Genomic DNA, 56389 nt, shown 5'->3' with positions numbered 1-56389 from the left:
CATGTCTGTTCGTATCCTTACGCTCGTCGGCAGCCTGCGTGCCGGTTCGCACAACCGCCAGCTCGCCGAGGCTGCCGTCAAGCTGGCCCCGGCGGGTGCCGAGGTCGAGCTGTTCGAGGGTCTGGGCGACCTCCCGTTTTACAACGAGGACATCGACGTCGAGGGCAGCGTCCCGGCCGCCGTCGCCGAGATCCGTGCGGCCGCGCAGCGTGCCGACGCGTTCCTCTTCTTCACCCCTGAGTACAACGGCACGATCCCGGCCGTCCTCAAGAACGCCATCGACTGGCTGTCCCGCCCGCACGGGGCCGGCGCCTTCGGCGGCAAGCCCGTCGTCGTGGCCGGCACCGCCTACGGCCGGTTCGGCGGCGTGTGGGCGCAGGACGAGGTCCGCAAGTCGGTGGGCATCGCGGGCGGCAAGGTGCTCGAGGACGTCAAGCTCTCCATCCCCGGCTCCCTGACCCGCTTCGCCGAGACGCACCCGTCCGACGACGCCGAGGTCGCCGCGCAGCTCACCGAGATCCTCTCCCGGCTGCACGGCCACGCGGACGACACCGTGGCCGCCTGATCCCCGGCGGACGACGCGAAGCGGCCCGGGCCTGACGGCTCGGGCCGCTTCGCGTGCCGTGGCGCGGATTCGAGGACAGGCTCAGGATTCGCGCAGCCTAGGGAGCAGCTGGTCGCCGACGCGGCTGGTCTCCTCCCGGTACGGGGTGTCGGACAGTATGAAGTGCGTGACGCCGAGCTTGCGGTAGTTCCGCAGCGCCACAGCGACGTCGTCGGGCGAACCGACCAGCCAGGTCGTCGCCGCTCCCCCGCCGCCGAACGTGCCAGGTGTGGTGTACAGGCAGGAGTCGAGCACCTCGCCGCGCTCCACGAGATCGAGCAGCCGCCGCTGCCCGACCGCCGCCCCGCGGTTGCCGGTCCAGGTCGACCCGCCGTCCTCGGCCGCCATCGTGGCGACCTTCTCCTCCGCCGCGCGCCACGCCTCCTCCGTGGTGTCACGCACCACCGTCGTGATCCGCAGCCCGAACTCGAGCGGCTTGTGGCGACGCTCCACCTGAGCGCTCAACTCCTTGAGCCGGTCCACGCGTTCGGCTACTCCGTCGAGCGGCTCACCCCAGAACAGCTGCACATCCGCCTCGGCCGCCGACACGCGCTCCGCCGCCGGGGACGCGCCGCCGAAGTAGAGCGTCGGGTGGGCCCGCTCCTCGGTGGTGAAGGGGCGCGGCGACACCGTCGAGTCGGTGACCTGGAAGTGCTCGCCGTGGAACGTGACCCGTTCCTCGGTCCACAGGCGCCGCACCAGATGCAGGAACTCCTGGGTACGGGCGTAGCGCTGGGCGGGATCGACGGTGGTATCGCCGTACGCGGCCGGGTTGTCCAGGCCGCTGACGATGTTGACCAGGACGCGGCCGCGGCTGAGCTGGTCGAGGGTGGCGGCCGCCGCGGCGAAGTTCGCGGGCTTCCAGTACCCGGGGCGAATCGCGATCAAGGGCTTGAACGTCGTGGTGCGCGCGGCCAGCGCCGTGGCGACGGTGAACGTGTCGGGGCGGCCCCAGCCGGTGCCGAGCAGGGCGCCGCCCCAGCCGTGCGCCTCCGCCGTGCGGGCGAGCTCGGTCGAGTACTCGATGGATCCCCAACCGGTGGTCGTGTCGTCGCCGCGGTGGCCCGGCTCGACGGTGTTGGGGATGTACCAGAGGAATTCCGCGCTCATCAGGCTTCCGATCGCTGTTCGATCCGTACCGGCGCGGCAGGGAGCCGACCGATGGAGGTGGCGGTGGCGGTGGTGCAGGCAGATCGCGGCGGCGATGCCCGGTGCGGTGCGGTCAGGCCGCGTCGTCCTCCGCGGCGGTCTCCACGCCGAGGCGTGTGAGCAGGCGGTCGCGCAGGACCGCGTACTCCGGGCTGCCGTGGTGGCGCGGCGCGGGGAGGTCCACGGGGATGTCGACCCCGATCCGACCCTCTTCGAGTACGGCCACCCGGTCGGCCAGGGCGATGGCCTCGTCGACGTCGTGGGTGACCAGCAGCACGGCGGGCCGGTGCCGCTCGCAGAGCTGCCGCAGCAGGGTGTGCATCCGGATCCGGGTGAGGGCGTCGAGTGCCCCGAACGGCTCGTCGGCGAGCAGGAGTTGGGGTTCGCGGACGAGGGAGCGGGCGAGCGAGACACGCTGCTGCTCACCGCCGGACAGCTCGACGGGCCAGGCCCGTTCGCGGCCTTCGAGGCCGACCTCGGCGAGGGCGGTGCGGCCACGGTGCACGGCGTCCGGTCCGCTCAGGCCCAGGACGACATTGTCGAGGAGACGCTTCCACGGGAGCAGCCGCGCGTCCTGGAAGACCACCGACACGTCGTCGGGGGCGGCCAGTTCACCGCTGCCGGTCACGTCGTGGTCGAGGCGGGCGAGCGCCCGCAGCAGGGTGCTCTTGCCGGAGCCGCTGCGGCCGAGCAGTGCCACGAACTCGCCCGGAGCGATGCTCAGTTCGAGCCCGTCGAGGACCCTGCGACCGCCGAGGGTGCGCACCAGATTCTCGATGCGGACCGTGGTGCGGTCCGCCTGATGGTGTTCCTTGCGGTGCTCCGTCGTGGTCAGCCCGCGAGTGTCCGTCGCCATGACAGCGTCCTCCTCTCCACGAGCCGTACGAGGGCGTCGGAGACGAGCCCGAGGAGTCCGTACACGACGAGGCCGACGATGATGACGTCCGTCTGTCCGTACGTCCGCGCGAGTTCCATCATGTAGCCGATGCCGCTGGTGGCGTTGACCTGCTCGACGACGACCAGCGCCAGCCAGGCGGCGGTCACGCCGAAGCGCAGCCCCAGCAGGAATCCGGGCAGCGCGCCCGGCAGGACGACATGGCGGACGAACTGGAGCCTGCCCAGGCGTACCGTCTCGGCGAGTTCGGCATAGCGGTTGTCGATGGTCCGCAGCCCGTTGTGGGTGTGGAGGTAGATCGGGACGAAGACACCGAGCGCGATCGTGATGACCTTCATCGTCTCGCCGATGCCGAACCAGAGGACGAGGAGCGGGATCAGCGCGAGCGAGGGGATCGCCCGCTTGATCTGTACCGGCCCGTCGACGAGCCCTTCACCCAGGCGGCTCAGGCCGGAGACGAGGGCGAGCAGCAGTCCCGCGACGGTGCCGAACACCAAGCCGAGCAGGGCGCGTTGGGCGGACGTCGCGAAGTTGGACTGCAGTCTGCCGTCGGCGATGAGGTCGCGCGCGGTGCCGGCGATGGTCCAGGGGGCGGGCAGGCTGCGCGCGTCGATGAGTCCGGCGCCGGACCCGGCCGCCCACACCGCGAGCAGCAGCAGCGGGCCGATCGCCCAGCCGTACGGGACGGGGCGCCCCGGCCCCAGTTTCCTGCGCTTTCGTGCGGGCGGGCGGGGGCGGCCGGCCTGGTCCGCCGGCGCCGCGGTCGCCGCCCGTTGTTCGAGGGCCGTGGTGCTCATGGCGTTCTCCTTTCACCGGCCGTGGCATCGGCGGCGACGCGCTCGTACCGGCGGTCGAAGAGGATTCCCGCGTCGAATTTCTTGTGCTTCTGCTCTTTCGCCAGCAGGTCGACGGTTTGCTGCTGTCGCTTGATGGCGTCGGTCCAGTCGGCCGGAAAGTCCGGCCGTCCGGATCTTTTGACGAGGTATTCGCCGTCCTCACGGCTCAGCCCTTGATCCTTGACGTAATACCCGTCGATCCATTGCTTCGGGTGTGCGTCGATCCAGATCTGTGCGCGCGCCCAGAACGTGATGAGTTCGCGGACCGCGGCGGATTTCTGTGCGTCGCCGACGGAATCGGTGAGCGCCCACAAATGCCCCGGATCGTCCCGGAGTCCGTGCTTGATGGTGTGGCCGCCGTCCCTGCCGTACTTCGTCAGATAGCGCTTGATATTGACGTCGGCGATGGGCGCGGCATCTACCTGACCATTTCCCAGGGCCGTGGGATAGACGTCGCCGGTACTGGCGAGTTCGACGAGGTGGACGTCCTGCTGGGTGAGACGGGCCTTCTTCAGGATCCTCAGTACGAGCGCTCCCTGCGCCTGTCCCGGGCTGTAGGCGATCTTCTTGCCGCGCAGGTCGGCGAGCGTCTTGATGTGCGCGCCGGGGGCGATGCCCAGCTCGTAGATCGGGTCCGCGATCGGATCCTTGCGGAACTTCACCGCCACGAGCTTGGTGTCGAGGCCGGTCCAGTGGGCGTTGATCGACGGGATCTCCGCGGCCGAGCAGAGGTCGAGCGCGTGCGCACGAAATGCCTCGGAGCATTGCGGACCGCCGCTGATATTCGCCCACTTGACCTTGAAGGGCACCTTGTCGATCTGCCCGGACAGCTCAAGGGCGACCTTGAGATCGGGTGCTCCCACGGTGAGGGAGGTGTCGGGCGACACCTTGGCCGGAATCTTCTTCGCCGCGACATTCGCGCCGACCGCCGTGGACGCCGTATTGCTCACGCACGAGGTCAGCAGCAAGGACGCGGCGGCAGTGGCGAGTGCGCCGACGCGCAGGGACAGGGGCAGAGCGGTACGTGAAATCATGCGTGCCTTCACGGGACGAGGGGCGCGCCTCTGCGCAGGCCGAAACGACCGGAGGGGCGCGTAAAGGGAAACGGGGCGGTCGGGTGCGGCGCGGCGCGGAGCCTATGGCTCGACGCGGAATCGGGGCAGGAAAGGAGTCAGCTACACACCGCGGTGGCGACGCGCATCAGATCGATGGCCCGTCGTTTCCGGAATCGCCGGCAGATCCACATGCCGTCGAAGTTATCCACGCGCCAATTCCCGGTCAAGGCAATGCGGTTGACTGGCATCCGGCCGCAACGAACCCTTCATGGACCCGCCATACGCGCGGGTCGGGCGCTGACGACAACCTGTTGGTGCAGCGCGATCCGGCCCGCCGCCGTCACCCGGCGTCGGGGTGGTCGAGGCCGAGGTGGTGACGGAGGGTGGGGCCCTCGTACTCGGTGCGGAAGACACCCCGTTCCTGGAGGAGCGGGACGACCTGGTCGGCGAAGGCGTCGAGGCCGCCGGGGGTGATGTGCGGGACGAGGATGAAGCCGTCGGCGGCGTCGGCCTGGACGAGTTCGTTGATGGCGTGGGCGACGGCGGCCGGGGAGCCGACGAAGTTCTGCCGGTTTCCGGTGTGGATGACCAGATCACGGATGGACCATTTGTTGGCGGCGGCGAGTGCGCGCCACTCGCGGGCGGTGGCCAGCGGGTCGCGGTACATGCGGACCTGGGCCCGCCCCTCGGCGATGTGCCGCTCGCTGACATCCGGGTCGATGTCGGGGAGGGGCCCTTCGGGATCGTACGAGGTCAGGTCGCGGTTCCAGACGAACTCGAGGTGCTTGATCGCGGTGGCTCCGCTGACCTGGCGGCGTCGCACGTCGCAGGCGAGCTCCTCGGCCTCGGCGTCGGTGTCACCCAGTACGAAGGTCGCGGCGGGCAGGATCTTGAGCTGATCGGGGCGGCGCCCGTACGCGGCGAGTCGGCTCTTGACGTCCGTGAAGAAGGCCTGGCCCTCCTTGAGCGTGGCGTACCTGCTGAAGATCGCGTCGGCGCTCGACGCGGCGAACTCGCGCCCCTCCTCGGAGTCCCCGGCCTGGAAGATCACCGGGCGGCCCTGGGGCGAACGCGGGACATTGAACTGGCCGTGGATGTCGAAGTGATGGCCGGTGTGGACGAAGGAGCCCGCCTTCGCGTCGTTCAGGAAGATGCCGGCGGCCTGGTCGGCGAGGATCTCGTCGCCGCGCCAGGAGTCGAAGAGTTCACCGGTCGTGGCCAGGAACTCCTTCGCCCGCGAATAGCGCTCGTCCTGGGGGAGGAATCCGCCGCGGCGGAAGTTCTCACCGGTGAAGGCGTCCCAGGAGGTGACGACGTTCCAGGCGGCGCGTCCGTCGGAGAGGTGGTCGAGGCTGGCGAACTGGCGGGCCACTTCGTAGGGCTCGTTGAACGTGGAGTTGATGGTGCCGGTCAGTCCGAGGTGCTCGGTGACGGCGGCGAGCGCGGCCAGGACGGTGAAGGTGTCGGGGCGGCCGACCACGTCCAAGTCGTATATCTCACCGCCCTGTTCACGCAGCCGCAGCCCCTCGGCGAGGAAGAGGAAGTCGAACTTGGCGCGTTCGGCGGTCCGCGCGAAATGCGCGAACGAGCTGAACTCGATGTGGCTGCCGGCCTTCGGATCGCTCCACACGGTGGTGTTGTTGACGCCGGGGAAGTGCGCGGCCAGATGGATCTGCTTCAGTGGCTTGCTCATGTCGTACGTTCTCCGTCCGGCTCAGGCGGTCGCGGTCGCGGCGTAGCGGTTGGCGGGGCGGGCGAGCCCGAGCAGACCCCGCAGGGTGTCGGCCTCGTAGGCGCGGCGGAAGGCGCCCCGGCGCTGGAGTTCGGGGACGAGGCCGCGGGTGATCGCCAGCAGGTCGTGGCCGACCACGGCGGGCCGCAGCCGGAATCCTGTCAGCCCTGCCGACTGCAACTCCTGTAGCAGGTCGGCGAGTTGGGCCGGTGAGCCCGCGAAGACGCGCGCGTCGCTGGTGTAGGGGGTTCCAGCGACGGTGTCGAGCCGCTCTCGGCGCGCGTGCGCGGCGGAGGGGTCGTCGTCGAGGAGGACGACAAGGTCGCCGAAGACGTGCAGCGGCTGCTCCGCGCGGCCCGCGGCCTCCTGCCCGGCACGGATCTCGGCGACGATCGCACGGCCCTCCTCGACATCGCCCGGGGTGACGTAACCGATGTCGCCCTGCCGGGCCACCAGCCGGTACGGGACGCTCTGGTGGGCGAGGGCGCTGACGACGGGCTGGCCCTGGGGCGGCCGGGGAGTGATCGAGGGGCCCTTCACGCTGAAGTGACGGCCGTGGAAGTCGATGTAGTGCAGCTTGTCGCGGTCGACGAAGCGGCCGGTGGCCTCGTCCCGGATCTCGGCGCCGTCCTCCCAGCTGTCCCAGAGGCGGCGGACCACCTCCACGTAATCGGCGGCCTCGTCGAAGAGGTCGGCCGCCAACTCCCCCGCGTCCTCGGCCTTCTGGGCGTCGAGGAGCGGGATCGCGCGGCGGCCGAAGTGGGCGGCCTCGTCCGGGCGGGCGGAGACCTGGACCCGCAGCCCCGCCCGTCCGCCGCTCACATAGTCGAGGGTGGCGATGGCCTTGGAGATGTGGAACGGCTCCGTGTGCGTGACCACCGTGGTCGGCACCAGGCCGATGTGGCGGCTGAGCGGCGCGATGCGCGCGGCGAGCAGGACGGCGTCGAGACGGCCGCGGACCTGGTCGCTGCGGCCGTCGGGTGCGAAGCGCTGGGAGGACTGCAGGCCGAGCCCGTCCTCGAAGGTGACGAAGTCGAGCAGCCCGCGCTCGGCCTCGGCGACCAGGTCCGCCCAGTAGGCGGCGGTGAACAGGTCGCGGGGCCTGGCCACCGGCTCGCGCCAGGAGGCCGGGTGCCAGCCGGTGCCGTCGAGGGCGACGGCGAGGTGCAGCGGAGGGATCGATGCTGAGGACACAGCTGTGCCTTCCTGAAGGGTCCGTACGAGACCGACGGCCCGGCGGGTGACGAGCGCGGGGCGCGGCGGCGGGGAGCGTCGTGGGACGGGGCCGCTGTCGGCGGCCGGTGGGCTGCTCTCAGGGCCGACAGAGCGCGGCGGCAACGCGCTGCAGATCGATGTACGGCCGGGAGTGGAGCAGGACACGGCGGCGCGGGGTCATCGCGTGCGGGCGGGACTCGTGTCGCATGCCCCACCTCCGTCCGCCCCGGGGGGCCGGTGCCGCCCGGCGCATCTCGTCATCGTTCACAACGGCCGCGTCCCGCCGGCTGTTCCTGGCGTCGAACCGGGGGTGCGCCACGGAACGGGGAGAACTCACCCGTCCATGTCTAGCAGGCAGATGAACGACGGATCATTGCGGACGTATGAAATCTGGCCCTGGCCAGGCACATACGAAGGGCGCCCCCGTGGATCGGGGGCGCCCAGCGTCGGTTCGGGGTGCTATGCCAGGGGTGTGGCCCGGATCGCGGAGATGTCGAACTGCAGCCGGACCTTCTCGCTCACCATGGTGCCGCCGGCCTCCAGGCGCTGGTTGTAGACCAGGCCCCAGTCGGTACGGTCGATGGTGGTGGTGCCGTCGAAGCCGGCCCGCTCGAAGCCGAACGGGTCCAGGACCGAGCCGAGGTAGTCGAGTTGCAGCTCGACGGGCCGGGTGACGCCGCGGATGGTGAGGTCGCCCGCCATGCGGAAGGTCTCGCCGCCCTCGTGGACCGTGGAGGTGCTGCGGAACACCATCTCCGGGTGGCGCTGCGCGTCGAAGAAGTCCTTGCCGACGAGGTGCGCGTCCCGCTGTTCGACGCCCGTGTCGACGCTGGCGACCTTGATGACGAGTTCGGCCCGCGACTCGGCGGGCCGGGCGCCGTCGAAGTACAGCGTGCTCTCGTAGTCGGCGAAGGCACCGCGCACCGTCGTGACCATCGCGTGCCGCACGGAGAACCCGATGCGGCTGTGCGGGCGGTCGACGGTCCACTGCCCGGTCAGTGCGCGCAGCGCCGGGTCCAGCGCGACACCTGCGGCCGCGGACGCCGGGAACGGCGTACTGGGGCCGACGGCCGGCGTCGGTTCGAGGGTCGCGGTCGGGCGACGACTGAAGATACCCATGATGTCGACGTCTCCTTCGAGTCTGATCACTCCGTGCTATCACGCGGGCAGTTGGCACCCCGGAGCGAGATGGGCTGCCTCGTCCGGGTTCCATGTAGCGGCCTGCAAAGATGCACAGGATCAGCACGATCGTGATGCACGGTCGGGTACCCAGACGTCACGCACGGTCATACGGGAGGGATCGGACGTCACGTCCCGGTCCGCTACGCGTCGCCGCCCATCTCGAAGTGCCTGCCCGCCGCGACCACTGCCTCGACGGATTTCAACGCGCCGAGGTCGGCCAGCGGATCCCCGTCGACCACGAGCAGGTCGGCGCTGAAGCCGGGAGTGATTTGTCCTGTCTCGTCGCCAACTCCCAGGGCGCGTGCGGCTTCTGTGGTGGCCATCGCGAGGACGCGTTCCCTGGACAGGCCCAGGTGCTCGTAGAACGTGAGGCTGGACGGCAGTCCGTCGAAGCCCGTGCGCTGCACCCCGGCATCGGTGCCCGCGATGATCCGTGCCCCCGCGTCGGCCATCTGTCGTACGGCGCCGAACATGGCCTCGGCGCGCTCGGCGCCGAAGATCTGCGGCAGCATCCGCCAGTGCGGGCTGACCGTCGGGCAGACGTGGATGCCCTGCTCGACGATCCGGGCGAGCACGTCCGCACGGACGTCGGTCCCGGTGGGCGTCATCCAGGTACAGTGCTCGATCGTGTCGACACCCACCTCGACCGCGGCGGCGATGCCCTCGGTGCCGTGCGCGTGCGCGGCGACCGGCAGTCCGGCGCGGTGCGCCTCGTCGACGAGCGCCGCCAACTCGTCCTGCGTGAATTGCGATTCCCAGCTGTCGGCGCCGCCCTTCGTGAGGCCGCCGCCGGTCGCCATGACCTTGATGACCTTGGCGCCGGCCTTGATGTTGCGCCGTACGATGCGGCGCACCTCGTCGGGGCCCGTGGCCTCGCCGCCGAGGAACCAGCAGTGGCCGCCGGGCGGCGTGACGGGCGTCCCCGCCGAGATGATCCGCGGGCCCGGGACCTCTCCCGCGGTGACGGACGCGGCGAGGCGCAGGGCGAGGCCGCCCCGGTCTCCGAGGTCGCGGGCGGTGGTGACGCCGGCGCTCAGCAGGTGGCGGGCCCTGGACGTCATGGCGGTGAACAGCGCCTCGTCGTCCTGTTGTTGCAGCGTGACGACGGGGTCGGTGCCGCCGTCGAAACAGAGGTGGACGTGGGCGTCGATCAGTCCGGGCAGCAGGGTTCCGGCGGGGAAGGCCAGCCGGGGCTCGTCGGGCCGGGTGAGGCGCTGCACTTCCTCACGCGGGCCGACGCAGGCGATGGTGCCCTCACGGACGAGTACCGCCCCATCGGGAAGAGGGTGTCGGTCGGCTCCGGCCAGGACGTGAGCGGCGGTGAGGAGCATGGAGGGCTCTCTTTCGCTGGTACGGAAGGGAAACGTACCGTCCGATCGTTCCGGCCCGAGCGCTCCCGCGCCATCACCCACCGGGTGATCAACTCGGCCCTCCACAGGCCCAGTTCGAAGGGGAGGACCTGCTGCGGGCCCGGGCGGCGAAAGGGGTGAACTCCATGTGTCCGTACGCAGGTGGACTCGCGGAGTCCGTCAACCAGGCGCGGCGCGTTCCACCGGTCCGGGTGACATGTGCATCCATGGCGGAACATGGCATATCGAGACTCGTTCCTCTTGATGTGAGTACGTCGGCGCCCCTGCGTCGTGGCGACGGGACTGCTGCAATTCCGGCGCACTCGCATCGCCCCGGCGCGTTCCTCGAACCAACGCGCCGGGGCGTGTCACGTCAAGCGGCCTTCGTGGTGAAGTAGTGCCCCTTGTCGAGGTCGTCGAGGAGCCCGGGCTGCGTCGGCTGCCAGCCCAACAGCTCGCGGGTGTACGCGCCGGAGGCGGGGCTGTCCAGGCCGAGGAACGCGGCCAGCCAGGTGAAGTGACCGGGCGCGTCCTCGGCCGGGATCGAGGTGACCGGCAGCTCCAGGTGGCGCCCGATCACCTCGGCGACGGAGCGGATCGGCACGCCCTCGTCCGCGACCGCGTGCAGGGTGGAACCCGCGGGCGCGCTCTCCAGCGCCAGACGGAAGAGGTGCGCCGCGTCCGAACGGTGCACGGCGGGCCAGCGGTTGGCGCCGTCCCCGATATAGGCGGAGACACCCTTGTCGCGGGCGACGGAGACCACGGTGGAGAGAAATCCGTGGTCCCCGTCGCCGTGCACGGTCGGCGGGAGTCGGACGACGGACGAGCGGACGCCGCGGTCGGCGAGGGCGGCCACCGCGTGCGCGTTGGCCATGCGCTTGGCAGGGCCGCTCGGGTGGTCGCCGAGCGGAGCTCCGGCCTGACCGTCCCGTTCCGTGGCGACCCGCCCCGGCACCAGCCCGAGCACCCCGGACGCGATGAGGAACGGGCGGTCGGACCCGGCCAGCGCCTCGCCGAACGCGTCGATGGCCCGCCGGTCCGCGTCCGCGGCGGCCTCGAAGCCGCCGCTGAACGCGATGTCGTGCTGGAAGGCCAGGTGAATCACGCCGTCGGACGCGGCGGCCGCGTCGCGCAGGGTGTCGAGATCGTCGAGCGTGCCGCGGACCACCTCGGCTCCGGCCTCGGCGAGCGCCCCGGCCGAGGCGTCCGATCGTGCGAGCCCGACCACCTGGTGACCTGCGCCGATGAGCTCCGGAACGACGGCTGAACCGATCCAGCCGGACGCGCCGGTGACGAAAACACGCATGTGAAGACCCTTCGCATACCTAGCGATGTCAGTGACTGCCATCGACGGTAACACTGATGTCAGTCACCGTCATCACATAGAATCGGGCCATGAGCCGATGGGAACCGAACGCGCGCGGCCGCCTGGAGCAGGCGGCCCTCGACCTCTACAGCGAGCGCGGGTTCGAGCAGACCACCGCCGCACAGATCGCCGAACGCGCCGGTCTCACCGAGCGGACGTTCTTCCGGCACTACGCGGACAAGCGCGAGGTGCTCTTCGCGGGCGCGCCCCTCCTGGAGAAGCTCTTCGTCGACACCCTCGCCGAGACCGGGGAGAAGACCGCGCCGATCGACGCGATCGCCTCGACCCTGAACGCCGTCGCCGCCGTCTTCCTGGACCGCTACGAGCACGCCCGGCAGCGCCAGGCCGTCATCGTGGCCAGCTCGGAGCTGCGCGAACGCGAGTTGATCAAGCTCGCGTCGCTGTCCGCGGCGCTCGCCACCACACTGCGCGGGCGCGGCGTCGACGAGCCTGCCGCGAGCCTCGCCGCGGAGGCGGGCGTCGCCGTGTTCAAGGTCGGGTTCGCGCGCTGGATCAACGGTGACGGAGAGCGGCCGCTCGCGGAGTTCCTGAGGGAAGCGCTGAGCGAGCTCAAAACGGTGGCCACGGGCAGCTGACCGCCCGCACAAGAGAGGGCGCTCCCTGTACGTGCAGGGAGCGCCCTCTCTTGTGCGCGCGGTCAGATCGTGGTGGGCGGCCCTCGCTCACCGGTCCGGGCTCACCACCTCGACGTCGACCTAGATCTTCACCTGCACCTTGGCCTGAAGGACCTCGTCGATGCTCTCCTCGCGCCAGCGGCGCAGCAGTTCGTGGAAGGCGACGGCGCCGTGCGGGTACGCGGTGGGACCGTTCGGGCGGCCGCGGCCCTCGCGGTTGTAGTAGCCGGGGGTGCACTCGGCGTGGAACCACGCGTGGTCGGGGGCGTCCCGCGCACAGACCCCGATCCAGGCGTCCTCGGCCTCGGAGGTCGGCTCCAGGACGGCGCCCTTCTCCTCCGCGGCGACGACCAGGGCGGCGGCGTGCACGGCCTGCTCGTCCAGGATGTGCGAGAAGTTCACGCTGCTGGCGTTCTGCAGCGAGCCCAGCTGGATCAGGTTGGGGAACCCGTTGCTGGTGAAACCGTGCAGGGTGCGCGGGCCCCGCTCCGCCCGTGCGTGCAGGAGCTGCACGCCGTCGCGGCCGGCCACGGGCAGCTTCCCCGAGGTGACACCAGAGACGCCGACCGAGAACCCGGTGGCGAACACCAGGCAGTCGACCTCGTACTCCACCCCGCCCACGACGACGCCGCGCTCGGTCATGCGCTCGATGCCGTGGGTCTCGGCGGTGTCCACGAGGACCACGTTGTCCCGGTTGAACGCCGGCAGGTACTTGTCGGAGAACGTGGGGCGCTTGCACGCGTAGCGGTACCAGGGCTGGAGGGCCGCGGCGGTGGCCGGGTCGGCGACCTCGGCGGCCACCCGCTCGCGGATCTGGTTCATGGTGGCGTGGTCGGCGGCCTCGTACGCGGCCTCGAAGTCCGGCTCGCCGTCGCGGCGGAAGCTGGGCAGCAGCTTCTCCAGAAGCGCGGCGGACTCCGTCCAACGGTCGGTGACCAGGTCCTCCTCCGCACCCTCCCCGGAGACGATCCGCAGGAAGTTCTCGCGGCGCCCGGCCGCCCAGCCCGGCCGCTCCGCGTCGACCTCCTGCGGCGTCATGCGCCGCTGGCCGCGCACGTCCACGGCGGAGGGGGTGCGCTGGAAGACATAGAGGCGTTCGGCGTCCTCGGCCAGCATCGGGATGACCTGCACGCCGGTGGCGCCGGTACCGACGACACCGACCCGCTTGCCCGCGAGGCCCGTCAGGCCGCCCTCGGGGCTGCCGCCGGTGTACCCGTAATCCCAGCGTGAGGTGTGGAAGGTGTGGCCCTTGTAGTCCTCGATCCCGGGGATGCCGGGCAGCTTGGGTTCCGAGAGCGTGCCGGTGGCGGTGATCACGTAGGTGGCGCGGAACGTGTCGCCTCGGTCGGTGGTGACCACCCACTGATGCGCGCTCTCGTCCCACGTGAGGGAGGTGACCGCGGTGGAGAACAGAGCGTCCTCGTACAGGCCCGACTGCTCGGCGATGCGCACCGCGTGCTGCCGGATCTCCTCGCCCGGGGCGTACTTCCACTCGGGCACGTACCCGGTCTCGTCGAGCATCGGCAGGTAGATGTGCGACTCGATGTCGCAGTGGATGCCCGGGTACCGGTTCCAGTACCAGGTGCCGCCGAAGTCGCCGCCCTTCTCGACCACGCGCACCTTCGCCACGCCCTGCCGGCGCAGGCGGGCGCCCGCCAGGATCCCGCCGAAGCCGCCGCCGACTATCGCGACGTCCACCACGTCGTGCAGCGGCTCGCGCTCCACCGCCTCGCCGACGTACGGGTCCTCGGCGAAGTAGCCGAACTCCGCGGTGGTGGCCCGGTACTGGCCCGGGCCCTCAGGGCGCACCCGGCGTTCCCGCTCGAAGCGGTAGCGCTCGCGCAGCGCCGCCGTCTCCTGCGGGGTGGGCGGGGAGTCGCAGTGCGGCAGGGTCATCGGCCGGGTTCCTCTCGTGGGGGAAGAGCGTCGGGCGCCGCACGGGGGTGGGGCGGCGCCCGCTCTGGGCGTCCCGCACGGCCCCCGGTACCGTAACCCAACAACCGGACACCATTGTCCGGTAGCGGTGAGGTCACGCCACGCGCCCGCACCGCGCCACGAGTCGACTCGACACGAAAGGCCCCCGATGTCGGACGTCACCCCCACCTCCCCGCTGCGCGACTGGCTGGCTGATCCCGCCGCCGGACAGATCCTGCGCGGCATGCTGGCCTCCCAGGGCCAGAGCGAAGAGGCCCTCTCCCCCGCTCTCGGCCTGCCGTTGGAGCAGCTCGTGAAGATGTCCGGCGGGAAGTTCCCGCCCGAGCTCGTGGACGTCCTGGTCACCGCCGCCGCGACCGGCCTGATTCCGGAGGGGCTGCCCACCGCTCCCCCGGCCTCCACCGCCGATACGGCAGCGCAGCCCGACCCCGGCGTCGAGATCGGCGCTCCCGAGCCGTGGGCCGAGCAGGTCACGCCCGGCCGCTTCGACGGCCAGACCGTTGTCGTCACCGGCGCCGCCTCCGGCATCGGCAAGGCCGTCGCCTCCCGCGTCGTGCGCGAGGGCGGCCGGGTGATCGCCGTCGACGTCTCCGAAGCCGTCGCGGCCCTCGCCGCCGAGCTGGGCGAAGCGGTCGTCCCCGTCACCGCGGACATCACCGCGCCCGCGTCCGCCGACGCCGTCCTCTCCGCCGCGGGCGGCCGCGTGGACGCCCTGGCGAACGTCGCGGGCGTGATGGACGACGACGCCGCCGTCCACGAGGTCGACGACACGATGTGGGACCGCGTCATGCGCGTCAACGTCGACGGCCCCATGCGTCTGATGCGCGCCGTGGTGCCCGGCATGCTCGCCGCGGGCGGTGGCCGGATCGTCAACATCGTCTCCGAGGCCGCCCTGCGCGGTTCGGCGGCCGGCGCCGCCTACACGGCGTCCAAGCACGCCCTGGTGGGCCTGACGAAGTCGTCGGCCTACCAGTACGCGGGCACGGGTGTACGGGTCAACGCCGTCGCCCCGGGCGCGGTGGCCACCGGCATATCGGTCCCCGCGCCCGCCCCGTACGGCTCGGCCCGCACCGCGAAGATGCGGGTCGCGATCCCCAGCCTGGCCATGGCCGAGGAACTGGCCGCCTCCATCACGTTCCTGCTCAGCAAGGACGCGGTGAACATCAACGGCGCGATCCTGCCGTCCGACGGCGGCTGGTCGGCCGCCTGAGAGCCGGCCGCCCGGGACCGCGCCCGGACCCGGGGCCACCACACTTCTCCCGCACACCACGCCGTCCGGCCCCGTCGGACGGCGGGAAGGAGCACCCCTCCGCATGACCACGTACCGCGCGCCCCGCACCCTGGCGGGCCTGGCCGCCGCCGGCCTCCTGGCACTGACCGGTTGCGGCACCGAGTCCACCGACGCCGCCGCCAGGAACCCCGCACCGTCCGGTGAGGGCAGAAGCATCCGGGCCACCAAGGTCGCGCACGTCACCGACGTGCACGAGGCCACGGGGATGACCCTTCTGGAGGGCCCGGTCCTGGACGGGGACGGCAACCTGCACGTCGTGGACGTCACCGCGCCCGCCGGTGAACCCAAGGTCATCTCCGTCGACGTGACCACCGGCAAGCACCGGGGTGTCTACACCGACAAGACCGGCGCGTACACCTCCGCGCAGGTCAGCCCGTACGACGGCCGCGAGTACCTGACGGACTTCGCCACCGGATCCGTCGTCAGCATCGCGCCGGACGGCTCGGATCCGCGCACCTTCTTCTCCGGCAAGGTCGACGGCTCCGCGATGACCCCCGACGACATCGCCTTCGACGACGACGGCAATCTGTACGTGAGCGACGCGCACGGCACCGAGCCGGACGAGACGGACGGCCGCATCGTGCGCATCGACCGCGACGGGAAGAAGACCACGGTCCTGGCCGACGGGCTCGCCCAGCCCAACGGAGTCATGTTCGACCCCGGGCTGCGCGGCCTGTGGATCAGCGAGCTCGCCAAGGACACCATCTCCTACTTGCTGCTCGACGCCGACAAGACGAAGGTGACATCGCGGCACGAGGCCATCCACGTCGACGGCGGCCTGGCCCAGACCGACTCCATCGCCGTGGACGCCGACGGCAACCTCTACCAGGCGCTGCACGGCCGGCCCGCCATGGCCGTCTTCAGCAAGTACGGCGCGCGCCTGGCCACCGTCGAGGTACCCGCCAAGGACGCCGAGGGCCTGCAGTCGGCCACCAACGTCGCGATAGCGCCGGGCCGGACGGCGGCGTACATGACCGTCAGCGGCTCCGACGGCGGATACGTCTACAAGTTCGCCGCCCTGGCCGAGGGCATCCGCCAGTCCAACGGCGGCTGACCCTCACTCCTCGACCGCTGCCCCCACGGGCCGCACCGGCCCCACCTCGACGCCGAGCAACCGCCAGGCCTTCAGGGCGATGCGCTCCCGCTCGGCCAGGGTGGGTCCTGCGACGGCCCCGGAGACCATCGCGACCGCGAGCATGAGGTCGTCGGCGGAGAGGCTGTGGCCGGCGGGAAGACAGCGGGCCAGAACGGTGTGGACGCGTCCGGCCAGCGCACGGGCTTCCTGGCCGTCGCCGCGTACACGCAGCAGGTCGACGAAGGCCGTCGACCGCGTCAGGTGCCAAGTGACCACGCCCAGCACGCTCTTGAGGCTCGCACCGGGTTCGGCGCCGGCCTGCTCGATGTGCTGGACGTTCTCGTCCAGGACGGCGGACGCCAGCGCGACCCGGTCGGCGAAGTGCCGGTAGAGACTGCCCTGCCCCACGCCCGCACGGCGCGCGACGGCGGACAGCGGGGCGTTCAGACCCTGCTCGGCGAAGACCTCGCGAGCGGCGGTGATGAGGGCGGCCCGGTTGCGGGCCGCGACCCGTCGCCCCTGGTTGGCCGGCCGGCTGCCCCGTACGGCGTCCGGGTCCTGGGCGGCCGGCTGCGGTTCCTGAGGCTCGGCGGGGGTCGTCACCTGGGCAGCGTAGTACGGGCCCACCGCGCACCGGCCCTCCAGTGCGCCGCCCGCCGTACGCGTACCAGCACAGGTGGCGCACACCGCGGGGCTGTCCCCCGTGCAGGCCCCGGCCGCGGCCGAGCCGGCCGGGAAGTCCGGCAGCCAGATGCGCGCCATGATCGAGGGCTCGGGCACCGATCTGCTGGTCGACGGCGGTGTGGTGGCGGCGACCCGCTCGGCAGGGCAGGCACAGCGGTAGGAGGTGGCTGCTCACGTCACGCTGGGTCCGCCGAGGTACTTCCCGTGGCTGTCGTACGGCCACGCGTTGGCGCGGCAGCCGCGCAATCCGTCGATCTGCTGCATCATCGCCGGAGCGGGGAGGCCGGGGCCCGGGCAGGTCTCGTGACCGTGGCCGATGCGGTGCCCGACCTCATGGTTGATGATCAGGGCCCGGTACTCGTGCAGAGGCCCGGAGAACTGCGGGGAGCCGGTGTTCCACCGCTTGAGGTTCACGATGACCTGGTCGCCGACATCGCAGTTGACCTCACCGCGGGTGTGCAGCCCGGCCGCACCGCAGATCCGGTCCACGGTGTCCGGCGTCGCGATCTTCACCTCGAAGTCGTACGAGCCGGAGGAGACCAGCCGGAATCCGTCCCGGCCATTGGCGGTCCAGCCGCGCCGGTCACCGAGGATGCCGTGGATCTCCGCGGCGGCGCTGTTCGCCGAGACGCCCGTGCCGGCCTCCACCTCCACCTTGTAGCGCCGGACGGTGCCCGTACCGACCGCCTTGCCGGAGGCTGTGGCGGTGGTGAACGATCCCGATCCCGGCCCGCTCCGCGAGGTGGACGTATCGGAGGGGGACTTATCGGAAGGGGACTTATCGGAAGGGGACGGAGCCACGTCGTCCGGTTTCTGCGACGCCGCTGCGACGTCCGGTCGCTGCGGGACACCGGCTTCGCGGGTATCCCGGGGCCGGTCGCCTCCGGTGGCCGACCGGGCGGCGCCGTCGTTGCCGTACAGCACCAGCGCGGTCAGCGCAGCCACGAGCGCGAGCGCGGTCACCCAGAGCAGGCGCACCCGGCGGGCGGGCGAGCGGCGGGCACGGTGCGAGGTGGCATCGCCCGCCGTTTCGAACGGGCCGGTTCTCGCGGGGCGTTGGGCGGAGGGCATCTTGGCATGGCGCATGGCCCCAGGCTGCGAAGCCCATGTGATGGGACGAGGCGCACATGGTCACAGACGCGTAACGAGACACGCGGCGAACGGCCAGTAAGACCATTGCGTAACGGCTGCCGCCCCCGGCCCCCGCTCGCCCAGGCACGGAAGATCGTGGACGCATACTGAGGGCATGTCCCGCGTACTGCTCATCGAGGATGACGACTCTGTCCGCAGGGCCGTCGAGTTGGGGCTCAGGCGCCAGGGCCACGAGGTCCGCACGGCGGTCACCGGCGAGGAAGGGCTGCTGCGGCTGGCCTCGTTCCGGCCCGATGTACTCGTCCTCGACCTGATGCTGCCGGGGATGGCGGGCCTTGATGTCTGCCGCCGGGTGCGGGAGAGCGAACAGTTGCCGATCATCATCGTGACCGCCAAGGGCGATGACGTGGACGTGGTGGTGGGCCTCGAGGCGGGCGCGGACGACTACGTCGTCAAGCCGGTACGGGCCCGGGTCCTCGACGCCCGCATCCGCGCGGTGCTGCGCCGCGCCGACGCCCCGGTGCCGGCGGGGGACGGGCCGCGCGTCGAGGCGCACGGTCCGCTGGCCATCGACCGGGCCGGCCTCTCCGTGACCCGGCACGGCGTTCCCGTCCTCCTCGCTCCCTCCGAGCTGCGCCTGCTGCTGACCCTTTCCGCCTCGCCCGGCCAGGTGTTCAGCCGGCAGCAACTGCTCGAAGCCGTCTGGGAGCACAGCTACCACGGTGACATTCGACTCGTCGACGCCTGCGTCAAACGGCTCCGCTCCAAGCTGGGCGAATCCCGCGCGGAGCCCCAGTGCATCGAGACGGTACGCGGCTTCGGCTACCGCTTCCGGCCGGCGTGAAGGGCGACGTGAAGGGCGACGCGAGGGGTGACACAACGGCTGACGCAACGGGTAACGCAACAGGTGACACAACAGGCAACGTAAACGTCGGCGTCACAGAGAACCGGGGCCCACGGAAACCGCTGGCCGCCGCCCGGCGTTCCCTCAGCGGCCTCCGGGTCCGGCTGCTCCTCTCCTTCGTCCTGGTCGCCGCCGTCAGCGCGCTGGGCACCGGCGCGCTGACCTTCCGGGAAGCGCGCACCGGTGTGCTGCAGCAGAGCCAGGACACCGTGGTCAACCAGTTCCGGCAGAGCGTCGACACCCTGATCCCCACGGTGCCCGCCACTCCGACCCAGGACGATCTCGACGATCTCGTGACGCGGCTCGCGCAAGACCACCGGGCCGAGGGGTGGCGGGTGCGGGCCACGTACGGCCGGATGACGGCGGCCTCGGCCCCGTCGTCCGGTTCCGACGAACTGACGCCGTCACTACGGAAGTCGGTCACGTCCCGCGCCGTCGCCGTGTTCCAGCGCGTACGGGCGGACGGCCGGTCCGTGCTTGTCGTCGGCCTCCCGGTCACCTACCCCGAGGACAGCTACACCTCCCGCACCCTGTCCGGCCTGTCGCTCTACCTCGCGGTGCCGCAGCGGAGCGAACAGGCCTACGTCAACGCGCTGGTCACCGCGGTCGAACGCGCCACACTGCCCGCACTGGTCCTCGCCGTCCTGCTGGCACTGCTGCTGGCCCGGGGAGTACTGCGTCCGGTACGGGCGCTGCGCGGGGCGACCCGCCGCATGGCCACCGGGCAGCTCGACACCCGGCTCGCCGTCCAGGGCTCCGACGAACTCGCCGACCTCTCCCGGGCGTTCAACGAGACCGCCGCCGCGCTGGAGGAATCCGTCGCGGAACTGCGCCGGATGGAGGACCGGGCCCGTCGCTTCGCCGCCGATGTCTCGCACGAACTGCGGACCCCGCTGGCCGCGATGACCGCCGTCACCGACGTCCTCGCCGACGAGGCGCCTCTCCTCGAAGGCGACACGGGTGACGCGGTACGCCTCATCACCGAGGAGACGGTGCGGCTGACCCGGCTGGTGGACGATCTGATGGAGATCTCCCGCTTCGACGCGGGAGCGGCCGAACTCCACGCGGACGAGATCGACATCGCCGAGTCCCTGCGGCAGACCCTCGCGGCGCGCGGCTGGCTCGCGGACGTGGAGGCGGACCTGGCGGACGGCGTACGTGCCCGGGTCGATCCCCGCCGTCTCGACGTGGTGGTGGCCAACCTGATCGGCAACGCGCTGCGCCACGGCCGCCCCCCGGTGACGCTGACCCTGTACCTCACGAACGGCGGGGACGGAGGGGGCAGCGGGGACAACAGGGAGGGCGAGCCGTACGGGCCCGGCCGGTGGGTGGTGATCGAGGTGGCCGACCGTGGCCCCGGCATCGCCGAGACGGCGCTGCCCCACGTCTTCGACCGGTTCTACAAGGCGAGTTCGGCGCGGGCCCGCAGCGAGAGCAGCGGTCTGGGGCTGGCCATCACAGCGGAGAACGTTCATCTGCACGGTGGCCGGGTGCACGCCGCCAACCGGTCGGGCGGCGGCGCGGTCCTCACCGTCGCCCTGCCCGCGCCACCCCGTGAGACGCAAGAGACGGACGCCGGGCAACATGGCGAAGGGAGCCCGGAATGAGAGGGCGAGTACGCCGGACCGCGCCGGTCCTGGGCCTTGCGGTCCTCGCCATCGGCCTGGCGGGATGCGGGGTCCCACCGTCGGAAGTGGTCGAGGTGGGCGAGCCGGCGACCGGGTTGCACCCCGCGACGGAGGTCTACTTCCTGATCAGGGACACCGGGGTCTCCCGTTCGGCGGAGCCCGGTTCGGCCCCGGCGCCTGCCACTGACCCCGGCGGGGTCGGCGGAACGGCCGACGGCGACCCGAGCACCGCGGAGCGAGCGACGCCGAGTGCCACGGCCGGGGCCGGTGCTCTGCACGCGGTGCCCCGTCCGGCGGCATCCGGCACCGACCCGGTCTCCTATGCGGTACGGCAACTCGCCGCAGGTCCGACCGCAGGGGAAACCGACGGGCTGACCACGGCCCTGCCCCGCCTCAAGAACCCGTCCCGGGTCACGGCCGAGACCGGCCGCCGCGCCGACAGCCTCGTCGTCCGCTTCCCCGCGGGCACCGCACGGCTGACCGAACCTGCTCTGCGACAGGTGGCCTGCACCGCGGCCCGGGCCTACCACGCGCAGCGCACCGCGGGCGGGCAGAACACGACGAAACCCGCCGCGGTCCCGGCCCCCACGACGGGCGAGGCATCCCCGGCGCACGGCCTGGTCAAGATCTGGGTCACCGACCGGCACGGGGCCGCGGACAAGAAGGCGAGTGACGGCTGGGAGGTCACCGTGACGAACAGCGCGTGCCCGTCATGAGGAGCAGAGGAGTCGGCTCTCAGGCCGACAGAGGTCGCCGCACCCCATCGGTGGACTCCCTGACGCGCAGCCAGTGCGGCGCGACGTACACCTCGAAGGGCAGGGGCTCGTCCGAGGTGATGCGCGCGGCCAGGCACTTCACCGCCATGGAAGCGATGGCCGACATGTCGGGGACGAGGGACGTGAGGGGCGGAGTGCTGTACAGACCCTCTTCCGAACCGTCGATGCCCGCGACAGCCACATCATCCGGGGTGCGCAACCCGGCCTCGTAGAGAGCGTGTTGTGCGCCGACGGCCAGCATGTCGCTGAAGCAGAAGACCGCGTCCGGGCGCGACTCGGGTGGCAGCGACACGAGCGTGCGCATGGCCTGCAGACCGTTGCGTCGGTCGAACTCCCTGATGGTGGGCGCGAGTCGGGGGTCGAACGTCAACCCCGCCTCATGCAAGGCGAGTTGGAAGCCTTCCAGCCGCTGGCGGCTGGTCGCCGAGGCGTGCTGGTCCACGCCGATGGCGGCGATCCGAGTACGGCCGAGACCCGCGAGATGCGCGGTGACCTCGCGCGCCGCGGCCACGTTGTCGATCAGCACGTGGTCGGCCACGACGCGATCGCGCTCGTAGTTGCGCTCGCCCAGCAGGACCAGCGGGAACCTGTCGGCGACATGGGCGAGTTCGTCCAGCGAGGCGCGCAGCGGCGACAGGATCACGCCGTCGAGCAGGGACGCGCCGACGCCCGTCGCCAGCCGCAGTTCCTCGGTCGCGTCGCCCAGGGTCTCCTCGATGAGGACAGTGAGGCCCAGCGCGGCGGCTTCCACCCGTACGTGGTGGGCGAGTTCGGCGAAGTAGGGCGTGGCCAGGTCCGGGACCGCGAGACCGATCAGTCCGCTGCGCCCGGTCCGCAGCTGCCGCGCCGACGCGTTCGGCCGGTAGCCGAGTTCGTGCACGGCGCGCAGCACACGGGTCCGCGTCGCGTCGGACACGCGCGGGGCACCACGTACAACGTTGGACACGGTCTTGATCGACACGCCGGCGTGCTCCGCCACGTCCTTGAGCGTCACAGCCGCCACCGACCAGCCCCTATCACCAGAGTTTCCCCAGATTATGCACGACAGCACCTCCGTTGACGGCATCCGGGCCGCCTCCGCCCCATTGTCGGCCGTTGCCGACCGAAGCCGTTCGTTGCCTTCTGATGCCGTCCGTTGCCGACGAAGGGTTGACCCCGTGGAGACACGGCGGTTACAACGTTGGAACACGTGGCAAGCGCTTGCTGTCGCTGTCCCTCCGGGGACACGTGCGCAGGCCGGCGCTGCCCGAACGCGCTGCTCGCGGCGCTCCGTCCGTCCGCCTCCTGAGAGGGCCCGCATGTCTCCCCACCGCTCGAACACCCCACTGCGCGCGGCCGTGGTCGGCACGGGAGGTATCGCGCGCTCCAGTCATCTGCCCGCGCTGCACGTCCTGGCCGCCGAGGGCGAGGTGGACGTCGTCGCAGCGGTCGATGTCGACGCGGACGCGGTGCGCGCGTTCGCCGACGGGGCGGGGATCCCGTACGCCGCGACGGATCTCGACGCGATGCTGGCCGAAGTACGCCCGGATCTCGTGGTGTTGTGCACGCCGCCCGCCGTGCACCGGGAGCAGTCCGTGGCCGCGCTGCGGGCGGGCGCCTGGGTGTGGTGCGAGAAGCCGCCCTGCCCGTCGCTGGGCGACATCGACGCCGTCCGGGCGGCCGAGCCGGGCGGTGACGCCGACCCGTACGCGTCCATCGTCTTCCAGCACCGCTTCGGATCCGGCGCGCGTCACGTCGGCCGGCTGCTGCGGGCGGGAGCGTTCGGGCGGCCGCTGGTGGCCCACTGCCAGACCACCTGGTACCGCGATGCCGCCTACTACTCCGTTCCGTGGCGCGGCCGTTGGGCCACGGAGGGCGGCGGCCCCGCCATGGGGCACGGGATCCACCAGACAGATCTGCTGCTCGACCTGATGGGCCCCTGGAGCGAGGTGCGGGGCATGGCCGCGCGGCTCGTGCACGACGTGGAGACCGAGGACGTGTCCACCGCGCAGGTGCGCTTCGCGAACGGCGCCCTGGGCACCGTCGTCAACAGTGTGCTGAGCCCGGACGAGGTCAGCCGGATCCGGCTCGACTGCGAGCACGCCACCATCGAGCTCACGCATCTGTACGGCTACCGCAACGCGGACTGGCGCATCACCCCCGCTCCCGGCGTCCCGGAGGAGACGGTGGCCGACTGGCGGGACTTCGGCGCCGACGAGCCCAGTTCGCACCTGGCCCAACTCCGCGTGCTGGTCGCCGACATCAGGGCGGGCCGCCGGCACGGCACCAGCGGCGACGGCGCGCGGCGGACGCTGGAGTTCATCAGCGCCGTGTACAAGTCCGCCTTCACCGACGCCCCCGTCCGCGCGGGTGAGATCGGCCCCGGCGACCCCTTTTACACCGACCTGCACGGTGGCGCCCCCGGCTGGGCGCCCGCCACCCCCGGCAAGGAAGAGGCCCCCGTATGACGCTCGCACTCACCCACGCCCACGGTGACCGCATCACTGTGACCCATGAGGCCACAGGGACCGAGCTGTTCGCCTATGTGTACCGGCCCGAAGCAGCGTGGGAGGCGCCCAAGCCTTATCTCCACCCGATCAGGACCCTGGCCGGCGCACTCGTCACCGACTACCGGCCCAACGACCACCGGTGGCACAAGGGCCTGCAGATGACGGCCTCCCACCTGTCGGGCCAGAACCTGTGGGGCGGCAACACCTACGTGCACGGCGACGGGTACCTCGCCCTGCCGGAGAAGGTGGGCTCGATGGCGCACGTCGCCTTCGAGGAGGTCTCCGCCGCGGGCGACGGCGCCGTGCTCGCCGAGCGCCTGACCTGGCACCCGTACGACGGTGAACTGTGGGCGGAGGAGGAGCGCCGCATCGAGGTGCGCGACGTCGACGCGGAGGCCGGCAGCTGGTCGTTCACCTGGACCTCGGCGGTGACCAACCGGCGCGGTGAACCGCTGCGCTTCGGCAGCCCCACCACCCATGGCCGCCCGGCCGCCGGGTACACCGGACTGTTCTGGCGCGGCCCGCGCGCCTTCCGTGACGGCCGTGTCTTCACCGCGGAGGCGGACGGCGGTGACCTGATGGGCAGTCAGGCGCCCTGGCTCGCGTACGTCGGTGAGCACGACGGGCGCGACGGCCACGCCACGGTCGTCTTCGAGCACGCCCCGGGCAACGACCACGCGGGCGACAAGGGGACGCACCCGGCGCACTGGTTCGTGCGCAGCGACCCGTTCGCCGCGGTCGCGCCGTCCTGGGCGTTCCACGAGGAGCTCGTCCTCGCCCCCGGCGACACCCTCTCCCGCGCCTACCGGGTGACCGTCGCCGACGCCGCCTGGGACCGCGAGCAGGTCACCGCCCACCTCGCGGGGCACACGTGGTGAGCGCGCCGCGTCGGCCGGCTTCCCGCCGGGCCTTCCTCGGCGCGGCCGCCGTCGGCCTCGGCACGGCCCTGACCTCCACGCTCTCCGCGTGCTCCGCCGCGAGCGGCACCGCGTCGGGCGGCGTCACCCTCCGGTTCTCCTGGTGGGGCAACGACGATCGTGCCGCGCGCACCGAGAAGGCGGTGCGGCTCTTCGAGAAGGAGCATCCCGGCGTCACCGTCCGCACCTCGAACGGCGAGTTCGGCTCGTACCTGCAGAAGCTGGCCACGCAGGCCGCGGGCGGCGGCGTGCCCGACGTGGTCCAGCTCGACTACCGGCAGGTCTCCCAGTACGCGGGTGGCGAGGCGCTGATGCCGCTGGACGACGTCATCAAGGACGCGACGATCCGTACCTCGGAGATGGACAAGGGTCTCCTGCGCACCGGCACGTACCGGGGCGGGCAGTACGCGCTCCCCATGGGGCGCGGCATCACCGGTTACGCCTACGACTCCGTCGTCTACAAGAAGGCCGGTATCCCCACCCCGCAACCGAGTTGGACGTGGGAGGACTGGGCGCGGAACAACAGGAAGATCGCGGCCCTGGGACTGAAGTCCCCGGACGGGCGCGCCGTCTCGGGTTCCAACGACGGCGGCGGCAACGAGGACGTCTTCGAGGACTGGCTGCGCAGCCGCGGCGGCGCCCTCTACAGGAATCAGACCGAACTCGGGTACACCGAGGACGACTTGACCGCCTTCTGGTCGTTCTTCGGCAAGCTCCGCGACGAAGGCGCCATCGCCCAGGCCAGGGACAGCACGCAGGCCATCAGCACGGAGACCTGCCCGATGGGCCGGGGACTCGCGGCGTCCGACTTCACCTGGGACGCGCCGTTCCCCGGCTACCCGGCCCTGCTCGGTGACAACGTCCACTTCGCCCCGGTTCCGACGACGGACGGCCGTCAAGGCGTGTACTTCAAACCGAGCATGCTCCTCGGCATCGGCGCGCACAGCGAACACCCCAGGGAATCGGCCCAGTTGATCGACTTCCTCCTCAACGACACCCGGGCGGGCGACATCCTCGGCTTCTCCCGCTCCACCCCGCCCAACCGGACGATCGCCGCGCGCGTCGCCAAGACGCTCAAGGGCCCGGAGCGGGAGATCTACGACTACGCGCAGACGCTGGAGAAGTACGGCGTCGACCTCCCGCCGACCGCACCGCCGCGCGGCGACCTGGCGATCCAGGCGGGCTTCGGCCGCGCCTACGAACGCGTGATGTTCGGCCGGGCGACGCCCCGACAGGGGGCCCGCGAACTCATCGACGTGGCGAACCGGGAGTTGAGGTCATGAGCACCGTCTCGACGACGAAGGCGCCCGCGCGCGCCGACAGCGCGACCGGCCCGCGCCCGCCGGCCCGCAAGCGGCGCCAGGTCCGCGAACGGCAGTGGCCCGCCTACGTGTTCCTCTCGCCCTGGATGATCGGCGCGGTCGTGCTGACCCTCGTGCCGATGGCCGTGTCCCTCTACCTGTCGTTCACGGACTACAACCTCTTCGACCCGCCGCACTGGGTGGGCCTGCGTAACTACACGGAGATGCTCACCGAGGACCCCCGCTACTGGCGGTCGGTCGGCACCACGATGCTGTACGTCGTCGTGGCCGTCCCGCTGAAGCTGGGCCTCGCCCTCGGTGCGGCGATGCTCCTGAAGAACCTCGGCAGGGGCCGCGCCTTCTACCGTTCCGCGTTCTACGCGCCGTCCCTGCTCGGGGCGAGCATGTCCATCGCGCTGGTGTGGCGGGCGATGTTCAACGACGGCGGCACGGTCTCCGCGATCCTGGACTCGATCGGCATCCACGGCGGCGGCTGGGTCGGCAACCCCGACCTCGCGGTGTTCGTCGTCGTCCTGCTGACGGTGTGGCAGTTCGGGGCGCCCATGGTGATCTTCCTGGCGGGGCTGCAGCAGATCTCGCCCGATCTCTACGAGGCCGCGTCGCTCGACGGGGCAGGCCGCCGGCGGCAGTTCGTCTCCATCACGGTGCCGATGCTGTCACCGGTCGTCTTCTTCAACCTGGTGCTGGAGATCATCAACTCCTTCCAGGTCTTCACCCCCGCCTTCGCGGTGAGCGGGGGCAAGGGCGGCCCCGCCGACTCCACGATGTTCTACACGCTCTACCTGTACGAGCGCGGCTTCACCGCCTCGCACATGGGCTACGCGGCGGCGATGGCCTGGATGCTGCTGATCGCCATCGGCGCGATCACCCTGATCCTCTTCCGGACGTCCCGGTCCTGGGTCTTCTACGCGGACGAGGAGGGCCGATGAACATCGCCATGAAGCGGTGGCTGCCGCACACCACGGCGGCCGTGTGCCTGCTGGTCCTGCTGTACCCGCTGGCCTGGCTGCTCGCCACCTCGCTCAAGCCGGCCGACGAGGTCGTGACCAGCCTCGACCTGTGGCCCAGCCACCTGGAGTGGTCGAACTACACGACTGCCCTCGACGGAGTCTCCGGCATCAGCGTCACCCGTCTGCTCGGGAACTCACTGCTGATCGCGGTGGGCGCCGTCGTCGGCAACGTCCTGTCCTGTTCCCTGGCCGCCTACGCCTTCGCCCGGCTGCGCTTCCGGATGAGCAAGGTGATGTTCGCCTTCATGGTGGCGACGCTGATGCTGCCGCACCACGTCGTCCTGATCCCGCAGTACATCATCTTCAACCGGCTCGGCCTGGTGGACACGTACTGGCCGCTGATCCTGCCCAAGTTCCTTGCCACGGAGGCGTTCTTCGTCTTCCTCATCGTCCAGTTCATGCGCGGCCTGCCGCGCGAACTGGAGGAGTCGGCCCGCATCGACGGCTGCGGTCCGTTCCGCACCTACTGGTCCATCACGCTGCCGCTGACCCGGCCCGCGCTGATCACCACCGCCATCTTCACGTTCATCTGGACGTGGAACGACTTCTTCACGCAGATGATCTATCTGTTCGCGCCGGAGAAGTACACCATCACGCTCGCGCTGCGCAGCTTCGTCGACCAGTCGAGCACCTCCGCGTACGGGCCCATGTTCGCGATGTCGGTGATCTCCGTGCTGCCGATCGTGCTGTTCTTCTTCGTCTTCCAGCGCTACCTGGTGCAGGGCATGGCCAGCTCCGGACTGAAGGGCTGATCCGCCATGACCCACACCTCCACCACCGACGCGCAGGCTCCGCTTCGCGAGCGCCGGGAGCCCGGAGAGGTCTTCGGCTCGGGCTTCTCCCTCTTCGCCGACATGCTGCTCGTCGGGCTGCTCACCAGCCTCGCCGCGCTCCCCGTCCTCACACTCCCGGCCGCCTTCCGCGCGGCATCCGCCACCCTCAGGGGGACGGCCGTCACCGGCGTGCAGATCAGTGCGCGTGCCTACGCCGGACATCTGCGGGCGCACCTCACCGCACGCGGCCTGGCCGCCGGGCTGCTCCCCCCGCTGCTGCTCGCGGTCCTGCTGATCGACGCCGCGCTGGTACGCAGCGCGCTGCCCGGCTCGGCTCTGATGGCACCCGCCCTGGCCGTGCTCGCGCTGAGCCTCACGGTCGTGGGGCTGCGCGCGACCGCGCTGGCGTCGCCGCACCGCCTGTCCCCGCGCGAGGCGCTGGTCCGCTCGGCCGCCGATCCGCGGGGCACGCTGCTTCTCGCCGGCGCCGTGGTCCTGGCCGCGCTCCTCGCCTGGGCGATGCCCCTTCTCGTACCGCTGCTGCCGGGGCCTCTGGCGTTCGCCGCCACCGTGGTCGACCTCCGCGCCGCAACGGGCGACGAGCGACCCTGAGCGGCCGCCGCAGCACACCTGCCCCGATCACGTACGACACCACCGGAGTCATCGCATGCCCCACACCCACCTGGACGTCGCCGGACATCCGAGGCCGCAACTCGTCCGCGACCCCGACTGGCGTGATCTGAACGGCAGTTGGCAGTTCGCCTACGACGACGAGGAGCGCGGCCGGACCGACCGCTGGATGGACCCCGGGGTCACCGCCCCCTACACCCGTACCATCACCGTCCCCTACCCGCCCGAGTCCGAGGCCTCCGGGGTGCAGGACACCGGTTTCCACCCCGTGCTCTGGTACCGGCGCACGGTCGATGTGTCCCGGCCGGTCGCGGGCCGCCGTCTGCTGCTGCACTTCGGGGCGGTCGACTACCGGGCCGACGTCTGGCTGGGCGGCCGCCTGGTGGGCCGGCACGAGGGCGGGCACACCGGCTTCTCCTGCGATCTCACCGACGCGGTCGACCGGGACGGGGAGCAGGTCCTGGTGGTCCGGGCCGAGGACCGGCCGCTCGACGCCGCGCAGCCCCGCGGCAAGCAGGACTGGCGCCGCGACCCGCACGTCATCTGGTACCACCGCACCTCGGGGATCTGGCAGCCGGTGTGGCTGGAGGACGTCCCCGACGAGCGCGTGCGCGCCCTGCACTGGACGCCCGACGTAGCCCACGCTCTCGTCCACTGCCGGGTCGACCTCAGCCGATGGCCGCGGCGCCCCCTTCACCTGACGGTGCGTCTGACGAAGGGCGGTCAAGTGCTGGCCGATCAACGCGTGCTGACGGATGGTCAGGAGACGACGTTCGACATCGCGGTCCCCGCGCTGCGCCACGGGCAGGAGCTCGACGATCTGCTCTGGAGCCCGGAGCACCCGCACCTCGTCGACGCGTCGGTGGTCCTGAGCGACGCGGCGGACGGCACATCCGTCGACCGCGTCACGTCCTACCTCGGTCTGCGCGACATCGGCTGGGACAACGGCGTTTTCCTGCTCAACCACAAGCCGTACTTCCTGCGCCTCGCACTGCAGCAGGGGTACTGGCCCGCCTCCCATCTGTCCGCAGCGGCCGACACGCTGCGCCGCGAGGCCGAACTGGCCAAGGAGATCGGTCTCAACGGGCTGCGTATCCACCAGAAGATCGAGGACCCCCGATTCCTCTACTGGGCCGACCGGCTCGGCCTTGTCCTGTGGGAGGAGATGCCGTCCGCCTACGTCTTCGGCGCCACGACGGTCGAGCGGGTGGTCGGCGAGTGGACCGAGGCGATCTCGCGTGACCTCAGCCATCCGTCGATCGTCGCCTGGGTGCCGGTCAACGAGTCCTGGTCCGTCCCGAACCCGGCGGTCGTGCCGGCGCAGCGCCACTTCATGGACGCCCTCTACCACCTGACCAAGGCCCTGGACCCGTCCCGCCCCGCGGTCTCCAACGACGGCTGGGAGATCTCGGCCGCCGACATCTGGGGTGTCCACGACTACACGCAGCGCGCGGAGGTCCTGGCCGAGCGGTACGGGCACGCCTCACTGCGGCAGGGCGAAGTCGTCGAGCAGTGGCCCGGCGCGAAACGCCTCACCCTGGACGGCGCCCGCCACCACGGACAGCCCGTCGTCCTCAGCGAGTTCGGCGGAGCCACCTTCGAACCGGCCGAGGGCGCCGAGTGGTTCGGCTACGACACCGTGGCCACGCAGCAGGAGTTCGCCGACCGGCTGGCCTCCCTGGTGCGGGCCGCGGCGGGTTCGGGGCTCGCGGGTTTCTGCTACACCCAGTTCACCGACACGGAGCAGGAGACCAACGGCCTCTTCACCGCCGACCGCAAGCCCAAGATCCCGGTCGCCGAACTCCGCTCCATCCTCACGCGGCCCGGGAACGCCGTCGCTTCGTGATCGCCACGGCCGTCCCGATCCCCGTGATCAGCAGCCCGATCCCGGTGAAGATCAGCGGCAGGAGCCACAGCGAGACGAATCCGTTGATCCGTGCGTCCTCGGGGGAATCGGCGCGGTACAGCACTTCGACCCGCTCCCCCCGCTCGTACGAGGGCGGATTGGAACCGCTCGAGCTCTCGAACGTCCTCGCCCTGCCGTCCGCCGAGGTGAACTCGACCACCGGATACGCCACGGTACTGGTGGACGACCGGGTTCTGTGGGTGCCGCTGCTGTGACTGGTGCGCCACTCGACGTCCGTCACCGTGCCCGGGGCCCGCTCGGCGTTCGCCGCGTACGAGATCGACACCCCTGTCAGGATCAACCCGATGACCAGGAACAGCCCGCCGAACGCGATCACCCCGAAGGTGACCCACCACCCGGCACCGCGCCCCCGCCCCTGACTCTGCACGATGTCCCTCTCACTTGCTCTTGATGATCGCTTTCGCGAAGTGAGAGGGACGGTATCCCAGATGCTCCGGTTGCCGCGCCCCGGCCATTGCGGGACGGATGCCTACTGGGGCCGGTCCAGGGCGTGGGCGACGACGGTGAAGGCCTCGTCGAGGAGGGCGACAGGATCCTTGGCCGCATCGCTCGCGCTCCAGCGCTGCAGCACCACGTGGAAAGCGGTGAGCGCCGTGCCCGCTGCGAGGCGCGGGTAGAGGTCGGTCTCGGGGTCGAGGCCTACGCGGCCCGCGAGCTCCGCGGCGAGGTCGTCGCGCCACTGGACCTGGCGCTCCAGGAAGCGGGCGTGCAGGGCCGGGGTGCGCAGGATCAACTGGACCACGCGCAGCGCCCGTTCGGAATCGGCGGCACATGTGGTGACGGGTACCCGCACCGTGTGCAGCAGGGCGTCGGCCGGCGTCTCGGCGGCCGGGCGCTCCGCGAGCGCGGCGCGCATGTCCGCGCCCATGTCGGCCAGGAACTGGACGACGACGTCCTCCTTGGACGCGAAGTAGCGGAAGAACGTCCGCTTGGACACGCCGGCGGCCGCGACGATCTCGTCGACGGTGACCGCGTCGAAGCCCTTGATCGCGAGCAACTGCAGGGCGGACTCGGTCAGTTCGTCCGAGACGAGCTGTCGCTTGCGCTGGGCCAGGCTCAGGTCGGTTCGCGTACTCACCCGCACACTCTACACCCCATGCCCTCCATGACACTCAGACGCACCTTGACACCAAGTGCCATCAAAGTCAGGCTGTGCCGCATGAAGCAGCCGAGGTGGAACACCGAGCGGATTCCGGACCAGTCGCAGCGGGTGGTCGTCGTCACGGGGGCGGGCAGCGGGCTCGGCCTGGAGACCGTCCGCGCCCTGGCCCGGCGGGGCGCGCGGACGGTCCTGGCCGTGCGCGACCCGGACAAGGGGCGGGCGGCCGCCGCGAGAATCACCGCGGAACAGCCTGACGCGCGGCTCGACGTGCGCCGGCTCGACCTCGCCGATCTCGATTCGGTCGGCGCCTTCGCCGACAGCCTGCGCGCCGGTCATGCGCGCGTCGACGTGCTGGTCAACAACGCCGGGGTGATGGCGCCGCCCCGCACTCTCAGCGCGCAGGGTCATGAGGTGCAGTTCGCGACGAACCACCTCGGCCACTTCGCGCTCACCGGACTGCTGCTCGATCTGCTGGCGCAGGCGCCGGAGCCGCGGGTGGTGACGGTGAGCTCGCTCGAACACCGCAAGGGGCGCGTCGACTTCGACGACCTGAAGGGCGAACGCCGTTACGTGCCGATGGAGTGGTACCGGCAGTCGAAACTGGCCAACGCGCTGTTCGGCCTCGAACTCCACCGGCGTCTGACCGCGTCCGGTTCTCCGATACGCAGCGTGCTCGCGCATCCCGGCTACAGCGCGACCGGCCTGCAGACGAACGGCACGGCCCGGCTGCCGCGTCTGCTCTTCGGATATCTCGCGAGGCCGCTGGCCCAGTCCGCGGAGCACGGCGCGCTGCCACAGCTGTACGCGGCGACCGAACCCGGCCTGCGCGGCGGCGAGTTCGTCGGGCCCGACGGCCGGGGCGAAATGCGCGGTGCGCCGATCCGGGTGGAGCCGGCGCCGGGGGCCACCGACACCGAGGTGGCACGGCGGCTGTGGGAGGTGTCGGAGGAACTGACGAAGGTGCGCTTCCCGTTCCCGGCTCTGCAGGAGTGAATAGATCATGGTGCCGACTCCTTCCGCCGGCCGCGCATGCCTGCCAGTATCCGCACATGTCCACTCATGACACGCGGGAACCGGTCGATCCGGGGCGTTCGGTCTGAGGCCCGCCACCACATCTGCGCGGAGGAGTTCACATGCCCACGTTCCGCACGACCGACGGCACGGACATCTTCTACAAGGACTGGGGTACGGGCCGGCCCGTCGTCCTCAGCCACGGCTGGCCGCTCGACGCCGACGCCTGGGACAACCAGCTGCGGCTGCTCGCGGAGAGCGGGTTCCGGGCCGTCGCGCACGACCGGCGCGGCCACGGCCGCTCGGCGCAGCCCTGGCAGGGCAACGACATGGACACGTACGCGGACGACCTGGCCGAGCTGATCGAGCACCTGAATCTCGACGACGCGGTGGTGGTGGGGCATTCGACGGGCGGCGGCGAGGTGACCCGGTACATCGGGCGGCACGGCACCGCCCGGGTCGCGGGCGCGGTGCTGCTCAGCGCGGTGCCACCGCTGATGCTGCGCACGGACACCAACCCGGAGGGCGCGCCGCGGGCGGTGTTCGACGCGATCCGGGACGGCGTGCGCAGCGATCGCTCGCAGTACTACCGGGAGTTGAGCGCTCCCTTCTACGGCGCGAACCGGCCGGGATCCACGGTTTCGCAGGGTGTCCGGGACGCGTTCTGGCTGCAGAGCATGCAGGCGGGTGCGAAGGCGGCGTACGACTGTGTACGGCAGTTCTCGGAGACGGACTTCACCGACGACCTCGGCCGGTTCGACGTGCCGACGCTCGTCGCGCACGGTTCCGACGACCAGATCGTGCCGATCGCCGCCGCCGCGCCGAAGACGGCGCAGCTCGTCAAGGACGCGACGCTGAAGGTGTACGAGGGGGCTCCACACGGCCTGAACGGGGAGTACGAACAGCGGTTCAACGCCGACCTGTTGGATTTCGTCCGCGGTATCTGAGCGCCGAGGGGAAACCGCTACGAGCGGCGGGTGGCCACGACGAGCCGGCAGCGCGGGCTGCCGTCGGGGCGCTCGCCCAGTTCGGGCAGCTCCCGCAGCGCCACGTCGAAGCCGGCCCGGCCCAACTCCCTGCGCACATCGCGCAGTCGGAAGGGCCGGTAGTACATGACGAACGGCGGCCGCCACACGGCGTTGCGCAGGCGCATCACCCCGTCGAAGCCGAGCATCGCCCAGTAGCCGGGCGATCCGGGACGCGCGGGCGCCGGCAGCGGGAACGCGAACTGCCCACCGGGGCGCAGCACTTGACGCACCTGGGCGAACAGGTCCGGATACTGCCCCGGAAGGAAGTGGCCGAACGCGCCGAAGCTCACCACCAGATCGAAGACGGGCCCGAAGGGCAGGGCGAGGGCGTCCCCGCGGACGTAGGAGGCCGTCGGTCCGCCGTCGCGCGCGACCTCCAGCATGCCCGCGCTGAAGTCGACGCCCACGGTCCGCCCCGCGCACACCTCGCGCAGCACGCCGAGCCCCGCCCCGGTCCCGCAGCACAGGTCGAGCCCGCTCTCGTACGGCCCGAGCTCGCGCAGCGCCCGCGCGACCGGGTCGAGCACGAGGTCGGGCGTGCGGAACGGCGTGTGGTCGAACTTGGGCGCGAGCAGGTCGTAGCCGCGCTCGACCGACGACAGCGCCTGGACAGCCAGCTCGCGAAGGGTGGGGCCCTGAGGTGTGAACATCGCCGATCAGCATAAGTGGGCAGGCCGCGGAAATCCGCTCTTGCCCCGCACCGGGGGTCGGGTGCTACTCTCCATCTGGCACATGCGTACGCCCCTTCTGAGGCGCCGGTGCCGATTCCTTCTCTCAGCGCCTGAGCGCTCACCTCTTCCGGTCTGCGTCACAGCGTGCGTCATCCCTGGTCAACAGGTTTTCGGCGGGTCATTCCCCGCCCCTGCACTGCCAGGCTCTCTCCCGGCCACGGGCTGTTCCGCCCGTCCCACGGGGCGTGACATTCCGCCCCGTCCTGTCGCCGGATCCCACCCCTTACCTGCCCCGCGTACGAACAGCGTCCGCGAAAGGACCGTGATCGACCATGACCAGCACCACTCTGGAAAAGCCCAGCACCGTTCTGGAAGAGCTGGAAAAGCCCAGCACCGCCGCGGAGAGGCCGCGCGCCTCCACCGCGCCCAAGGCCCCCGTCCCGGCCGCCGGCGTCCTCGACATCGGCGCGAACGGGCAGGGCTCCCTGCGCGCGAGCGACCTGCTGCCGACGTCCCGCGACGTCCAGGTCCCCGCCGCTCTCATCCGTCAACTCGGCCTGCGCAAGGGCGACTTCGTGGACGGCGCCTGCGCGAAGCCGCACACGCTCACCCATGTCGAGACCGTCGGCGGTGCCCCCGTCGGCACCGTTCGCGGCCGCCCCCGCTTCGCCGACCTCACCCCGCTCCACCCCTGCGCGCGACTGCGCCTGGAGAGCCCGGCGAGCGGCCTCGGGGGCCGCGTCGTCGACCTGTTCGCGCCGGTCGGCAAGGGCCAGCGCGGCCTGATCGTCGCGCCGCCGAAGACCGGCAAGACCGTCCTGCTGCAGCAGCTCGCCGCGGCGGTCGCCGTGAACCACCCCGAGGCCCATCTGATGGTGCTGCTCGTCGACGAACGCCCCGAGGAGGTCACCGACATGCGGCGCTCCGTGCGCGGCGAGGTGTACGCCTCGACGTTCGACCAGCCCGCCAAGGCGCACATCGCGCTCGCCGAGCTCGCGATCGAGCGCGCCAAGCGCCTCGTCGAGCAGGGCCGTGACGTGGTCCTCCTGCTCGACTCCCTCACCCGGCTGTGCCGCGCCCACAACAACGCCGCCTCGGCGGGTGGCCGCACCCTGTCCGGCGGCGTCGACGCCGCCGCGCTCCTCGGCCCGAAGCGGCTGTTCGGCGCGGCCCGCCAGACCGAGGAGGCCGGCTCCCTGACGATCCTCGCCACGGCCCTGGTCGACACGGGTTCGCGCGCCGACGACTACTTCTTCGAAGAGCTCAAGAGCACAGGCAACATGGAGCTGCGCCTCGACCGCGCGCTCGCCGACCGCCGCGTCCACCCCGCCGTCGACATCACCCCGTCCGGCACCCGGCGCGAGGAACTCCTGCTCTCCTCCCCCGAGTCGGCCGCCGTACGCGGACTGCGCCGGGCGCTCCAGGGCCGCGAAGGCCAGTCGTCCTACGAGGCGCTTCTCGACAAGCTGCGCCGCACCCCCGACAATGCCGCGTTCCTGCGCCAGGTCCATTCGACGGTGCCCACGGGCTGACCCCGTCCCGGGATACGTAATACTCGATGTATGACCCCGAGCATTACGCGCGCCGGCAGCGGCCCCGCCGTCACGGTGCGGCGGGCCACAGCGCGCGACGCCAAGCGACTCACCCGGCTCGTGCGCGGCTCCCGCGCCTACGAGGGCCCGTACGCGGCGATGGTCGCGGGCTACCGGGTGGGCCCCGACTACATCGAGGCGCACCGGGTCTTCGTCGCGGCCGGCCCGGCGGACGACCGGGTCCTCGGCTTCTACTCTCTGATCGTCGCCCCGCCGGAGCTGGACCTGATGTTCGTCGCCAATGACGCGCAGGGCCTCGGCATCGGGCGGCTGCTCGTCGCGCACATGCGGGACGAGGCGCGCGCCGCCCACCTCGACCAGGTGCGCGTCGTCTCGCATCCGCCCGCGGAGGGCTTCTACCGGAGCGTCGGCGCCCTGCGCACCGGAACCGCGCTCGCGCAGCCGCCCGCCGTCGCCTGGGACCGCCCCGAGCTCGTCTTCCCCATCGACCCCGCGATCTGACACCACCGCGGTCGCAGGGGTTCCGCCCTCGCCCCGGACGGCGCACACTCGACGGGTTCAAGGACAGGCTCTGAGCGGGCGGCAATGGGGCAAGGAGGCCACATTGGGCGGCAGCGAGGTGCGCGGCGACGCGTTCGACGTGATCGTGGAGATCCCGCAGGGCTCCCGGAACAAGTACGAGATGGATCACGAGCTGGGGCGCATCCGGCTCGACCGGATGCTGTTCACCTCGACCCAGTACCCCGCGGACTACGGCTACATCGAGGGCACGCTCGGCCGCGACGGCGACCCGCTGGACGCGCTCGTGCTGACCGACGACGCGACGTTCCCCGGCTGCACCATCGAGTGCCGGGCGATCGGGATGTTCGTGATGAGCGACGAGCAGGGCCCGGACGAGAAGGTGCTCTGCGTCCCCGCCCACGACCCGCGCCACGCGTCGATCCTGGATATCGAGGACATCCCCGAGTTCGACCGCCTGGAGATCACCCACTTCTTCGAGGTCTACAAGGACCTGGAACCCGGCAAGTCGGTGGAGGGCTCCCACTGGGAGGGCCGCGACAAGGCGTACGAGGAGATCGGGCGCTCGCGCGAGCGCCGATGACCCTGCCCGCCAACTCCCTGCGCGGTCCACCGGCCCGCACCCCCACGCGGCTCTTCGCCGACGCCGCGAGGACACCGTGCGCACGGCGGGTCTCGTGGCGGTGATCGCGGCGTTGCCCGTCGTCGCTTCGGCGTGCGAGGGCGGGCAGGGTCCGCCGCACCGGCCGGGCGGGAGCGTCGCATAGCGTGCTGCGCGACGACACCGTACGAGCACGGAGGACCCGAATGAGCGCCGCCCGCCTGCCCCTTGAGGGCATCACCGTCGTCAGCCTGGAACAGGCGGTGGCCGCGCCGTTCGCCACGCGCCAGCTCGCCGATCTCGGCGCGCGTGTGATCAAGGTGGAGCGGCCCGGCACCGGCGACTTCGCGCGCCGCTACGACGAGACGGTGCACGGCCAGTCCAGCCACTTCGTGTGGCTGAACCGCTCGAAGGACTCGGTGACGCTCGACGTCAAAACGGACGGCGGCCGCACCGTCCTGGAACGGCTGCTCGCCGAAGCGGACGTCTTCGTACAGAACCTGGCGCCCGGCGCGGCGGCCCGGCTCGGCCTCTCCGCACCGGAGTTGGCGCGGCGCCACCCCTCACTGATCGTCTGCGACATCTCCGGCTACGGCAGCGACGGACCATGGGCGCACCGCAAGGCGTACGACCTGCTGGTGCAGTGCGAGACGGGCGTCCTGTCGGTGACGGGCACGCCCGACGCCCCGGCCAAGGTCGGCATCGCGATCGCCGACATCGCAGCCGGCATGTACGCGTTCTCGGGCATCCTCACCGCCCTGTACGAGCGACACGCCACGGGCACCGCGCGTGCGGTGGAGGTGTCGCTGTTCGAGGCGCTCGCGGAGTGGATGGGTTACCCCGCGTACTACACGGCGCACTCGGGCCGGCCGCCGGAGCGGGTCGGCGCCGCGCACGCGACGATCGCCCCCTACGGCCCCTACGACGCGGCGGAGGGCGAAACGGTCCTGCTGGCCATCCAGAACGAACGGGAGTGGGCGTCCTTCTGCGCGGAGTTCCTGGACGACGCCCCCCTGGCCGAGGACCGGCGCTTCCACCGCAACTCGGCCCGGGTCGCGCACCGCGCCGAACTCGACGCGATCGTCACCGCCCGCTTCGCCGAACTCGACGCGCACGATGCGGTCGCCCTCCTGGAACGCGCCAAGGTCGCGAACGCCCGCCTCAACACCGTCGCCGACTTCCTGGACCACCCGGTCCTGACCGGCCGCGACCGCTGGCGCGACGTCGCCACCCCGGGCGGTCCCGTCCGCGCGCTGCTGCCCCCGGCGGCTCTGCACGGTGTGGAACCCCGCATGGACCCGGTCCCGGCGGTGGGCGAACACACCGAGGCGGTCCTGAAGGAGTTCGGCTACGACGACGCGACGATCGGCGAACTGCGGGCGCGGGGGGCGCTTTAGGGCGCGCGCGAGCGCGGGCCGTTCGGCCCACCACGAGGGTCACTCGGCCCGCTCCCGCCGATGGTCCTCACTGAGATGCTGCTGCACAGAGCCTCCCGTGCCCTCGCTCTCCCGCCGCAGCGCACGGTAGAGGCTCGGGCCCGCCCGTCGCAGGAGGGGGAGCTGCGACCGGCGGGCCCGGTAACGGGGCCACGCCCGACGCGCTTCCTCGCGCGTAAAACATCGCAATCGGAGCGATAAAGTGTCGCGTCAACCCTCACGCGCCCGATCACCCAGGAGTACCTACGTGACCGTAGCCATCGACTCGTCCGAGGCAGCCGTCCCGTCCGGCGAGGACGCCGGGGACACGACCGTCGCGGAGCCCACGCCCGTGGCGGACGTGCCGGAGGCGCGCCAGTCCGACGCGGGCGAGGAGACGGCCGACAGCGCCGCCCCGTCCGCGTCCGAGAACTTCTGGCAGCCCGGAGCCGCCGAGGCCGAGGCCGAGGCCGACAACGCAGACGAAGAAGAAGACGAAGAAGACGAGGACGACGACGCTTCCGGCGAGGTACCTGAGTCGATCACCCGCGACGCCCAGGAGTTCGGCGTCTACGCCCGCACCGGCGGTTGGACCTTCGCCCTGAAGGTGGCCCGCAGCGTGCGCCCCGGCGGTCAGCCCGCCGGCGAGACGCCCAAGGTCTCGGCGCGGAAGTTCGCCGAGCTGGCGGGCTGCTCGGCCGACCGCGTCATGCGCTTCTACAAGGCGTGGGACAAGGCGGCGGACGACGGTGTGGTCCCGCAGTTCGAGGCCCTTGCCCCGGGCGAGGACGTCGAGCTGCCCGACGCAGACGTGTGGCTCTCGTACTACGTCTCCCGGTCCAGCGCCGGTTCGGTACGCGGCCAGGCGATCACCGAGGCCGCCGAGGCCGAGGGCATCCGGCCGACCAAGGCCCTGGAGGTCGCCGAGAACCCGACGGCGCTGCGGGCCGCGATCCTCGCCGACCCGGGCACCGCGGAGGCCGCCCGCAAGGCGCTGATGGACCGTCTCGGCGAGGACCCCGTGCTGCGCTCGGGCCTGGCCCGCGACATCGTGCGCACCGACGACATGAAGAAGGCCGTCGCCGAGGAGTCCAAGACCGGCGACCGCCTGGAGTACGTGCGCAAGATCGTCGAGGAGGGGCAGGTCAAGACGCCCGCCGGGCAGAAGATCGAGGCTCCGCGGCAACTGCGCGAGGAGGCCGAGCGCCATCTGTCCCTGATCGACGAGCTCGACGAGGACGAGGAGGCGGGCGAGTGGGCCCGCGAGGCGTACGACAGCGTGCGCACGCTCGTCGCGCAGGCCGTCGAGTCGGACCCCGAGCTGCGGGTGCAGGAGCGGCGCGCGAAGTTCTACAGCAGCCTGCAGAAGGCCACGAAGGCCTTCGAGGAGCTGACGTTCGACGACGTCCAGGAGATCGACGACATCTACGAGGACGACATGGTGCTGCGCCTCGAGGAGCTGCAGAAGGCCATCTCGGTCTGCATCACGGCCCTCCAGACAGTGCAGCAGAAGGACTGACGGCTCAGCAGAAGGACCGACGCTCCACCGTTCCGAACCTTCCGGTGCCCGGCCTCCCCTCGTGGGAGCGCCGGGCACCGGTGTTTTTCCTCCGCCCGCCAGGCATGTTGCGCTCGTCACTCCTCCAGCGAAACGTTGCCGTTTCGCTTACCGCGTCGTAGGCTCATCGAGTCGAGAACGAAACCGTTTCGTTCTCTTAAAGTTCACTTCCCTGGAGTGGCCTCACATGTCCCAGACGACACTGGCCGACGCCACCGGCACGTCGGCCCCGCCCGATCCGAAGGTCTCGGCCAGGCGCTGGTGGATCCTCGGCATCATCGGCATCGCGCAGCTGATGGTCGTGCTCGACGCGACGATCGTGAACATCGCACTGCCCTCCGCGCAGCAGGACCTCGGCTTCAGCGACGGCAACCGCCAGTGGATCGTCACCGCCTACGCGCTGGCCTTCGCCTCCCTGCTCCTGCTCGGCGGCCGCATCGCCGACCTCTTCGGCCGCAAGCCCGCCTTCCTGATCGGTGTCGCGGGCTTCGCCGGCGCCTCCGTGCTGGGCGGCGCCTCCACCAGCTTCGGGATGCTGGTGACGGCCCGCGCACTGCAGGGCGTCTTCGGCGCACTGCTCGCCCCGGCGGCGCTCTCCCTGCTCAACACCACGTTCACCGACGCCAAGGAGCGCGCCAAGGCGTTCAGCGTCTACGGCGCGATCGCCGGCGCAGGCGGCGCGGTCGGGCTGCTGCTCGGCGGCGTCCTGACCGACGCGCTCGACTGGCGCTGGACGCTGTACGTGAACCTCGTCTTCGCCGTCGCCGCCTTCGTGGGCGGCTGGATCCTGCTGAGCAGCCACCGCGACGCCGCGGGCGCGAGGCTCGACCTGCCAGGCACACTGCTCGTCTCCGCCGGACTGTTCTCCCTCGTCTACGGGTTCTCGAACGCGGAGACGCACGACTGGAGCTCCCCGCAGACCTGGGGCTTCCTGGCCGCCGGCGCGGTGCTGCTGACCGCCTTCACCTGGTGGCAGACGCGGGCCAGGCACCCGCTGCTGCCGATGCGCGTCCTGCTCGACCGCGACCGGGCCGCCTCGTTCGTCACCGTCCTGATCACGGGCGCGGGCATGTTCGGCGTCTTCCTGTTCCTCACGTACTACCTGCAGCTGAATCTCGGCTTCAGCCCCACGAAGACCGGTGTCGCGTTCCTGCCGATGATGGCCACCCTGATGGTCATGGCGCAGGTCTCCACCACGGTCCTGGTGCCGCGGATCGGCCCGAAGATCGTCATCCCCGCCGGCTTCGCCGTCGCCGCGGTCGGCATGGCGTGGCTGACCGGGATCGGCCTGGACTCCGGCTTCGCCACGGATGTGCTGCCGCCGCTGCTGCTCATCGGCGCGGGCCTGGGCGCCGTGATGCCGCCCGCCATGGCGCTGGCCACCAGCGGCATCGCCGCCGAGGACGCGGGTGTGGCCTCCGCGACGGTCAACACCATGCAGCAGGTGGGCGGTTCGATCGGTACCGCCCTGCTGAACACGCTCGCGGCGAGCGCCGCCACCAGCTACCTCGCGGGCCGGGACCCGGCGGACAAGCTGAACCGGGCGCAGGCCACGATCGAGAGCTACACGACCGCGTTCTGGTGGTCGGCGGGCTTCTTCGCCGCCGGCGCGGTCATCGCCTTCCTGCTGTACCGGCGCGGGGCCGTACGGCAAGGCGTCGATACTGATGCGGCACCGGTCGTCCACATGTGACCACCGCCGTATCCCGCCACAGGGGCCGCCGTCCGCAGGGAGACGGCGGCCCCCGCGCGTGCCGGGGGCGCGGGCAGTGGCATCGTGGGACACGATCATCGAGCTCAGCCCAGTCAGCTCAGGAGGCACTTCGTGGCGGACACCCCCGACACCCCCCGTTCCACCGGCCGTCCGGCCCATCAGAACGTGACGTTCGACAGCAACGGCACGCCCGCCCACGGTTATCTGGCGCTGCCGCCCGCGGGCAGCGGCCCCGGCGTCATCGTCATCCAGGAGTGGTGGGGACTGACCGACCACATCGCCGATGTGACGGACCGCCTCGCCGCCGAGGGGTTCGTGGCGCTCGCGCCCGACCTGTACGGCGGCAACGTGGCGCACGACTCCGGCGAAGCGTTCCGCATGATGCAGGACCTGCCCGTGGAGCGCGGTGTCGAGCTGCTGTCCGGCGCGGTCGGCCATCTGCTGGCGCTGCCCGAGGTCACCTCGGAGACCGTCGGCGCGGTCGGCTTCTGCATGGGCGGCGGCTTCGTCCTGTACCTGGCGGCCCAGGACCCGCGGGTCGGCGCGGCCGTCCCGTTCTACGGCGTCATCCAGGGCGAACTCCCGGACTTCTCACACCTGAAGGCGGAGATCCTCGGCCACTACGGAGAGCGGGACGAGGCGATCCCGGTGGCCACGCTCGACGGCCTGCGCAAGGCCATCAAGGACCAGTCGGGCATCGACGCGGACTTCCGCGTCTACCCGGCGGACCACGCCTTCTTCAACGACGGCCGCCCCGAGGTGTACGACAAGGACTCCTCGGAGAAGGCGTGGACGGCAACGCTGAACTTCCTCAAGTCAAACCTCAACTGAGCCTCTCCGGGGGCCACTTCAGCCCCTCCGGCGATTGAGGAGCGGGGTCCGGGGCGGAGCCCCGTGACGGCGGGGCCAGGAGGCGCTCACCTCTCTGGCCCCGCACTCAAATCAACTCACCAGATCCGCACACGATCAGCCGGGTCGAGCCACAACCCGTCCCCCGCCTCCGTGGCGAACGCCTCATGGAACTCATCAAGGTTCCGCACAATGTTGGCCCGGAACTCCGGCGGCGAGTGCGGGTCGATCGTCAGGTACTGCTGCTCCTGCTCCTTGCGCCGCTTGGTGCGCCAGCAGTAGGCCCAGTTGAGGAACAACCGCTGCGACCCGCTGATCCCGTCCTCGGTCACCGGCACGGCCTCGCCCGCGAGCGCGATCAGATACGCGGTGTGACCGATGGTCAGGCCGCCGAGGTCACCGATGTTCTCGCCGACCGTGAGCGCGCCGTTGACGAACTCGCCGGGCAGGTTGCGCGGCGAGAAGCCGTCGTACTGCTTGATGAGCGCCTTGGACTTGCCTTCGAAGGCGGTCTTGTCGTCGGCGGTCCACCAGTCGTTGAGGTTGCCCTGGCCGTCGTACTGGGCGCCCTGGTCGTCGAAGCCGTGCCCGATCTCGTGGCCGATGACGGCGCCGATCCCGCCGTAGTTCTCCGCGGCGTCCGCCTCCGGTGAGAAGAACGGCTTCTGCAGGATGCCGGCCGGGAAGCAGATCTCGTTCGTGCCCGGGTTGTAGTACGCGTTGACGGTCTGCGGCAGCATGAACCACTCGTCGCGGTCGACCGGCGCGCCGATCTTGGCCATCTGCCGGTCGTGCTCGAAGGCGTCGGCGGCGAGCGCGTTGGCCAGCAGGTCGTCGGCGCCCACGGTCAGCGCCGAGTAGTCGCGGAACCGGTCCGGGTAGCCGATCTTCGGGCGGAACGTGGCGAGCTTCTCGTACGCCCGCTCCTTCGTCTCGTCCGTCATCCAGTCGAGGGCGCCGATGGACTGCCGGTAGGCCTCCAGGAGGTTCGCGACCAGCTCGTCCATGAGCGCCTTGGACGAGGGCGGGAAGTGCCGGGCCACGTACTCCTTGCCGACTGCCTCGCCCATGGCGCCCTCGACGAACGCGACGGCGCGCTTCCAGCGGGCCCGCAGTTCGGGGGTGCCGTTGAGCGTGCGCCCGTAGAACTCGAAGTTGTTGCGCACGAACGCCGAGGACAGGTACGGGGCGCTGCCGCGCACCACGCGTACAAGGAGCCAGTCGCGCCACTGCTCGATGGGCGTCTCGGCCAGGACCGTGGACAGGTGCGCCAGGTAGGACGGCTGACGGACGCAGGACTGCCGAAGCGTCTCGTCGCTGCCGCCGAGCCCGGTGACGTAGCCGCGCCAGTCGAACTCCGGTGCCAGCGCGGTGAGTTCGTCGAACGTCGTGAGGTTGTACGTCTTCTGCACGTCCCGCGTCGCGGCCCGCTCCCAGTGCCCTTCGGCGAGCCGGGTCTCCAGGGCGAGGACGGTGCGCGCCGCGGCGGCCGGGTCGGCGTGCTCGGCGAGCGTGAGCAGCTCGGTGAGGTACGCCTCGTACTTCTCGCGGGTCTCGGCGAACTTCTCGTCGCGGTAGTACGACTCGTCGGGCAGGCCGAGGCCACCCTGGAGGATGTTGTAGAGGTAACGGTCGGAGTCGCGGTCGTCGGAGTCGATGTACGAGCCGAACAGTCCGGAGCCGCCGGTGCGCTCGAAGCGGCCGAGGAACGCGGAGAGCTGGGGGACGTCGGCGAGCCGGGCCACCTCTTCGATCAGCGGCCGCACCGGGTCAAGGCCCCGCGCCTCGACGGCGTCCTCGTCCATGAACGACGCGTAGAGGTCGGCGATCTTGCGGGCCTCGGCCGGGTCGAGCCCGGTGGGGCCGCCGGCCGCGATCTCCTGAATGATCTCCTTGACCTGCTGCTCGGCGACGTCGACGAGCTGCACGAAGGGGCCCCAGCTGGAGCGGTCGTCGGGAATGGGCTCGGTCGCCAGCCACTGGCCGTTCACATGGCCGAAGAGGTCGTCCTGCGGGCGGGTCGCCGGGTCCATGCCCGGGCGCGCGTCATCCAGAGTGCTCATCGATGCAGCCTACCCAGGTCAGAGGGCGAAAAGCGTCGCGGATACGGCACCGCCCCGGGCGGCGGGGAGCCGGCCGGGGCGGTGCGGGTGATCCAGCGGATCAGGGACTTACTTGGTGAGCGTGGCGAGGGCCTCGTTCAGCGTCTGCGACGGGCGCATGACGGCGGCGGCCTTCGCCGGGTCGGGCCGGAAGTAACCGCCGATGTCGGCGGGGCTGCCCTGGACGGCGAGCAGCTCGTCGACGATCTTCTGCTCGTTCGCCGCGAGGTTCTCGGCGAACGCGGCGAACGCCTTGCCGAGCTCCGCGTCGTCGGTCTGCTTGGCCAGTTCCTGGGCCCAGTACAGGGCCAGGTAGAAGTGGCTGCCGCGGTTGTCGATGCCGCCGACGCGGCGGGTCGGCGACTTGTCCTCGTTGAGGAAGGTGCCGGTGGCGCGGTCGAGGGTCTCGCCGAGGACCTTGGCGTGCGCGTTGCCCGTGGTGGTGGCGAGGTGCTCGAAGGAGACGGCCAGGGCGAGGAACTCACCGAGGGAGTCCCAGCGCAGGTAGTTCTCCTTGACGAGCTGCTGGACGTGCTTCGGGGCGGAGCCGCCGGCGCCCGTCTCGAAGAGGCCGCCGCCGTTCATCAGCGGGACGACGGAGAGCATCTTGGCGCTGGTGCCCAGCTCCAGGATGGGGAAGAGGTCGGTGAGGTAGTCGCGCAGCACGTTGCCGGTGACCGAGATGGTGTCGAGGCCCTGGCGGATGCGCTCGACGGAGAGCTTGGTGGCGTCCTCCGGGGTGAGGATCCGGATGTCCAGGCCCTCGGTGTCGAACTCCGACAGGTACTGCTCGACCTTCTTGATCAGCTGGGCGTCGTGGGCGCGGCCCTCGTCCAGCCAGAACACGGCCGGGTCACCGGTGGCGCGGGCGCGCGTGACGGCGAGCTTGACCCAGTCCTTGATCGGGGCGTCCTTGGTCTGGCAGGCGCGGAAGATGTCGCCCTCGGAGACCGTCTGCTCCAGGACGACGTCGCCGGCCTTGTTCACCAGGCGGACGGTGCCCGTGGTGGGGATCTCGAAGGTCTTGTCGTGGGAGCCGTACTCCTCGGCCTTCTGCGCCATGAGGCCGACGTTCGGGACGGAGCCCATGGTCGACGGGTCGAAGGCGCCGTTGGCGCGGCAGTCGTCGATGACGACCTGGTAGACGCCGGCGTAGGAGGAGTCCGGAATCACCGCGAGGGTGTCGGCCTCGCCGCCGTTCTTGTCCCACATGTGGCCGGAGGTACGGATCATGGCCGGCATGGAGGCGTCGATGATGACGTCGGACGGCACGTGCAGGTTGGTGATGCCGCGGTCGGAGTCGACCATGGCCAGCTCCGGGCCCGCGGCCAGCTCGGCCTCGAAGGACGCCTTGATGTCGGCGCCGTTGGGCAGCGACTCCAGGCCCTTGTAGATGCCGCCCAGACCGTCGTTCGGGGTCAGACCGGCGGCGGCGAGGTCCCCGCCGAAGCGGGCGAAGGTCTCGGGGAAGAAGGCGCGGACCACGTGGCCGAAGATGATCGGGTCGGAGACCTTCATCATGGTGGCCTTCAGGTGCGCGGAGAAGAGGACACCCTCTTCCTTGGCGCGGGCGACCTGCGCGGTCAGGAACTCGCGCAGCGCGGCGACGCGCAGCACGGAGGCGTCGACGACCTCACCGGCGAGGACGGGGACGGACTCGCGCAGCACCGTGGTGGTGCCGTTGTCGGCGACGAGCTCGATGCGCAGGGCGTCGTCCCCGGCGATGACGGTGGACTTCTCGGTCGAGCGGAAGTCGTTGACGCCCATCGTGGCGACGTTGGTCTTCGAGTCGCCGGTCCAGGCGCCCATGCGGTGCGGGTGGGCCTTGGCGTAGTTCTTGACCGAGGCGGGGGCGCGGCGGTCGGAGTTGCCCTCGCGCAGGACCGGGTTCACGGCGGAACCCTTGACCTTGTCGTAGCGGGCGCCGACCTCGCGCTCCTCGTCGGTCTTCGGCTCGTCCGGGTACGCGGGCAGCGCGTAGCCCTGCTCCTGCAGCTCGGCGATGGCCGCCTTCAGCTGCGGGATGGACGCCGAGATGTTCGGCAGCTTGATGATGTTCGCCTGCGGCGTCTTCGCCAGCTCACCGAGCTCCGCGAGGGCGTCGGGGATGCGCTGCCCCTCCTCCAGGTACTCCGGGAACACGGCGAGGATGCGGCCGGCCAGGGAGATGTCACGGGTCTCGACGCGCACACCGGCGGTGGACGCGTAGGCCTCGATGACCGGGAGGAAGGAGTACGTCGCGAGGGCCGGGGCCTCGTCAGTGTGCGTGTAAATAATGGTCGAGTCAGTCACCGGGGGCTCCGCTCCACGTCTTCCATCGTCGTCTGCAGTCTTGCTCATAATTGCTCGACATCAAGATATCTCGTGTCCGGCTCATCTTCGAAAGGGCCCTGCCCCGAGATCGGGCAGCACGGCCCCGGCCGGTCCCTGCCGCACGATCGTGCCTTTCTCCAGTACGACGACGCGGTCGGCGAGAGCCGCGGTGCCGAGGTCGTGCGTGATCAGGACGAGCGACAGGTCGCCCCGCTCCTGCAGCATGTTCGCCAGTACGTCGAGAAGGTCGCGCCGGGTGACGGTGTCGAGACCCGACGTGACCTCGTCGCAGATCAGGACGCGGGGCCTGGCGAGCAGGGCGCGGGCGAGGGCGGCGCGCTGGAGTTCACCGCCGGAGAGCTGCCCGGGTCTGCGCCGTACGAGGCCGGCGGCGAGCCCGAGCCTTTCGAGCGTGTCCAGGGCCTCCTCGCGGGCCGCGGCGGGGGTGGCGTCGCGCAGGGTCACGGCGGTGCGGGCCACCTGGTCGAGGACGTCGCGGAACAGGTCGAAGGAGGCACGGGCGTCCTGGAACACGTACTGCACGGCGGCGAGCTGTGCCTTGTCGCGTCCGCGGACGCTGCGCGGCAGGGCGGCGCCGTCGAGGAGGAGCTGCCCTGTGTGGTCGCGGTGGAGTCCGGCGAGGCAGCGGGCGAGGGTGGTCTTGCCGCTGCCGGAGCGGCCGAGCACGGCGAGGCATTCGCCGCCGCGCACGTCGAGCGCGGGCAGCCGCAAGGCCTCGACGGCCGCGCGGGGGCCGTCGCGGTGCCGGGCGACGAGGTCGCGCACGCACAGCACGGGAGACTGGATCGGGGCGGCTTTGCGCTGCAACTCCCCGGCGGGGGCGAGGAGTTCACGGGTCCAGGAGTGGCTGGGCGCGGTCCACAGCCGCTCGGGCGGCCCGGACTCGACGACGCGTCCGCTCCGCAGCACCAGCACCTGATCGGCGAGCGTGCGTACGACGTCGAGGTCGTGGCTGAGCAGGACGACGGCCACACCCTGGGCCGCGACGGCGGCGAGCCGCTCGACGACGCGGCGCTTGGTCACCGGGTCGAGCCCTGTGGTCGGCTCGTCCGCGACGACGACACGGGCCCCGAGCAGCAGCGCCTGGGCGAGGACGACCCGCTGTTGCTGGCCGCCGGAGAGCTGATGCGGGTAGCGCCTCAACAGGTTTGCGGCGTCGGGGAGTTGTGCGGCCGCGGCGGCTCGCAGGACGCGTCGGCGCACCTCGGCCCGCCGGGCCCGCGACGGCACGCCCCCTACCTGGGTGCGGGCGATGTCGCGCAGCAGGGCGTCGGCGCGACGCGTCGGGTTGAGGACCGCCGACGGATGCTGCGGCACGTATCCCACGGGGCCGTCCCCGGCGACACGTATCTCCCCGGAGACCGTGGCCCCTGGCGGGAACTCGCCGAGCAGCGCGAGCCCCGTGGTGGTCTTTCCGCTGCCGGAGGTGCCGACGAGCGCGACGATCTCGCCGGGGCGTACGGACAGGTCGATCCCGTCGACGAGCGTGCTGCCGCCGACCTCGACGCGCAGCCCGCGGATCTCGGCGACATGGTCGGCGGGGAGGGTGGCGGCCGGGGCGATGTCCTGGGTCACCGCTGGGCTCCTTTCGGCAGGCGGCGGGCGGGGCGTCCGCCCTCCAGAGCCGCGTCGAACAAGAGGTTGGTCCCGGTCGTCAGGGCCACGATCAGCACGGCCGGCACGACGACCGCCCAGGGCTGGACGGAGAGGCCCGGTCGGTTGCGGTCGACCATGACGGCCCAGTCCGCCGCGTCCGGGGTGACGCCCACGCCCAGGAACGCGGCCGTCGCCACGAGGTACAGGGCTCCGGTCAGACGGATGCCCGCGTCGGCGGCGAGGGTGCGCAGGCTCCCCCGGCCGACGTGCCCGACGGCTGTGCGCCACCACGTCTCCCCCTGCATGCGCAGCGCTTCGACGGCCGGGCCCGCCGCTGTCTGCGCCGCGGCGGCCCGGACGATACGCGCCGCGTCCGGGATGTTGACCAGGGCGATGAGCAGGGCGAGGCCGCCCGCGCCGGGCGAGAACACGGCGGCGACGAGCAGGATCAGCAGCAGGGACGGCACCGCGAGCAGGACGTCCAGGGGCCGCATCAGCAGGTCCTCGAGCCACCGGCGGTCCGTCAGCGCCGATACGAGGCCGAGCGGCAGCGCCACCAAGTAGGCGAGGGCCGTCGCGGCGAGGGCGACGACGACGACCGTCCGGCCACCGTTCAGCACCTGCGCCACGACGTCGCGACCCACGAAGTCGGTGCCGAGCGGGTGCCCGTCACCGGAGGTGAACGACACCCCCCGGGGCCCCGGCTCTCCCACGAACAGCGGTCCCAGCAGGGCCAGTGCGAGCGGAACACCCACGAGGGCCGCTCCGGGCAGGAAACGCCTCACGCCGCCACCCCCGCCCGCGGTGCGAGGCGGCGGGCGATCAGGTCCGCGCCGAGGTTGAGCAGCACGGTGAGGACGCCGAAGACGACGGCGAGCCCCTGCACGACGGGCACGTCGCGTTCGGCGACCGCGTTCATGAGGACGGTGCCGAGTCCTGGGATCACGTACAGGGCCTCCACGACGATGACGCCGCACAGCAACCAGTCGGCGGTGCGGGCGAGTTGCTGCGCGGCCGGGGCGAACGCGGCCGGCAGCGCGTGGGTGTAGCGGACGCGGGCGGCGGGGACGCCGTAGCGGCGGGCCTGCTCCGTGTACGGCGCGGCGAGCGCGTCGATCATTCCGGCGCGCACGAGCCTGGCGAGCGAGCAGACCGGACGCGACAGCAGGACGAGGACGGGCAGCACCAGAGCCGTCGGGTGGGCGAGCAGGTCCGTGCCGTAGCCGACGGCGGTGGGCGGCAGCCAGCCGAGGCGCAGAGCGAACACGGTGATCAGGAGCACGCCGAGCGCGAACTCCGGTACCGCGTACACGGCGAGCGTGGCCGCGCTGACGCACCGGTCCGCGAGCCGTCCGGCGTGCCGCGCGGCGAACACGCCGAGACCGACGCCGAGGGGGATCAGCAGGACGAGCGCCGTGACGGCCAGCAGCAGGGTGGGACCGAATCCGTCGACGAGGTACGAGGTGACCGGGCGGCCGGAGGTGAGCGAGGTGCCGAGGTCGCCCTGGAGCAGGCCCCCTGCCCAGGAGGCGAGCCGTTCGGGCGCGGGCCGGTCGAGTTCCATGGCGTCGCGGATGGCGGCGATCCGCTCCGGGTCCGGCTGTTCCCCGGCGAGGGCCACGGCCGCGTCACCCGGCAGCGCCTCGGTCAGCACGAAGACCAGGAGCACGACGGCCACGGTCTGCGCGCCACCGAGGAGCAGCCGCCGGGCGAGCCAGGAGCGCGGTCCGCTCACGCGAGCCACACCTTGTCGAAGCGCGCCCAGTCCAGGGTGTTGGCGGGCGCCGTGCGCTCAACTCCCCCGACTCCGTTCGCGGTTGCGATGATCCAGTCGGCGAATCCCCAGACGAGGAAGCCGCCTTCCGCGTGCAGACGGCGCTGCATGCGCCGGTACACATCGGCTCGTGCGTCTTTGTCGCGCGTCGACTGGGCCTGCCGGTAGAGCGCGTCGAAGTCCTTGTGCTGCCAGTGGGTGGCGTTGGTGGTGGAGTCGGTGAGCAGGCGCTGCGAGATGTGGGCCTCGATGGGCATGGCACCGGAGCGGTAGCAGCACAGGGTGCCGGAGTCGAGGATGTCACTCCAGTACGAGTCCTTGCTGCCGGTCTTCACGGTGATCGTCACGCCCGCCCTGGCCGCCTGGTCGCGGAAGATCCCGGCGGCCTCGGTGAATCCGGCGGCGACATCGGAGGTGTCGAGCGTGACGCGCAGTGTGTCGGCGCCCGCCTCTTTCAGCAGCGCGCGGGCCCGGTCGAGGTCCTGCGTGCGCTGCGGCAGGCTGTCCGCGTAGTACTCGTAGCCCTTGCCGAACAGGTCGTTGCCGATCTGGCCCGCGCCGGAGAGCGCGCCGTCGACGAGTTCTTTGCGGTCGGCGATGAGGAAGAACGCCTCCCGCACCCGTTCGTCGTCGAACGGCGGCCGGTCGGTCTTCATTGCGAACGCCTGCATGGCACTGCCGCGCAGCCGGACGATCTCGATACGTCCCTGGCCTTCGTGGGCCCGCGCGGTGGCGGGGTCGAGTTCGTGCGCGTACTCGACCTGACCGCCGAGCAGGGCGTTGATCCGCGCCGATTCCTCGTTGGCGACGACGATCTCGAGCTCGTCGAGGTGGGGGGCGCCGTCCCAGTACGCGTCGTTGCGGCGGTAGACGGCCGTGCGGCCGGGTGCGAACGAGACGAAGCGGAAGGGGCCGGAGCCGATGGGGTGCCGGTCGAAGTCGGCCGCGCCCTCGGGCACGATGTACGCGCCGAAGGCCGCCAGCACGTTGGGGAATTCGGCGGTCGGCCGCTTCAGCACGAACGTGATCGCCCGCTCGCCCGTCGCCCGGCTCGCGGCCAGATCGATGGGTTCCAGGGACGCCTTGGCGCGGAACGCCTTGTCGGGGTCGGCTATCCGCCGGTAGCTGTGGAGCACGTCCCGTGCGGTGACCGGACGTCCGTCGTGGAAGGTCGCTTCGCGCAGGGTGACGTGCCAGCGGTCGAGGGCTCTGTTCGCCTGCCACTTCTCGGCGAGTCTGGGCACCGCGGACAGATCGGCGCCGTAGTCGGCGAGCTTGTCGTAGAGGGCCTTGGCCCTGGCGACGTCGGCGAACAGGTTCGCCAGGTGCGGGTCGAGCGTCTCACTGGCCCCGCCGCCGGCGAACGCGGCGCGCAGCCGACCGCCGCGCCGGGGCGTGGAGCTGCCCGCGCCCGCGCCGTCGGTTCCGGTGCCGCTGCCTGAACAGCCGGTCAGGGCGAGGGCGGTGGCCCCGGACACGGCGGCGAGGAAACCGCGTCGGCGCAGGCCGGAGAAGGGGGTGCCGTCATGCATGGCGTACGTCCTTGTGATGTGAGCTTTGTGGTGCGGGCTTTGTGGGGTGGGCGTTGCGAGGTGGGCTCTGTGAGGTGGGCGGCGCGTCAGACGAGGCGGGCGACGAGATGCAGCCGGTCGCCGTCGGCGCGTGCCAGATCCGCGGGCAACTGGCCTTCCTGCCAAGGTGGTTCGGTGCGCGGGCCGGGCGTGTCGTACAGCGCGAGGACTTCGAATCCGTACGCGGCCAGCGCGCGTCGGATCTCCTGCGGAAACATCAGCCGCCAGGCGGACCGCTGCCGCAGCGGCGTGGTGCCGTCGTCGGCCGCCCATATTCGGTCACGGCACAGGAGTTGGGCGGCGCGGTCCACGTGGAGCGTGGTCGTGGAGCGGTACGTGACGCCCTGCCAGGACACGGAGTCGACGGCCGGTGCGTCGAGGAGGTCGGTGCGGCCGAGGAAGTAGGCGCCGTTGCGCATTTCGGCGAGGAGCAGCCCGCCGGGTGCGAGGGCGCGTCGGCAGGAGTCGAGGAACGTGTCGAGCTGCGCGTTCGTATGGCAGTACAGCATCGCGCTGTCCAGGCACACGACGGCGTCGAACTCCCGCTCTCCCAGGTCGAATCGGCGTAGATCGGCGCGGACGTACTCGGGTCCCGGGTGGTGGGTGCGGGCATGCGCGAGCATCGGCTCGGAGAGGTCCGCTCCGACGACGTCCCGTCCCGCGCGGCTCAGGTATGCGGCGTCGCGCCCGGTACCGCAGCCGAGGTCGAGGACCCGAGCGCCGACGGCGCGGCGGCGCAGACAGTCCTCGGCCCACCGTCCGGCGCGTCGTTCGAGGTCGGGGAACCGGGCTTCGTAGAGCGCCGGGTTGTCGGTCAACAGGTTGCGGTGGAACGCCTGTTGGGGGGAGACGGCACGCGGGCGGCTCATCGAGGCGGGTATGCGGTACGTGTCCTCGCTCATGCCGCGGCCGCCAGTGCGGGTTCCCTGGTGGGCAGGGTGCCCAGGCGGCGCAGCCAGGCCACGCCCGCCGCGGAGGCGAGACCGAAGAGGAGGCAGCACGCCCAGGGCAGCCAGGCGGCGCTCCGGTTGCCGGTGTCCATCGCCCAGCCGACGACGGTGTTGCCCACGGCCGCGGCGATGCCGGAGACGACGTAGAAGATCCCGAAGTACGTGCCGGTGAGTTCGGGCCGTCCGAAGCCGGGGATCAGCTCCATGACGAACGGCTGCGCGATCATGACGCCGACGTAGAGCAGCAGCGCTCCGACGAGCACCGCGGCGGCCGCCGCTCCCCCGGCCCCGCGGCCCGCGGCGGCCATCGGTGGCACGAAGGCAAGCGCCATGACGGCCAGCCCGACGGCGATCCAACGCGCCCTGTCTCCACGGGACTTCAGCGCCGCGGTGACCCGCATCTGGAGTGTGAGGTTGGCGACGGTGCCGACGAGGAAGACGATCCCGGCCGCGCCGTTCCAGCCGGTGGCGGCGCGCGCTCCGGCGGGCAGCAGCAGGTACAGCTGGTTCTCCAGGGTGAACATGCCGACCATGGCGAGCGCGAACGCCAGGAAGACCCGGTTGCCGACGACCTCGCGCCAGTCGGCGAGGACGCCGCCCTCGGCCGGTGCGACGGACCTCGCGGGGAGCACGAGCGCCTGGGCGACGGTGAGGATCGCGAAGATCCCGGCCGCGGTGAGCGCGGAGGCGCGGAAGTCGACGAGGAGCAGGGCGCTGCCGAGCAGCGGTCCGACCAGGGCGCCCGTCGTCGCGAACACGTTGAAGAGGGCGAACGCCTCCGCCTTCCGCTCCCCCGCCTCCTGCGAGAGATATGCCCGCACGGCCGGGTTGAACAGGGCACCGGCCAGCCCGCTCAGGACGGACGCGGCAAGGAGCACGGGCAGCCCGTCGCCCAGCGCGAACAGGGCGAAGCCGACGGTGCGCAGACCGCATCCGGCGATGATGACGCCGCGCGCGCCGAGCCGGTCGGCGGCGGACCCGCCGATGAGGAACAGGCCCTGCTGACTGAGGTTGCGTACGCCGAGGACGATGCCGACGACCGCCGCCGACAGCCCGAGATCCTGGTCAAGGTGGGTGGCGAGGTAGGGGATGAGCAGGTAGAAGCCGGTGTTGACGCCGAGCTGGTTGACGAGGAGGAGGCGGATGGCGAGGGGGAAGCGGCGCATCTCATGCCACGTCTTCATGGCGCACCCCTACCGTCATCGTGTCGTGGCGTTCCGCAACTCCGAGGCCGGGCGCCCCTGTTGTGCGGACGACGCCGTCCGATCCGCCGATTCCGGTCCAGGGGTCGTGGGCGAGGAGCAGATGGCCGTCGAGGTCGTGCCAGCGGGCCCGCGCGGCGAGGTGGACGGCGGGCGCGAGGCCGAGGCTGCTGGCGGTGAGACATCCGAGCATCAGGTCGGTGCCGCTCTGCTCGGCGAGCTCGGCGATGCGCAGGGCCGCGTGGACGCCGCCGCACTTGGCGAGCTTCACGTTGATGCCGTGGACGCGTCCGGCGAGGCGGCGGGCGTCGGCGAGGTCGACGGCGTCCTCGTCGGCGATCACTGGCAGCGGGGACCGTTCGGCGAGCGCGGCGAACGACTCGGGGTCCCCGGGGGCGATCGGCTGCTCGACCGCTTCGACGCTCAACTCGGCGTAGCGCGGCAGGAGTTCGCGGGCCTGGCGGAGGGTCCAGGCGCCGTTCGGGTCGAGCAGGATCCGGGCGTGGGGCGCGGCGTCCCGGATGACGCGTACGCGTTCGATGTCGTCCTCGGGGTCAGGGGCGCCGGCCTTCACCTTGATGATCCGGAACCCGCTCTCGGAGAGCCGGCGGGCCTGCCGGGCGGCGTGCAGCGGTGAGGTGATGCCGAGCGTGCGGGCGGTGGCGACGCGGGGCGCGGCCAGGCCGACGAGCCGGTGCAGGGGGCTTCCCGCACGCTTTCCGACGAGGTCCAGGAGGGCGGACTCGACGGCGGCGGTCACGGCGGCCGGGGTCGGCTCACTCGTCAACTCGCCTTCACCCAGCGCCTGCAGAGCGCTTTCGGGTCCCGCGAACCGAGGCAGCTCTTCGCGCGCGATCCGGTCGAGGTGACGGTGGAGCGTGTCGATGTCGAGGCCGTAGTACACGCTGCTGACGGCCTCGCCGTGGCCCCGCTGCCCCTCGTGTTCGAGGGTGAGCCACGCGGCGTCGCGCGCGGTCGTGACGGAGCGGGAGATCCGCAGGGGTTCGGCCAGGTGGAGGCGGGCGGTGCGGTGGGATGCCTTCACGGGGTCTCTTTCAGCGCGAGGAGGTCGGGACGGGGGACATCGGGGCGGCGAGGGCCCGGGTGGAGCGGGTCGGTCACCGTGCGGCAGCGGGTCCAGCCCGTCACTTCGGCGGCGCGGGGATGCGGGATCTCCGCGGGGACGGCCGCGGCGGCGGTGGGTTGCAGGTGGTGACGCGCCGCGAAGTCGTCGTCGTAGATGCTGCCGAGATACCGGTGCGGCCCGTCGGGGAACACGGTGGCGACGCACGCACCGGGATGGGTGCGCGCCGCCCACGCCGCGACACGCGCGACGGCTCCGGTGCTCCAGCCGCCGGTGACGAAGCTGGACCGGGCGAGCCGCCGGCAGCTGTCCACGGCTTCGGCAGGGCCGATCCAGTGCACCTCGTCGAACAGGCCGTACGCGACGTTGCGCGGGTGGATGCTGCTACCGAGGCCGCGCATGAGGCGGGGCCTGGCGGGCTGACCGAAGATCGTGGAGCCGGTGGCATCGACACCGATGAGCCGCAGTGCGGGGAAGCGCTCGCGCAGCGGTCCGGCGATTCCGGCGCTGTGCCCGCCGGTACCGACGCTGCACACGAGGACGTCCAACACGTCGAGCCGCTCGGCGAGTTCGGTGGCGAGCGAGGCGTATCCGGCGATGTTGTCGGGGTTGTTGTACTGGTCGGGCCAGTAGGCGTCGGGCAGTTCGGTGAGCAGATCGCGCAGCCGGGCGAGGCGGGCCGCTTGCCAGCCGCCCTGCGCGGCGGGCCTGCGCACCAGCTCCAGCCTGACCCCGTGAGCGCGCAGCAACTGCTGTATCGAAGGCTCCAGTTCGGCGTCGCCGACGAGGACCACCGGGTGCCCGAGCGCCTGCCCGGCGAAAGCGAGACCGATTCCGAGCGTGCCGGAGGTCGACTCGACGACGGGCGCACCGGGCAGCAGCTCGCCGCGCCGTCGGGCGCCCCGCAGCATGGAGACGGCCGCGCGGGCCTTCATCCCGCCGGCGCCGAGACCTTCCAGCTTCGCCCAGAATCCGGGGTGCGGTGCGGGCAGGTCGGCGGTGATCCGCGCGAGCGGGGTCCGGCCCAGCAGTTCGAGCAGTTCGGGCCGCGCGACGGGCCCGGAGCGGACGGCGGTCGTCATCGTCGCCGCACCCCCTCGGGCGCCGGGGCGCGGTAGCGGTGGAGGGCGCCGGGCCCGCCGTCGAGCCAGAAGAACGGGTACGGCTCCGCGCACACGGCGCTCACCCCGCTCCCGAGGAAGCGCGGCAGCACCGCGCTTCCGGTCTGCGCGAACATCACCAACTGCTTGTCCTCGCGCAGCGCGTGAGCGCGCAGAGCGTCGA

At 71.5% G+C, this 56389-nt stretch carries 52 protein-coding genes (1 of these 52 only partly in view); 24 read left to right on the top strand and 28 right to left on the bottom strand.

Annotation, left to right across the window (positions count from 1 at the left end; all coding sequences use genetic code 11):
* Window position 1 precedes the first annotated feature (1 nt).
* A complete protein-coding gene (locus ACIREE_RS13140; RefSeq protein ID WP_404150404.1) occupies window positions 2-565 on the top strand; it encodes an NADPH-dependent FMN reductase in 564 nt (187 codons plus the stop codon).
* An 81-nt stretch (window positions 566-646) separates the two neighbouring features.
* Here the strand turns inward: ACIREE_RS13140 and ACIREE_RS13135 are convergent, their stop codons facing one another.
* From ACIREE_RS13135 to ACIREE_RS13090, 10 genes are all read right to left on the bottom strand, one after another.
* Window positions 647-1714: an LLM class flavin-dependent oxidoreductase gene (locus ACIREE_RS13135; protein ID WP_404150403.1), complete on the bottom strand. Its 1068-nt coding sequence runs from the start codon at window positions 1712-1714 to the stop codon at window positions 647-649.
* A gap of 112 nt (window positions 1715-1826) precedes the next feature.
* Window positions 1827-2609 carry an ABC transporter ATP-binding protein gene (locus ACIREE_RS13130; protein WP_404150401.1) on the bottom strand — a complete coding sequence of 261 codons (783 nt, stop codon included), beginning with the start codon at window positions 2607-2609 and terminating at the stop codon, window positions 1827-1829.
* Window positions 2585-3445 carry an ABC transporter permease gene (locus tag ACIREE_RS13125; RefSeq protein ID WP_404150400.1) on the bottom strand — a complete coding sequence of 287 codons (861 nt, stop codon included), beginning with the start codon at window positions 3443-3445 and terminating at the stop codon, window positions 2585-2587. Before ACIREE_RS13125 ends, ACIREE_RS13130 begins: the two co-directional genes overlap by 25 nt.
* Complete coding sequence (locus ACIREE_RS13120; protein WP_404150398.1) at window positions 3442-4518, bottom strand: ABC transporter substrate-binding protein; 1077 nt, start codon at window positions 4516-4518, stop codon at window positions 3442-3444. The genes ACIREE_RS13125 and ACIREE_RS13120 overlap by 4 nt, the downstream gene beginning before the upstream one ends.
* Before the next feature lie 361 nt (window positions 4519-4879).
* Complete coding sequence (locus ACIREE_RS13115) at window positions 4880-6232, bottom strand: NtaA/DmoA family FMN-dependent monooxygenase (protein WP_404150397.1); 1353 nt, start codon at window positions 6230-6232, stop codon at window positions 4880-4882.
* Window positions 6233-6253: 21 nt separating this feature from the next.
* Window positions 6254-7465 (bottom strand): LLM class flavin-dependent oxidoreductase, encoded by a 1212-nt coding sequence (locus ACIREE_RS13110; RefSeq protein ID WP_404150395.1) that lies wholly within the window; start codon window positions 7463-7465, stop codon window positions 6254-6256.
* Between the two features lie 118 nt (window positions 7466-7583).
* Window positions 7584-7694: a putative leader peptide gene (locus ACIREE_RS13105; protein ID WP_404150393.1), complete on the bottom strand. Its 111-nt coding sequence runs from the start codon at window positions 7692-7694 to the stop codon at window positions 7584-7586.
* Between the two features lie 251 nt (window positions 7695-7945).
* A complete protein-coding gene (locus tag ACIREE_RS13100; RefSeq protein ID WP_404150391.1) occupies window positions 7946-8605 on the bottom strand; it encodes a YceI family protein in 660 nt (219 codons plus the stop codon).
* 203 nt (window positions 8606-8808) lie between these two features.
* Window positions 8809-9999: an amidohydrolase family protein gene (locus tag ACIREE_RS13095; RefSeq protein ID WP_404150389.1), complete on the bottom strand. Its 1191-nt coding sequence runs from the start codon at window positions 9997-9999 to the stop codon at window positions 8809-8811.
* 391 nt (window positions 10000-10390) lie between these two features.
* Entirely contained in the window at window positions 10391-11323 is a 933-nt protein-coding gene (locus tag ACIREE_RS13090) for an SDR family oxidoreductase (protein ID WP_404150388.1), read from the bottom strand.
* An 89-nt stretch (window positions 11324-11412) separates the two neighbouring features.
* Between ACIREE_RS13090 and ACIREE_RS13085 the strand changes: the two genes are divergently transcribed.
* Complete coding sequence (locus tag ACIREE_RS13085; RefSeq protein ID WP_404150386.1) at window positions 11413-11979, top strand: TetR family transcriptional regulator; 567 nt, start codon at window positions 11413-11415, stop codon at window positions 11977-11979.
* Between the two features lie 120 nt (window positions 11980-12099).
* On the opposite strand, the gene ACIREE_RS13080 is transcribed toward ACIREE_RS13085, so the two are convergent.
* Entirely contained in the window at window positions 12100-13914 is a 1815-nt protein-coding gene (locus ACIREE_RS13080; RefSeq protein ID WP_404150384.1) for a flavin-containing monooxygenase, read from the bottom strand.
* Between the two features lie 187 nt (window positions 13915-14101).
* Between ACIREE_RS13080 and ACIREE_RS13075 the strand changes: the two genes are divergently transcribed.
* On the top strand, window positions 14102-15163 hold the full coding sequence (locus ACIREE_RS13075; protein WP_404150383.1) for an SDR family NAD(P)-dependent oxidoreductase: 1062 nt from the start codon (window positions 14102-14104) through the stop codon (window positions 15161-15163).
* A gap of 103 nt (window positions 15164-15266) precedes the next feature.
* Window positions 15267-16298, top strand: a complete 1032-nt coding sequence (locus tag ACIREE_RS13070; RefSeq protein WP_404150381.1) for an SMP-30/gluconolactonase/LRE family protein — start codon at window positions 15267-15269, stop codon at window positions 16296-16298.
* 3 nt (window positions 16299-16301) lie between these two features.
* On the opposite strand, the gene ACIREE_RS13065 is transcribed toward ACIREE_RS13070, so the two are convergent.
* A complete protein-coding gene (locus ACIREE_RS13065; protein ID WP_404150379.1) occupies window positions 16302-16922 on the bottom strand; it encodes a TetR/AcrR family transcriptional regulator in 621 nt (206 codons plus the stop codon).
* Between the two features lie 73 nt (window positions 16923-16995).
* On the opposite strand from ACIREE_RS13065, the gene ACIREE_RS13060 reads away from it, so the two are divergent.
* Window positions 16996-17163, top strand: coding sequence for a hypothetical protein (locus ACIREE_RS13060; RefSeq protein WP_404150378.1), 168 nt, complete (start codon window positions 16996-16998; stop codon window positions 17161-17163).
* An 11-nt stretch (window positions 17164-17174) separates the two neighbouring features.
* Here the strand turns inward: ACIREE_RS13060 and ACIREE_RS13055 are convergent, their stop codons facing one another.
* A complete protein-coding gene (locus ACIREE_RS13055) occupies window positions 17175-18089 on the bottom strand; it encodes a DUF3152 domain-containing protein (RefSeq protein ID WP_404150376.1) in 915 nt (304 codons plus the stop codon).
* Window positions 18090-18249: 160 nt separating this feature from the next.
* Here ACIREE_RS13055 and ACIREE_RS13050 point away from each other — a divergent pair, with 160 nt between their 5' ends.
* The 3 genes from ACIREE_RS13050 (at window position 18250) to ACIREE_RS13040 (ending at window position 21343) form a co-directional block, all read left to right on the top strand.
* Entirely contained in the window at window positions 18250-18939 is a 690-nt protein-coding gene (locus ACIREE_RS13050) for a response regulator (protein WP_404150374.1), read from the top strand.
* A gap of 122 nt (window positions 18940-19061) precedes the next feature.
* Window positions 19062-20606: a sensor histidine kinase gene (locus ACIREE_RS13045; RefSeq protein ID WP_404150505.1), complete on the top strand. Its 1545-nt coding sequence runs from the start codon at window positions 19062-19064 to the stop codon at window positions 20604-20606.
* Window positions 20603-21343, top strand: coding sequence for a hypothetical protein (locus tag ACIREE_RS13040; RefSeq protein WP_404150373.1), 741 nt, complete (start codon window positions 20603-20605; stop codon window positions 21341-21343). The genes ACIREE_RS13045 and ACIREE_RS13040 overlap by 4 nt, the downstream gene beginning before the upstream one ends.
* A 19-nt stretch (window positions 21344-21362) precedes the next feature.
* Here ACIREE_RS13040 and ACIREE_RS13035 read toward each other — a convergent pair whose 3' ends face one another.
* The gene (locus ACIREE_RS13035) at window positions 21363-22406 is read right to left on the bottom strand and encodes a LacI family DNA-binding transcriptional regulator (RefSeq protein WP_404150371.1); all 1044 of its coding nucleotides are present in this window, start codon (window positions 22404-22406) and stop codon (window positions 21363-21365) included.
* A 295-nt stretch (window positions 22407-22701) separates the two neighbouring features.
* Here ACIREE_RS13035 and ACIREE_RS13030 point away from each other — a divergent pair, with 295 nt between their 5' ends.
* The 7 genes from ACIREE_RS13030 to ACIREE_RS13000 are packed head-to-tail and all read left to right on the top strand — an operon-like array spanning window position 22702 to window position 30390.
* Complete coding sequence (locus ACIREE_RS13030; protein WP_404150370.1) at window positions 22702-23850, top strand: Gfo/Idh/MocA family protein; 1149 nt, start codon at window positions 22702-22704, stop codon at window positions 23848-23850.
* The gene (locus ACIREE_RS13025) at window positions 23847-24770 is read left to right on the top strand and encodes a PmoA family protein (protein ID WP_404150368.1); all 924 of its coding nucleotides are present in this window, start codon (window positions 23847-23849) and stop codon (window positions 24768-24770) included. Before ACIREE_RS13030 ends, ACIREE_RS13025 begins: the two co-directional genes overlap by 4 nt.
* Window positions 24767-26092 carry an ABC transporter substrate-binding protein gene (locus tag ACIREE_RS13020; RefSeq protein WP_404150366.1) on the top strand — a complete coding sequence of 442 codons (1326 nt, stop codon included), beginning with the start codon at window positions 24767-24769 and terminating at the stop codon, window positions 26090-26092. The genes ACIREE_RS13025 and ACIREE_RS13020 overlap by 4 nt, the downstream gene beginning before the upstream one ends.
* On the top strand, window positions 26089-27060 hold the full coding sequence (locus ACIREE_RS13015; RefSeq protein ID WP_404150364.1) for a carbohydrate ABC transporter permease: 972 nt from the start codon (window positions 26089-26091) through the stop codon (window positions 27058-27060). The genes ACIREE_RS13020 and ACIREE_RS13015 overlap by 4 nt, the downstream gene beginning before the upstream one ends.
* Window positions 27057-27893, top strand: coding sequence for a carbohydrate ABC transporter permease (locus ACIREE_RS13010; protein WP_404150362.1), 837 nt, complete (start codon window positions 27057-27059; stop codon window positions 27891-27893). Before ACIREE_RS13015 ends, ACIREE_RS13010 begins: the two co-directional genes overlap by 4 nt.
* 6 nt (window positions 27894-27899) lie before the next feature.
* A complete protein-coding gene (locus ACIREE_RS13005; protein WP_404150361.1) occupies window positions 27900-28526 on the top strand; it encodes a hypothetical protein in 627 nt (208 codons plus the stop codon).
* A 55-nt stretch (window positions 28527-28581) separates the two neighbouring features.
* Complete coding sequence (locus ACIREE_RS13000) at window positions 28582-30390, top strand: glycoside hydrolase family 2 protein (RefSeq protein ID WP_404150359.1); 1809 nt, start codon at window positions 28582-28584, stop codon at window positions 30388-30390.
* On the opposite strand, the gene ACIREE_RS12995 is transcribed toward ACIREE_RS13000, so the two are convergent.
* Complete coding sequence (locus tag ACIREE_RS12995) at window positions 30359-30838, bottom strand: DUF3592 domain-containing protein (RefSeq protein ID WP_404150357.1); 480 nt, start codon at window positions 30836-30838, stop codon at window positions 30359-30361. The two genes, ACIREE_RS13000 and ACIREE_RS12995, sit on opposite strands and share 32 nt — an antisense overlap.
* Before the next feature lie 102 nt (window positions 30839-30940).
* On the bottom strand, window positions 30941-31549 hold the full coding sequence (locus tag ACIREE_RS12990) for a TetR family transcriptional regulator (protein WP_404150355.1): 609 nt from the start codon (window positions 31547-31549) through the stop codon (window positions 30941-30943).
* 81 nt (window positions 31550-31630) lie between these two features.
* On the opposite strand from ACIREE_RS12990, the gene ACIREE_RS12985 reads away from it, so the two are divergent.
* Both ACIREE_RS12985 and ACIREE_RS12980 read left to right on the top strand, forming a co-directional pair.
* Complete coding sequence (locus ACIREE_RS12985) at window positions 31631-32566, top strand: oxidoreductase (protein WP_404150353.1); 936 nt, start codon at window positions 31631-31633, stop codon at window positions 32564-32566.
* 140 nt (window positions 32567-32706) lie between these two features.
* Complete coding sequence (locus ACIREE_RS12980; protein ID WP_404150351.1) at window positions 32707-33531, top strand: alpha/beta fold hydrolase; 825 nt, start codon at window positions 32707-32709, stop codon at window positions 33529-33531.
* A gap of 17 nt (window positions 33532-33548) precedes the next feature.
* Here the strand turns inward: ACIREE_RS12980 and ACIREE_RS12975 are convergent, their stop codons facing one another.
* A complete protein-coding gene (locus tag ACIREE_RS12975; protein ID WP_404150349.1) occupies window positions 33549-34262 on the bottom strand; it encodes a class I SAM-dependent methyltransferase in 714 nt (237 codons plus the stop codon).
* 353 nt (window positions 34263-34615) lie between these two features.
* On the opposite strand from ACIREE_RS12975, the gene rho reads away from it, so the two are divergent.
* The 7 genes from rho (at window position 34616) to ACIREE_RS12940 (ending at window position 42474) form a co-directional block, all read left to right on the top strand.
* Window positions 34616-35815: a transcription termination factor Rho gene (rho, locus tag ACIREE_RS12970; RefSeq protein WP_404150347.1), complete on the top strand. Its 1200-nt coding sequence runs from the start codon at window positions 34616-34618 to the stop codon at window positions 35813-35815.
* Window positions 35816-35845: 30 nt separating this feature from the next.
* A complete protein-coding gene (locus tag ACIREE_RS12965; RefSeq protein WP_404150345.1) occupies window positions 35846-36337 on the top strand; it encodes a GNAT family N-acetyltransferase in 492 nt (163 codons plus the stop codon).
* 103 nt (window positions 36338-36440) lie between these two features.
* Window positions 36441-36938 (top strand): inorganic diphosphatase, encoded by a 498-nt coding sequence (locus tag ACIREE_RS12960; protein ID WP_404150343.1) that lies wholly within the window; start codon window positions 36441-36443, stop codon window positions 36936-36938.
* 224 nt (window positions 36939-37162) lie between these two features.
* The gene (locus tag ACIREE_RS12955) at window positions 37163-38353 is read left to right on the top strand and encodes a CaiB/BaiF CoA transferase family protein (protein WP_404150341.1); all 1191 of its coding nucleotides are present in this window, start codon (window positions 37163-37165) and stop codon (window positions 38351-38353) included.
* 286 nt (window positions 38354-38639) lie between these two features.
* The gene (locus tag ACIREE_RS12950; protein ID WP_404150339.1) at window positions 38640-39890 is read left to right on the top strand and encodes a hypothetical protein; all 1251 of its coding nucleotides are present in this window, start codon (window positions 38640-38642) and stop codon (window positions 39888-39890) included.
* A 226-nt stretch (window positions 39891-40116) separates the two neighbouring features.
* Window positions 40117-41622, top strand: coding sequence for an MFS transporter (locus ACIREE_RS12945; protein ID WP_404150337.1), 1506 nt, complete (start codon window positions 40117-40119; stop codon window positions 41620-41622).
* A gap of 132 nt (window positions 41623-41754) precedes the next feature.
* A complete protein-coding gene (locus tag ACIREE_RS12940; RefSeq protein ID WP_404150335.1) occupies window positions 41755-42474 on the top strand; it encodes a dienelactone hydrolase family protein in 720 nt (239 codons plus the stop codon).
* A gap of 116 nt (window positions 42475-42590) precedes the next feature.
* Here the strand turns inward: ACIREE_RS12940 and ACIREE_RS12935 are convergent, their stop codons facing one another.
* From ACIREE_RS12935 to ACIREE_RS12885, 11 genes are all read right to left on the bottom strand, one after another.
* Window positions 42591-44555, bottom strand: coding sequence for a M13 family metallopeptidase (locus tag ACIREE_RS12935; RefSeq protein ID WP_404150333.1), 1965 nt, complete (start codon window positions 44553-44555; stop codon window positions 42591-42593).
* 108 nt (window positions 44556-44663) lie between these two features.
* Window positions 44664-46886 carry an NADP-dependent isocitrate dehydrogenase gene (locus ACIREE_RS12930; protein WP_404150331.1) on the bottom strand — a complete coding sequence of 741 codons (2223 nt, stop codon included), beginning with the start codon at window positions 46884-46886 and terminating at the stop codon, window positions 44664-44666.
* 81 nt (window positions 46887-46967) lie between these two features.
* Window positions 46968-48503 carry an ABC transporter ATP-binding protein gene (locus ACIREE_RS12925; protein ID WP_404150330.1) on the bottom strand — a complete coding sequence of 512 codons (1536 nt, stop codon included), beginning with the start codon at window positions 48501-48503 and terminating at the stop codon, window positions 46968-46970.
* Entirely contained in the window at window positions 48500-49309 is an 810-nt protein-coding gene (locus tag ACIREE_RS12920; RefSeq protein WP_404150328.1) for an ABC transporter permease subunit, read from the bottom strand. The genes ACIREE_RS12925 and ACIREE_RS12920 overlap by 4 nt, the downstream gene beginning before the upstream one ends.
* A complete protein-coding gene (locus ACIREE_RS12915; RefSeq protein ID WP_404150326.1) occupies window positions 49306-50259 on the bottom strand; it encodes an ABC transporter permease in 954 nt (317 codons plus the stop codon). The genes ACIREE_RS12920 and ACIREE_RS12915 overlap by 4 nt, the downstream gene beginning before the upstream one ends.
* The gene (locus ACIREE_RS12910; protein ID WP_404150324.1) at window positions 50256-51830 is read right to left on the bottom strand and encodes an ABC transporter substrate-binding protein; all 1575 of its coding nucleotides are present in this window, start codon (window positions 51828-51830) and stop codon (window positions 50256-50258) included. The genes ACIREE_RS12915 and ACIREE_RS12910 overlap by 4 nt, the downstream gene beginning before the upstream one ends.
* An 86-nt stretch (window positions 51831-51916) precedes the next feature.
* Complete coding sequence (locus tag ACIREE_RS12905; protein ID WP_404150503.1) at window positions 51917-52738, bottom strand: class I SAM-dependent methyltransferase; 822 nt, start codon at window positions 52736-52738, stop codon at window positions 51917-51919.
* Between the two features lie 29 nt (window positions 52739-52767).
* Complete coding sequence (locus ACIREE_RS12900; RefSeq protein WP_404150322.1) at window positions 52768-54003, bottom strand: MFS transporter; 1236 nt, start codon at window positions 54001-54003, stop codon at window positions 52768-52770.
* The gene (locus ACIREE_RS12895; RefSeq protein WP_404150320.1) at window positions 53987-55066 is read right to left on the bottom strand and encodes a dipeptide epimerase; all 1080 of its coding nucleotides are present in this window, start codon (window positions 55064-55066) and stop codon (window positions 53987-53989) included. The genes ACIREE_RS12900 and ACIREE_RS12895 overlap by 17 nt, the downstream gene beginning before the upstream one ends.
* Entirely contained in the window at window positions 55063-56187 is a 1125-nt protein-coding gene (locus ACIREE_RS12890) for a PLP-dependent cysteine synthase family protein (RefSeq protein ID WP_404150318.1), read from the bottom strand. The genes ACIREE_RS12895 and ACIREE_RS12890 overlap by 4 nt, the downstream gene beginning before the upstream one ends.
* Window positions 56184-56389, bottom strand: the 3' portion of a protein-coding gene (locus ACIREE_RS12885; RefSeq protein ID WP_404150316.1) for a Rossmann-like domain-containing protein. It continues 775 nt past the right edge of the window; only the last 206 of its 981 coding nucleotides appear in the window; its start codon lies beyond the right edge, outside the window — the gene reads right to left on this strand; it ends in the stop codon at window positions 56184-56186. Before ACIREE_RS12885 ends, ACIREE_RS12890 begins: the two co-directional genes overlap by 4 nt.

Source organism: Streptomyces sp. NPDC102467 (genome assembly GCF_044765445.1).
Lineage (GTDB): Bacteria > Actinomycetota > Actinomycetes > Streptomycetales > Streptomycetaceae > Streptomyces.
Note: the sequence above shows the minus strand (reverse complement) of the source record. Positions and strands in the feature narration are given on the sequence as shown.

What these genes read in the sequence shown, in the direction of transcription:
- ACIREE_RS13140 (WP_404150404.1), top strand. Translation starts at nt 2, where the DNA reads ATGTCTGTTCGTATCCTTACGCTCGTCGGCAGCCTGCGTGCCGGTTCG.
- ACIREE_RS13135 (WP_404150403.1), bottom strand. Translation starts at nt 1,714, where the DNA reads ATGAGCGCGGAATTCCTCTGGTACATCCCCAACACCGTCGAGCCGGGC.
- ACIREE_RS13130 (WP_404150401.1), bottom strand. Translation starts at nt 2,609, where the DNA reads ATGGCGACGGACACTCGCGGGCTGACCACGACGGAGCACCGCAAGGAA.
- ACIREE_RS13125 (WP_404150400.1), bottom strand. Translation starts at nt 3,445, where the DNA reads ATGAGCACCACGGCCCTCGAACAACGGGCGGCGACCGCGGCGCCGGCG.
- ACIREE_RS13120 (WP_404150398.1), bottom strand. Translation starts at nt 4,518, where the DNA reads ATGATTTCACGTACCGCTCTGCCCCTGTCCCTGCGCGTCGGCGCACTC.
- ACIREE_RS13115 (WP_404150397.1), bottom strand. Translation starts at nt 6,232, where the DNA reads ATGAGCAAGCCACTGAAGCAGATCCATCTGGCCGCGCACTTCCCCGGC.
- ACIREE_RS13105 (WP_404150393.1), bottom strand. Translation starts at nt 7,694, where the DNA reads ATGCGACACGAGTCCCGCCCGCACGCGATGACCCCGCGCCGCCGTGTC.
- ACIREE_RS13100 (WP_404150391.1), bottom strand. Translation starts at nt 8,605, where the DNA reads ATGGGTATCTTCAGTCGTCGCCCGACCGCGACCCTCGAACCGACGCCG.
- ACIREE_RS13095 (WP_404150389.1), bottom strand. Translation starts at nt 9,999, where the DNA reads ATGCTCCTCACCGCCGCTCACGTCCTGGCCGGAGCCGACCGACACCCT.
- ACIREE_RS13090 (WP_404150388.1), bottom strand. Translation starts at nt 11,323, where the DNA reads ATGCGTGTTTTCGTCACCGGCGCGTCCGGCTGGATCGGTTCAGCCGTC.
- ACIREE_RS13085 (WP_404150386.1), top strand. Translation starts at nt 11,413, where the DNA reads ATGAGCCGATGGGAACCGAACGCGCGCGGCCGCCTGGAGCAGGCGGCC.
- ACIREE_RS13080 (WP_404150384.1), bottom strand. Translation starts at nt 13,914, where the DNA reads ATGACCCTGCCGCACTGCGACTCCCCGCCCACCCCGCAGGAGACGGCG.
- ACIREE_RS13075 (WP_404150383.1), top strand. Translation starts at nt 14,102, where the DNA reads ATGTCGGACGTCACCCCCACCTCCCCGCTGCGCGACTGGCTGGCTGAT.
- ACIREE_RS13070 (WP_404150381.1), top strand. Translation starts at nt 15,267, where the DNA reads ATGACCACGTACCGCGCGCCCCGCACCCTGGCGGGCCTGGCCGCCGCC.
- ACIREE_RS13055 (WP_404150376.1), bottom strand. Translation starts at nt 18,089, where the DNA reads ATGCGCCATGCCAAGATGCCCTCCGCCCAACGCCCCGCGAGAACCGGC.
- ACIREE_RS13050 (WP_404150374.1), top strand. Translation starts at nt 18,250, where the DNA reads ATGTCCCGCGTACTGCTCATCGAGGATGACGACTCTGTCCGCAGGGCC.
- ACIREE_RS13040 (WP_404150373.1), top strand. Translation starts at nt 20,603, where the DNA reads ATGAGAGGGCGAGTACGCCGGACCGCGCCGGTCCTGGGCCTTGCGGTC.
- ACIREE_RS13030 (WP_404150370.1), top strand. Translation starts at nt 22,702, where the DNA reads ATGTCTCCCCACCGCTCGAACACCCCACTGCGCGCGGCCGTGGTCGGC.
- ACIREE_RS13025 (WP_404150368.1), top strand. Translation starts at nt 23,847, where the DNA reads ATGACGCTCGCACTCACCCACGCCCACGGTGACCGCATCACTGTGACC.
- ACIREE_RS13015 (WP_404150364.1), top strand. Translation starts at nt 26,089, where the DNA reads ATGAGCACCGTCTCGACGACGAAGGCGCCCGCGCGCGCCGACAGCGCG.
- ACIREE_RS13010 (WP_404150362.1), top strand. Translation starts at nt 27,057, where the DNA reads ATGAACATCGCCATGAAGCGGTGGCTGCCGCACACCACGGCGGCCGTG.
- ACIREE_RS13005 (WP_404150361.1), top strand. Translation starts at nt 27,900, where the DNA reads ATGACCCACACCTCCACCACCGACGCGCAGGCTCCGCTTCGCGAGCGC.
- ACIREE_RS13000 (WP_404150359.1), top strand. Translation starts at nt 28,582, where the DNA reads ATGCCCCACACCCACCTGGACGTCGCCGGACATCCGAGGCCGCAACTC.
- ACIREE_RS12985 (WP_404150353.1), top strand. Translation starts at nt 31,631, where the DNA reads ATGAAGCAGCCGAGGTGGAACACCGAGCGGATTCCGGACCAGTCGCAG.
- ACIREE_RS12980 (WP_404150351.1), top strand. Translation starts at nt 32,707, where the DNA reads ATGCCCACGTTCCGCACGACCGACGGCACGGACATCTTCTACAAGGAC.
- ACIREE_RS12975 (WP_404150349.1), bottom strand. Translation starts at nt 34,262, where the DNA reads ATGTTCACACCTCAGGGCCCCACCCTTCGCGAGCTGGCTGTCCAGGCG.
- rho (WP_404150347.1), top strand. Translation starts at nt 34,616, where the DNA reads ATGACCAGCACCACTCTGGAAAAGCCCAGCACCGTTCTGGAAGAGCTG.
- ACIREE_RS12965 (WP_404150345.1), top strand. Translation starts at nt 35,846, where the DNA reads ATGACCCCGAGCATTACGCGCGCCGGCAGCGGCCCCGCCGTCACGGTG.
- ACIREE_RS12955 (WP_404150341.1), top strand. Translation starts at nt 37,163, where the DNA reads ATGAGCGCCGCCCGCCTGCCCCTTGAGGGCATCACCGTCGTCAGCCTG.
- ACIREE_RS12945 (WP_404150337.1), top strand. Translation starts at nt 40,117, where the DNA reads ATGTCCCAGACGACACTGGCCGACGCCACCGGCACGTCGGCCCCGCCC.
- ACIREE_RS12935 (WP_404150333.1), bottom strand. Translation starts at nt 44,555, where the DNA reads ATGAGCACTCTGGATGACGCGCGCCCGGGCATGGACCCGGCGACCCGC.
- ACIREE_RS12910 (WP_404150324.1), bottom strand. Translation starts at nt 51,830, where the DNA reads ATGCATGACGGCACCCCCTTCTCCGGCCTGCGCCGACGCGGTTTCCTC.
- ACIREE_RS12905 (WP_404150503.1), bottom strand. Translation starts at nt 52,738, where the DNA reads ATGAGCCGCCCGCGTGCCGTCTCCCCCCAACAGGCGTTCCACCGCAAC.
- ACIREE_RS12900 (WP_404150322.1), bottom strand. Translation starts at nt 54,003, where the DNA reads ATGAAGACGTGGCATGAGATGCGCCGCTTCCCCCTCGCCATCCGCCTC.
- ACIREE_RS12890 (WP_404150318.1), bottom strand. Translation starts at nt 56,187, where the DNA reads ATGACGACCGCCGTCCGCTCCGGGCCCGTCGCGCGGCCCGAACTGCTC.